General features: G+C 68.1%; 62 protein-coding genes and 3 tRNA genes (2 of these 65 only partly in view). 34 read left to right on the top strand and 31 right to left on the bottom strand.

Annotation, left to right across the window (positions count from 1 at the left end; all coding sequences use genetic code 11):
- The 11 genes from AB0F44_RS01125 to AB0F44_RS01075 all read left to right on the top strand — a co-directional run.
- Positions 1-386, top strand: partial view of a recombinase family protein gene (locus tag AB0F44_RS01125; RefSeq protein ID WP_357351837.1) — the final stretch only. 1,156 nt of this gene lie to the left of the window's left edge; only the last 386 of its 1,542 coding nucleotides appear in the window; its start codon lies beyond the left edge, outside the window; the stop codon is at positions 384-386.
- 313 nt (positions 387-699) lie between these two features.
- Complete coding sequence (locus tag AB0F44_RS01120) at positions 700-918, top strand: hypothetical protein (protein WP_357351835.1); 219 nt, start codon at positions 700-702, stop codon at positions 916-918.
- Positions 915-1,085 (top strand): hypothetical protein, encoded by a 171-nt coding sequence (locus AB0F44_RS01115; protein ID WP_357351833.1) that lies wholly within the window; start codon positions 915-917, stop codon positions 1,083-1,085. The genes AB0F44_RS01120 and AB0F44_RS01115 overlap by 4 nt, the downstream gene beginning before the upstream one ends.
- 234 nt (positions 1,086-1,319) lie before the next feature.
- Positions 1,320-1,832: a hypothetical protein gene (locus AB0F44_RS01110; protein ID WP_357351831.1), complete on the top strand. Its 513-nt coding sequence runs from the start codon at positions 1,320-1,322 to the stop codon at positions 1,830-1,832.
- Positions 1,829-2,968 (top strand): AAA family ATPase, encoded by a 1,140-nt coding sequence (locus AB0F44_RS01105; protein ID WP_357351829.1) that lies wholly within the window; start codon positions 1,829-1,831, stop codon positions 2,966-2,968. Before AB0F44_RS01110 ends, AB0F44_RS01105 begins: the two co-directional genes overlap by 4 nt.
- A 146-nt stretch (positions 2,969-3,114) precedes the next feature.
- A complete protein-coding gene (locus AB0F44_RS01100) occupies positions 3,115-3,336 on the top strand; it encodes a hypothetical protein (RefSeq protein WP_357351827.1) in 222 nt (73 codons plus the stop codon).
- The gene (locus AB0F44_RS01095) at positions 3,333-3,572 is read left to right on the top strand and encodes a hypothetical protein (protein ID WP_357351825.1); all 240 of its coding nucleotides are present in this window, start codon (positions 3,333-3,335) and stop codon (positions 3,570-3,572) included. Before AB0F44_RS01100 ends, AB0F44_RS01095 begins: the two co-directional genes overlap by 4 nt.
- 242 nt (positions 3,573-3,814) lie before the next feature.
- Complete coding sequence (locus tag AB0F44_RS01090) at positions 3,815-4,039, top strand: hypothetical protein (RefSeq protein ID WP_357351823.1); 225 nt, start codon at positions 3,815-3,817, stop codon at positions 4,037-4,039.
- 180 nt (positions 4,040-4,219) lie between these two features.
- On the top strand, positions 4,220-4,480 hold the full coding sequence (locus AB0F44_RS01085) for a hypothetical protein (protein WP_357351821.1): 261 nt from the start codon (positions 4,220-4,222) through the stop codon (positions 4,478-4,480).
- 57 nt (positions 4,481-4,537) lie between these two features.
- Positions 4,538-5,764: a phage major capsid protein gene (locus tag AB0F44_RS01080; protein WP_357351819.1), complete on the top strand. Its 1,227-nt coding sequence runs from the start codon at positions 4,538-4,540 to the stop codon at positions 5,762-5,764.
- Positions 5,765-6,013: 249 nt separating this feature from the next.
- Positions 6,014-6,523, top strand: a complete 510-nt coding sequence (locus AB0F44_RS01075; protein ID WP_357351817.1) for a hypothetical protein — start codon at positions 6,014-6,016, stop codon at positions 6,521-6,523.
- 24 nt (positions 6,524-6,547) lie between these two features.
- Here the strand turns inward: AB0F44_RS01075 and AB0F44_RS01070 are convergent, their stop codons facing one another.
- The 5 genes from AB0F44_RS01070 to AB0F44_RS01050 form a co-directional block, all read right to left on the bottom strand.
- Positions 6,548-7,033, bottom strand: coding sequence for a VOC family protein (locus AB0F44_RS01070; RefSeq protein WP_357351815.1), 486 nt, complete (start codon positions 7,031-7,033; stop codon positions 6,548-6,550).
- 39 nt (positions 7,034-7,072) lie between these two features.
- Entirely contained in the window at positions 7,073-7,597 is a 525-nt protein-coding gene (locus tag AB0F44_RS01065; RefSeq protein WP_357351812.1) for a DUF6069 family protein, read from the bottom strand.
- A 125-nt stretch (positions 7,598-7,722) separates the two neighbouring features.
- Positions 7,723-10,110 carry an excinuclease ABC subunit UvrA gene (locus AB0F44_RS01060; protein ID WP_357351810.1) on the bottom strand — a complete coding sequence of 796 codons (2,388 nt, stop codon included), beginning with the start codon at positions 10,108-10,110 and terminating at the stop codon, positions 7,723-7,725.
- 49 nt (positions 10,111-10,159) lie between these two features.
- On the bottom strand, positions 10,160-10,582 hold the full coding sequence (locus AB0F44_RS01055; RefSeq protein ID WP_357351808.1) for a VOC family protein: 423 nt from the start codon (positions 10,580-10,582) through the stop codon (positions 10,160-10,162).
- Between the two features lie 4 nt (positions 10,583-10,586).
- Entirely contained in the window at positions 10,587-11,051 is a 465-nt protein-coding gene (locus tag AB0F44_RS01050; RefSeq protein ID WP_357351806.1) for a helix-turn-helix transcriptional regulator, read from the bottom strand.
- Positions 11,052-11,181: 130 nt separating this feature from the next.
- Here AB0F44_RS01050 and AB0F44_RS01045 point away from each other — a divergent pair, with 130 nt between their 5' ends.
- On the top strand, positions 11,182-11,352 hold the full coding sequence (locus AB0F44_RS01045) for a hypothetical protein (RefSeq protein WP_201451019.1): 171 nt from the start codon (positions 11,182-11,184) through the stop codon (positions 11,350-11,352).
- On the opposite strand, the gene AB0F44_RS01040 is transcribed toward AB0F44_RS01045, so the two are convergent.
- Together AB0F44_RS01040 and AB0F44_RS01035 are read right to left on the bottom strand one after the other, a co-directional pair.
- Entirely contained in the window at positions 11,349-12,020 is a 672-nt protein-coding gene (locus AB0F44_RS01040) for a response regulator transcription factor (protein WP_357351803.1), read from the bottom strand. The two genes, AB0F44_RS01045 and AB0F44_RS01040, sit on opposite strands and share 4 nt — an antisense overlap.
- Positions 12,017-13,201, bottom strand: coding sequence for a histidine kinase (locus AB0F44_RS01035; protein ID WP_357351801.1), 1,185 nt, complete (start codon positions 13,199-13,201; stop codon positions 12,017-12,019). Before AB0F44_RS01035 ends, AB0F44_RS01040 begins: the two co-directional genes overlap by 4 nt.
- A gap of 133 nt (positions 13,202-13,334) precedes the next feature.
- Between AB0F44_RS01035 and AB0F44_RS01030 the strand changes: the two genes are divergently transcribed.
- From AB0F44_RS01030 to AB0F44_RS01010, 5 genes are all read left to right on the top strand, one after another.
- Positions 13,335-14,243 (top strand): ABC transporter ATP-binding protein, encoded by a 909-nt coding sequence (locus AB0F44_RS01030; protein WP_357351797.1) that lies wholly within the window; start codon positions 13,335-13,337, stop codon positions 14,241-14,243.
- Complete coding sequence (locus AB0F44_RS01025; RefSeq protein WP_357351795.1) at positions 14,240-15,100, top strand: ABC transporter permease; 861 nt, start codon at positions 14,240-14,242, stop codon at positions 15,098-15,100. The genes AB0F44_RS01030 and AB0F44_RS01025 overlap by 4 nt, the downstream gene beginning before the upstream one ends.
- 168 nt (positions 15,101-15,268) lie before the next feature.
- Positions 15,269-16,207 (top strand): MetQ/NlpA family ABC transporter substrate-binding protein, encoded by a 939-nt coding sequence (locus tag AB0F44_RS01020; RefSeq protein ID WP_350658352.1) that lies wholly within the window; start codon positions 15,269-15,271, stop codon positions 16,205-16,207.
- Entirely contained in the window at positions 16,204-17,253 is a 1,050-nt protein-coding gene (locus AB0F44_RS01015; RefSeq protein ID WP_357351793.1) for a methionine ABC transporter ATP-binding protein, read from the top strand. Before AB0F44_RS01020 ends, AB0F44_RS01015 begins: the two co-directional genes overlap by 4 nt.
- A gap of 92 nt (positions 17,254-17,345) precedes the next feature.
- Positions 17,346-17,945, top strand: coding sequence for an ABC transporter permease subunit (locus tag AB0F44_RS01010; RefSeq protein WP_357352693.1), 600 nt, complete (start codon positions 17,346-17,348; stop codon positions 17,943-17,945).
- A gap of 10 nt (positions 17,946-17,955) precedes the next feature.
- On the opposite strand, the gene AB0F44_RS01005 is transcribed toward AB0F44_RS01010, so the two are convergent.
- The 5 genes from AB0F44_RS01005 to AB0F44_RS00985 form a co-directional block, all read right to left on the bottom strand.
- Complete coding sequence (locus tag AB0F44_RS01005) at positions 17,956-18,747, bottom strand: methyltransferase domain-containing protein (protein WP_357351791.1); 792 nt, start codon at positions 18,745-18,747, stop codon at positions 17,956-17,958.
- Between the two features lie 47 nt (positions 18,748-18,794).
- Positions 18,795-19,094 (bottom strand): hypothetical protein, encoded by a 300-nt coding sequence (locus AB0F44_RS01000; RefSeq protein ID WP_357351789.1) that lies wholly within the window; start codon positions 19,092-19,094, stop codon positions 18,795-18,797.
- A gap of 89 nt (positions 19,095-19,183) precedes the next feature.
- A complete protein-coding gene (locus tag AB0F44_RS00995) occupies positions 19,184-19,960 on the bottom strand; it encodes an SDR family oxidoreductase (protein WP_357351787.1) in 777 nt (258 codons plus the stop codon).
- A 7-nt stretch (positions 19,961-19,967) separates the two neighbouring features.
- On the bottom strand, positions 19,968-20,465 hold the full coding sequence (locus AB0F44_RS00990; RefSeq protein WP_350658363.1) for a DUF4919 domain-containing protein: 498 nt from the start codon (positions 20,463-20,465) through the stop codon (positions 19,968-19,970).
- A 119-nt stretch (positions 20,466-20,584) separates the two neighbouring features.
- Entirely contained in the window at positions 20,585-21,607 is a 1,023-nt protein-coding gene (locus tag AB0F44_RS00985; protein ID WP_357351785.1) for an LLM class flavin-dependent oxidoreductase, read from the bottom strand.
- Between the two features lie 712 nt (positions 21,608-22,319).
- On the opposite strand from AB0F44_RS00985, the gene AB0F44_RS00980 reads away from it, so the two are divergent.
- Positions 22,320-23,018: an alpha/beta hydrolase gene (locus AB0F44_RS00980; protein ID WP_357351783.1), complete on the top strand. Its 699-nt coding sequence runs from the start codon at positions 22,320-22,322 to the stop codon at positions 23,016-23,018.
- Between the two features lie 25 nt (positions 23,019-23,043).
- On the top strand, positions 23,044-23,937 hold the full coding sequence (locus AB0F44_RS00975) for a lytic transglycosylase domain-containing protein (protein ID WP_357351781.1): 894 nt from the start codon (positions 23,044-23,046) through the stop codon (positions 23,935-23,937).
- On the opposite strand, the gene AB0F44_RS00970 is transcribed toward AB0F44_RS00975, so the two are convergent.
- Entirely contained in the window at positions 23,934-24,437 is a 504-nt protein-coding gene (locus AB0F44_RS00970) for a GNAT family protein (RefSeq protein ID WP_350658370.1), read from the bottom strand. The two genes, AB0F44_RS00975 and AB0F44_RS00970, sit on opposite strands and share 4 nt — an antisense overlap.
- Before the next feature lie 57 nt (positions 24,438-24,494).
- On the bottom strand, positions 24,495-25,523 hold the full coding sequence (locus tag AB0F44_RS00965) for a zinc-dependent alcohol dehydrogenase family protein (protein ID WP_357351779.1): 1,029 nt from the start codon (positions 25,521-25,523) through the stop codon (positions 24,495-24,497).
- 137 nt (positions 25,524-25,660) lie between these two features.
- On the opposite strand from AB0F44_RS00965, the gene AB0F44_RS00960 reads away from it, so the two are divergent.
- The 4 genes from AB0F44_RS00960 to AB0F44_RS00945 all read left to right on the top strand — a co-directional run bounded on the left by AB0F44_RS00960 (position 25,661) and on the right by AB0F44_RS00945 (position 30,072).
- On the top strand, positions 25,661-27,187 hold the full coding sequence (locus AB0F44_RS00960) for a UDP-N-acetylglucosamine 1-carboxyvinyltransferase (protein ID WP_350658374.1): 1,527 nt from the start codon (positions 25,661-25,663) through the stop codon (positions 27,185-27,187).
- 58 nt (positions 27,188-27,245) lie between these two features.
- Positions 27,246-28,094: a glycerophosphodiester phosphodiesterase gene (locus AB0F44_RS00955; protein WP_357351777.1), complete on the top strand. Its 849-nt coding sequence runs from the start codon at positions 27,246-27,248 to the stop codon at positions 28,092-28,094.
- Positions 28,091-29,443: an MFS transporter gene (locus tag AB0F44_RS00950; protein ID WP_357351775.1), complete on the top strand. Its 1,353-nt coding sequence runs from the start codon at positions 28,091-28,093 to the stop codon at positions 29,441-29,443. The genes AB0F44_RS00955 and AB0F44_RS00950 overlap by 4 nt, the downstream gene beginning before the upstream one ends.
- A gap of 242 nt (positions 29,444-29,685) precedes the next feature.
- A complete protein-coding gene (locus tag AB0F44_RS00945; protein WP_008359714.1) occupies positions 29,686-30,072 on the top strand; it encodes an RNA polymerase-binding protein RbpA in 387 nt (128 codons plus the stop codon).
- A gap of 63 nt (positions 30,073-30,135) precedes the next feature.
- Here the strand turns inward: AB0F44_RS00945 and AB0F44_RS00940 are convergent, their stop codons facing one another.
- The 7 genes from AB0F44_RS00940 to AB0F44_RS00910 form a co-directional block, all read right to left on the bottom strand.
- A complete protein-coding gene (locus tag AB0F44_RS00940; protein ID WP_357351773.1) occupies positions 30,136-30,615 on the bottom strand; it encodes an FxsA family protein in 480 nt (159 codons plus the stop codon).
- Positions 30,612-31,412 carry a polyprenol monophosphomannose synthase gene (locus AB0F44_RS00935; protein WP_357351771.1) on the bottom strand — a complete coding sequence of 267 codons (801 nt, stop codon included), beginning with the start codon at positions 31,410-31,412 and terminating at the stop codon, positions 30,612-30,614. The genes AB0F44_RS00940 and AB0F44_RS00935 overlap by 4 nt, the downstream gene beginning before the upstream one ends.
- 486 nt (positions 31,413-31,898) lie before the next feature.
- Positions 31,899-32,285 (bottom strand): hotdog domain-containing protein, encoded by a 387-nt coding sequence (locus tag AB0F44_RS00930; protein WP_357351769.1) that lies wholly within the window; start codon positions 32,283-32,285, stop codon positions 31,899-31,901.
- Complete coding sequence (locus tag AB0F44_RS00925; RefSeq protein ID WP_357351767.1) at positions 32,282-33,022, bottom strand: OAM dimerization domain-containing protein; 741 nt, start codon at positions 33,020-33,022, stop codon at positions 32,282-32,284. Before AB0F44_RS00925 ends, AB0F44_RS00930 begins: the two co-directional genes overlap by 4 nt.
- Positions 33,019-34,575, bottom strand: coding sequence for a lysine 5,6-aminomutase subunit alpha (locus AB0F44_RS00920; protein WP_357351765.1), 1,557 nt, complete (start codon positions 34,573-34,575; stop codon positions 33,019-33,021). Before AB0F44_RS00920 ends, AB0F44_RS00925 begins: the two co-directional genes overlap by 4 nt.
- Positions 34,572-36,110, bottom strand: a complete 1,539-nt coding sequence (locus AB0F44_RS00915) for an amidohydrolase (protein ID WP_357351763.1) — start codon at positions 36,108-36,110, stop codon at positions 34,572-34,574. The genes AB0F44_RS00920 and AB0F44_RS00915 overlap by 4 nt, the downstream gene beginning before the upstream one ends.
- Entirely contained in the window at positions 36,107-37,153 is a 1,047-nt protein-coding gene (locus AB0F44_RS00910) for an L-erythro-3,5-diaminohexanoate dehydrogenase (protein ID WP_357351761.1), read from the bottom strand. Before AB0F44_RS00910 ends, AB0F44_RS00915 begins: the two co-directional genes overlap by 4 nt.
- A gap of 110 nt (positions 37,154-37,263) precedes the next feature.
- Here AB0F44_RS00910 and AB0F44_RS00905 point away from each other — a divergent pair, with 110 nt between their 5' ends.
- Positions 37,264-38,643, top strand: a complete 1,380-nt coding sequence (locus tag AB0F44_RS00905) for a lysine 2,3-aminomutase (RefSeq protein ID WP_357351759.1) — start codon at positions 37,264-37,266, stop codon at positions 38,641-38,643.
- A gap of 37 nt (positions 38,644-38,680) precedes the next feature.
- Here the strand turns inward: AB0F44_RS00905 and AB0F44_RS00900 are convergent, their stop codons facing one another.
- The 3 genes from AB0F44_RS00900 to AB0F44_RS00890 all read right to left on the bottom strand — a co-directional run bounded on the left by AB0F44_RS00900 (position 38,681) and on the right by AB0F44_RS00890 (position 40,655).
- Positions 38,681-39,124 (bottom strand): Lrp/AsnC family transcriptional regulator, encoded by a 444-nt coding sequence (locus tag AB0F44_RS00900; protein WP_350658632.1) that lies wholly within the window; start codon positions 39,122-39,124, stop codon positions 38,681-38,683.
- Between the two features lie 92 nt (positions 39,125-39,216).
- The gene (locus AB0F44_RS00895; RefSeq protein WP_357351757.1) at positions 39,217-39,918 is read right to left on the bottom strand and encodes a cache domain-containing protein; all 702 of its coding nucleotides are present in this window, start codon (positions 39,916-39,918) and stop codon (positions 39,217-39,219) included.
- Positions 39,915-40,655 (bottom strand): GntR family transcriptional regulator, encoded by a 741-nt coding sequence (locus AB0F44_RS00890; protein WP_357351755.1) that lies wholly within the window; start codon positions 40,653-40,655, stop codon positions 39,915-39,917. The genes AB0F44_RS00895 and AB0F44_RS00890 overlap by 4 nt, the downstream gene beginning before the upstream one ends.
- A gap of 86 nt (positions 40,656-40,741) precedes the next feature.
- Between AB0F44_RS00890 and AB0F44_RS00885 the strand changes: the two genes are divergently transcribed.
- The 7 genes from AB0F44_RS00885 to AB0F44_RS00855 all read left to right on the top strand — a co-directional run bounded on the left by AB0F44_RS00885 (position 40,742) and on the right by AB0F44_RS00855 (position 47,733).
- Entirely contained in the window at positions 40,742-41,812 is a 1,071-nt protein-coding gene (locus AB0F44_RS00885; protein ID WP_357351753.1) for an ABC transporter ATP-binding protein, read from the top strand.
- A 26-nt stretch (positions 41,813-41,838) separates the two neighbouring features.
- Complete coding sequence (locus AB0F44_RS00880) at positions 41,839-43,014, top strand: extracellular solute-binding protein (RefSeq protein ID WP_357351751.1); 1,176 nt, start codon at positions 41,839-41,841, stop codon at positions 43,012-43,014.
- The gene (locus tag AB0F44_RS00875; protein WP_350658401.1) at positions 43,011-43,871 is read left to right on the top strand and encodes an ABC transporter permease; all 861 of its coding nucleotides are present in this window, start codon (positions 43,011-43,013) and stop codon (positions 43,869-43,871) included. Before AB0F44_RS00880 ends, AB0F44_RS00875 begins: the two co-directional genes overlap by 4 nt.
- Positions 43,868-44,680: an ABC transporter permease gene (locus AB0F44_RS00870; RefSeq protein ID WP_357351750.1), complete on the top strand. Its 813-nt coding sequence runs from the start codon at positions 43,868-43,870 to the stop codon at positions 44,678-44,680. The genes AB0F44_RS00875 and AB0F44_RS00870 overlap by 4 nt, the downstream gene beginning before the upstream one ends.
- Before the next feature lie 50 nt (positions 44,681-44,730).
- A complete protein-coding gene (locus AB0F44_RS00865; RefSeq protein ID WP_357352690.1) occupies positions 44,731-45,639 on the top strand; it encodes a 5'-3' exonuclease in 909 nt (302 codons plus the stop codon).
- A 101-nt stretch (positions 45,640-45,740) separates the two neighbouring features.
- Positions 45,741-46,178: an SsgA family sporulation/cell division regulator gene (locus AB0F44_RS00860; protein ID WP_350658405.1), complete on the top strand. Its 438-nt coding sequence runs from the start codon at positions 45,741-45,743 to the stop codon at positions 46,176-46,178.
- 124 nt (positions 46,179-46,302) lie between these two features.
- Positions 46,303-47,733, top strand: a complete 1,431-nt coding sequence (locus AB0F44_RS00855) for an OFA family MFS transporter (RefSeq protein ID WP_357351749.1) — start codon at positions 46,303-46,305, stop codon at positions 47,731-47,733.
- Positions 47,734-47,848: 115 nt separating this feature from the next.
- Here AB0F44_RS00855 and AB0F44_RS00850 read toward each other — a convergent pair whose 3' ends face one another.
- The gene (locus AB0F44_RS00850) at positions 47,849-48,670 is read right to left on the bottom strand and encodes an aminotransferase class IV (RefSeq protein ID WP_357351748.1); all 822 of its coding nucleotides are present in this window, start codon (positions 48,668-48,670) and stop codon (positions 47,849-47,851) included.
- A 168-nt stretch (positions 48,671-48,838) separates the two neighbouring features.
- Here AB0F44_RS00850 and AB0F44_RS00845 point away from each other — a divergent pair.
- The 3 genes from AB0F44_RS00845 to AB0F44_RS00835 all read left to right on the top strand — a co-directional run bounded on the left by AB0F44_RS00845 (position 48,839) and on the right by AB0F44_RS00835 (position 49,126).
- A tRNA-Gly gene (locus AB0F44_RS00845) sits at positions 48,839-48,911 on the top strand.
- Between the two features lie 35 nt (positions 48,912-48,946).
- Positions 48,947-49,017: transfer RNA gene (locus tag AB0F44_RS00840), tRNA-Cys, on the top strand.
- Positions 49,018-49,051: 34 nt separating this feature from the next.
- A tRNA-Val gene (locus AB0F44_RS00835) sits at positions 49,052-49,126 on the top strand.
- A 1,380-nt stretch (positions 49,127-50,506) separates the two neighbouring features.
- Here the strand turns inward: AB0F44_RS00835 and AB0F44_RS00830 are convergent.
- From AB0F44_RS00830 to AB0F44_RS00805, 6 genes are all read right to left on the bottom strand, one after another.
- The gene (locus AB0F44_RS00830) at positions 50,507-50,782 is read right to left on the bottom strand and encodes a hypothetical protein (protein WP_357351746.1); all 276 of its coding nucleotides are present in this window, start codon (positions 50,780-50,782) and stop codon (positions 50,507-50,509) included.
- A 116-nt stretch (positions 50,783-50,898) separates the two neighbouring features.
- Positions 50,899-51,204: a hypothetical protein gene (locus AB0F44_RS00825; RefSeq protein WP_357351744.1), complete on the bottom strand. Its 306-nt coding sequence runs from the start codon at positions 51,202-51,204 to the stop codon at positions 50,899-50,901.
- 239 nt (positions 51,205-51,443) lie between these two features.
- Positions 51,444-51,995, bottom strand: coding sequence for a flavoprotein (locus tag AB0F44_RS00820; protein ID WP_357351742.1), 552 nt, complete (start codon positions 51,993-51,995; stop codon positions 51,444-51,446).
- Between the two features lie 93 nt (positions 51,996-52,088).
- A complete protein-coding gene (locus AB0F44_RS00815) occupies positions 52,089-52,559 on the bottom strand; it encodes a hypothetical protein (RefSeq protein ID WP_350658424.1) in 471 nt (156 codons plus the stop codon).
- A gap of 130 nt (positions 52,560-52,689) precedes the next feature.
- Positions 52,690-53,169, bottom strand: a complete 480-nt coding sequence (locus tag AB0F44_RS00810) for a (2Fe-2S)-binding protein (RefSeq protein ID WP_357351740.1) — start codon at positions 53,167-53,169, stop codon at positions 52,690-52,692.
- 28 nt (positions 53,170-53,197) lie between these two features.
- A protein-coding gene (locus tag AB0F44_RS00805; protein ID WP_357351738.1) for a molybdopterin cofactor-binding domain-containing protein crosses the window boundary here: on the bottom strand, positions 53,198-54,560 show its 3' portion. Its footprint extends 1,043 nt past the window's final position; 1,363 of the gene's 2,406 nt are visible here — the last part of the coding sequence; its start codon lies off the right edge, out of view — the gene reads right to left on this strand; the stop codon is at positions 53,198-53,200.

Here is a 54,560-nt window from a genome sequence, read left to right as displayed (position 1 = left end):
GCCCGGCCTTCCTCGACGCGCTCGACGTCGAGGACGACCAAGACGCCGAGCGCGCGCGGCTGGTGACGGAGTTGTCTGCCATCGAGGAGCAGCGGAAGGAACTCGCGGGCATGTGGGCTCGGCGGGAGCGGACGACCTCTGAGTGGCAGTCCGCGAAAGAGGCCCTGGATGCCGAGGAGCGCCAGATGAACGATGCCTTATCCGCGATCCCGGTCACCTCTGGTCGGATCGACGTGGACGCCGCCCGCGAGGGCTGGAAGGAGGCGACGCTAGATGAGCAGCGCGCGTTCATCCGCCGGTACGTGGCGAAGGTGACCATCCATTCGGCTACCAAGATGGGGCCTCGGGGCCTGGACACGGATCGGATTACGATCGACTGGGCGTAGCCCCACCGTCGAGGCATGTTGGCTGCGCCCAACCGAATGTTGGCAACGCCCAACAAGTGGCGTCCAGCAACGACCGTGTGGGCCTTTGACCCGTGGCGCTTCGGCTCGTAGCGTTGACACCAGCCGAGGACGCGTTATCCCGGGAAGATCCGGAGCGAGAGGCGTACCTCCCGTGGGAGGCACTACCAGTCACGGTATGACTGGCGAATCAGCCCACGGTCACCGGGCTAGGTGAACCCGAACGCGAGCCAGTTGCGCGGCGACAGTGGCGCAGCCCGAGAGGGACCCGACAGACACTCCCAGGAGTCTGTCTATGTCCATCTCCAAGGAACGCGCCCACCTTCGCGCGCGCTACGCCAACGCCGTCCTCCGCGGTGACGACGAAGCGGCAGCCGAGTACCGGCGCGACCTCGCCGCCCAGGCCATCAAGGAGTTCATCCAGTCCAAACTGGCCACCGTCGGACCCCTCACCTCTGCCCAGGCCGACGTCCTGGCCGCGACCCTTCACAACGACGCGGAGGTGGCCGCATGAGCGACCGCCCACGCTACGCCTACGAGAACCCGGCCGACCTCGCGTGGGGCGCCCAGCAGGTCCGCACCTGGCTCAAGCGCCGTCGGCTCCGCCTCGCGGCGGAGCACACGTCAGTCGGCGTCGCCGAGCACGACGCTCCGGGAGGTGGCACCGATGCCGCGGCCTGACCAGCAGCCACCCCCAGGAACGGGAAGACCCCGCCCTGGCAGGGGCGAGGCCGCGATCCCGACATCCACGAAGATCGACACCACGGTAACCGAGGCCGCCGACATGCCGCGACCCGTCGGGTGTGCCTCCTGCGGCGTCCTCGGGCTCGACCAGGCCGCATGTGCCGCCAACCTCGGTCTCCGGTGCGGCGGACCACTGCGGCACTGCGTGGCCCGTGACCTGGGGCTGGTCGCATGACGCCCGCCGACCTGATCCTGAATGCCCTCGCCGATCACGGTGGGCGAGTCGTACGCGGTCGAGCCGACTGCCCGCTGAGGCATCACAAGTCCCGGCTCAGCGTGAGCGTCCGGCCCGGAGTCACCGACGACGGACGCGCACGGGCCATCGTGAAGTGCCACGCCGGATGCTCGACCCCTGACATCCTCGCCGCGGTCGGGCTCTCCACCCGTGACCTCTTCGATGGTGCCCGGCGCGCTGGCTACCGACCGCCGACGATCCCGGCCTCCCCGAACCCGGCCACCTGGGATCGGATGATGCAGACCCTGTACGGCGAAGCGGACTGGCGGCGGTACCCGACATGGGCGCACGTCGTCGACCGGTGGGGATACGACCTTGCCCAACGCGAGTCCGCTGTCGGGGAGATGTGCCTGTCGCATCCGGCACAGCCCGCGATCCATTGCGCCTGTCCGTCCGGTCGTGCGCTGTCGCCAAGGGAACTCGCCCTGAACGAGGTGACCGCCCCGTGACGTCCAGCCAGACCAACAACCAGGCCGACCCCTATCAGGGCTACGAGGACCAGCGGCCTGACCCGGCCGCGATCAAGGCCGCGTTCCCTGACGTGCCCAGCGCGTACGAGACTGGCCTAGGCGGTGCAGGAAGCATCAACAACGGTCCGACGCCGGAGCCTGATCGCCTCGCCGCGTCATCGGCCGAGGAGGAGCGCAAGGAGCCGCTGCTCAACTTCGAGGTCATCACTGCCGACAAACTCCGCGACCTTCTCCCAGAACCACCACCACCACGCATCGCCGGGGTGCTCCCCGGACGCGGCGGCGCGGTCCTCATCGCCCAGGCCGGCGCCGGGAAGACCACCATGCTCGCCAACCTCGCCCGGGACCTTCTCGAAGGAACCCCGTTCCTCGGCGAGCGCCCGGTCCGGCAGGTCGGTGGACGGATCGCCCTCCTGTCCTACGAGATGGACGCCGCCGAACTCATCGACTGGTGCCACTCCGCTGGCGTCGACCTGACCCGGCTCGTGGTCCTCGACCTCCGCGACGTCCCCAACCCGCTCCGCGACCCGTTCGAGCGCGAGGTTCTGGCCAAGGCCCTCGATGCGCTGGAGGTCGAGATCATCATGGTCGACACGTTCGGCCGCGCCTTCACCGGCGACTCGCAAGACTCCGCCTCCGACGTGACGCCCTGGTTCGCGATGCTCAACGAGTTCACCCGGACGAAGGTCAGGGCCAAGGAGTGGATCGTCGCCGCCCACGCCGGGTGGACCGACGGCCGAGGCCGAGGCTCCTCCGCACTCCACGACGCCCCCGACGCCGTCCTGATCTACAAGCGTGACCGGGACACCGAGACCCGGACCCTGCGCGTCGACAAGTACCGAGGCCGCGACCCGATGCCCGAGGTCGCGGTGACGATGGACCAGGACACGTTGCGGCTCTCCAGCGAGGCGGCGACGCCCAGGTCTCAGACCTACGCCGCGGCAGTCACGTCCTACGTCGGCGAGAACCCGGGATGCTCGATCCGGTCTGTGCGTACCAACGTGCGGGGCCATGAGAAGTCGGTGGGCGATGCGCTCGACTCACTGGTTCGTCTGGGGGTGATCGCGCGGACCAAAGGCCCCCGCAACGCCTGGCTCCACACCCTTATCACCTGAGTGGTGCCAGTGGTGCCGAGTGGTGCCAGCACCAGTAGTGGTGAGTGGTGCCCCCTCTTTATAGGGGCACCACTCACACCACTCGCCGAACACCAGACCAGGCGGCACCAGTCGCTCCGGATCTCGAAGGAGGAGAGGACCACCTCATGACCTCAGCCCGTGGCGTCTCCCGAGCCGCCGCCAGCCTGCCAGCCCCCGACGTCGAGGATCTCGACGCCCTCGACCACCGCATCGTCTGCCCGCACTGCCGCCAGCCGTACGAGGTGGTCGGCGACTACAAGCTCCGCCGCATCGTGCCCAACCACAAGACCTGGTGCAGGCGCTACCGGCCTACCTCCAACACCACCGACCCGAAGGACCCAGCATGAGCATCACTACCACCGACCACCAGCGCGTCGACCGTCTCCTCGTGAGCGTGCTCGCCCAGGACCGGCAGGCGTACCGCGAGACCAAGAACGAGATCGCCGTCGCCGGGGAGGAGGCGACCTCCCACCTCATCGACCTCGCGATCACCAACCTCGCGGGCTACATGCAGGTCGTTCACGGCGACGGCGCCATCGAGCAGGTTCGCCGCCACCTCCTTGACCTCGCCGCGCACGAATGAGGCACAGCAGAAGCCGCAGATCGCCCGCTGACGAACGGAAGCGGATCGAGCGTCGCGGCGTACGGCGAGCGCCGGGACAAGCCCTCAGATCGAGACGAACGAACTCGACGGACCCTAGGGGCGTTCCGATCGCTAGACCGATCGCCCCGGAGACCCGTGCCGGTAGGCACGCGTGCGGCAAGTCGAGTTTCGCCAGAAGTTGTACCTAAAACCAACCCGGATCCACGAGGAAGATCAAGATCATGGACGACGACCTGATGCCCCTGCCGACCACCGGCCCGACCATCGCGAGCGCGGCCAGCGATGTCCGGCGTGACCTCGCCTGGCGAGACCTGTCCCACCGGCTGGAGGAGATCGACGCCGAGCATGAGCCCCCGCGCTCCAGCGAACGCGCCGGGTGGCGCCGGATCGCCTCCCGATTCCGCGATGACGAGGACGGCTGGCAGCCGCTCCCGATCCGGCTGTGAGGAAGGTTCATCATGCGCAACCCGAACCAGAGCCCTGATAAGGTGAGCGCGTCGCCGAGGTCATCCGGGCGGCACACTCCCGGGGCTGGTTATCCGCTCCTCCGTCCACCAGCATCCGCGCAGGCGTCGAGTATCTCCGCCAACCGTCGCGGGGCATCGATGCAGCCTCCGGAGCCTCCGATGACCAGCACCACTGACGTCGTGGTAGTCGACCCAGTCCTCCGCGCCCTCGTCACCGAGCACGTGGCGTCGGCGACCGGCTACCGGTCACCCGAGCGGGTCAAGGCCGCCGACAAGGCCGCCAAGGACCTGATCAACCGGACCAAGGACCGGAGCCGCAGCCGTGATGAGCGCCGCCTCCTGACCCACTACCAGCGGGTCAAGGACGAGCACCTGGCCGCGCTCGTCGCCAAGCACAACACCAGCATCTTCGCCCCGTAACTCTCGCGGTTGCGCCTGTGGGCGGGTCCCGACCCGCTCGACTACAGGAGCAATCTCATGCCTGTCTCCACCAAGGCACTCACCCCGATCCCGCAGACCAAGAGCGAGCGTCTCGCGCTCGCCATGCAGGGTCAGACCATCGTCTCCAAGGCCCTCGATGAAGGCCGCGGCCTCACGAAGGCCGAGCAGGAGACCATCGACCTGATCAAGGACCTCGCCGACCAGATCAAGGCCGAAGCCGACTCGCTGGCCGTGGCCGACGCCGAGGACGCCAAGGCCCGCGACGAGCGCCGCGCCAAGTCCGCCGAGACCGCCCGAGCCCTCGACCGGCTTGGCAAGGGCGCCACCCTCGGAACCGATGGCCAGCCCATCGGCGGACTGTTCAGCGCCAAGCAGCGAGACGACCTGATCCGGGCCGTGAAGTCGAAGACTCCCATCGGTCTCGACACCACCCTCACCAACGCCCACTTCAAGGCCGCAGCCACCGTCGGGGCGCTGAACCTCCCCGGCTTCGGCAGCGACGTCGTCACGGCCCCCGAGGGCCGCGCCGTGGTGAGTCTGCGTGACTACATGGACGTCACGACCAACGCGACGTCGCCCGTCCGCTGGTACAGCCTCAGCAACCCGGCCGACGCGAGCGTCGCGATCGTCCCGGAGGGCGGACTCAAGCCGGAGTCGAGCCTGGATCCGGACGACCACGACGACCCGCTGATCAAGATCGCCACCTGGTTCGGTGTCACCGATGAACTGGCCGAGGACGCCCCGTTCATGGTGGCCGCGATCCAGAACACGATCGTCCGGGCCGTCATGGTCAAGGAGAACCGCTACGTCCTCGACAGGGTCGACGCCACCTCCGGCATCCTCACCGGCACCACGACCGCAGACGGGCTGATCGACACGCTCGCCGCTCAGATCGCCACCTCGGAAGCCCTCACCGGCGAGTCGCCGCAGGTGCTGCTGATGAACCCCACCCAGGTGGGCGCGATCCGGCAGCAGAAGATGCAGACCAGCGGCATCTACGTCTCTGATCCGCTCGGTCCCGGCCCGACCAGCATCCACGGCGTGCCGGTCGCCTCGACGCCGGCCGTGGCCGCTGGAGTCGTCTACCTGATGACTGCCGGATGGGGCCGGTTCTACACCCGCGGCCGGGGCGATCTCCGCGTCGAGGTCGGGCTCGCGACCGGCGACTTCGAGCACAACCGGACCTCCGTCCGGGTCGAGGAGCGCGTCCTCGCCACGGTGCCGCAGCCGTCGCGGGTCACGCGCCTCACGGTGACCGCCTAGGAGCTTGCCGGGAGCGTCAACGTCACCTCCAGTGCCGAGGAGCCTCTCCTTTCGGTCGTCTCTGGAGGCCGATGGTGGCCGAGCGGTCGGTGAATCTCCTTTCTGCCGCGACGACAAGACCACCAGCGCACCCAGCACCCAACGCAGCCCCCGCCAACCGGTATCCACAGGACCCGGCGCGGGGGCTGCGTCATGCCACATCTGGCGTTCGCCCGCACGGCCAAGGGATCTCGGCCATCATGGCGACTTGTGGACCCAGCATGGATCAGCGCGGGCAGCGGTCTCGTCGGCGCCTTCGTCGGCGCATGCGCGGCCCTGAGCGGAAAGTGGATCGACGCCCGCCACGCGCGGAAAGCGGAGCAGCGACGCCAAACCGACGAACTCCTCGTGCGGTTCTGGGAGATCGCCGATCGCATGTGGCGGCTCAGTGAGGAGGGTCATTTCACCATCAGAACGATTGACAATCTCCCGGTAGGTGAACCAGCGATGCCCGGAGCACCTCCCGTGTCTGAGGAAGACCATTCCGTCTTGGCGCAGCAGGTACGAGACGCGTATCGGGCCGTGCGCGAGGCCGAGATTGAGGCGGGGGTCCTCCTGGGCCGCATGCGGTTGCTGAGCCTGCCGATCGCCGAGTACGCCGTCGCACTGCGGGATGCGTCCGTCCACTACCACTACAACCGGGACGACGATGCGTTCTCGAAGCGGGCGGCCGCCGTGGCTGCCTACGAAGCAGCGGCGTCGCGGTTCATTACGTCCTGAAGGTCGAGCCCAGAACGCACTCAGTCAGTCCAGGCAGAAAACGTTGCCTTCCGGGTCCTCCATGACGATGTGGCCGAAGCCCATCGGCGGGTCCGGCTCGAACCGCTGGACGCGTGTCGCACCCAGGTCGACCAGACGGTCACACTCCGCCTCCAACGCGGCCATCCGCTCCTCCCCCTGAAGGCCTGGGGCGGCACGCACATCAAGGTGGACCTTGTTCTTGGGAGTTATTACTTCCGATCGAGTAGACTCCGGCACGCGCTGGAAGAAGACGCGCGGGCCCTCGCCTGCGGGATCTTCAATCGCCGAGGCGTTGTTGCGCTGGTCTTCCGGCACCCCGACGCGAGCGAGGAACTCTTCCCACGCATCCAGCGGATCGCTGCCCTCGGGGACCTCGACGCCCGGCGGACCGGGGTGGACGTAGCCGAGGACATCACGCCAGAACGTGGAGAGCGCGCGCGGGTCGTGCGCGTCGAAGGTGACCTGGAAGGTGCGGGTCTCGTGTGCCATGGCTCCACCATGGCACCGAATCAGGACGGTCGGCGTCCGCTATCGACGGTGAGCAGGAGCGGGCAGCCCGAGGCCGCGGCGCTCCTCCATCCGCAGGGCGATCAGCGGGACCACGATCGCGGCGGCGACGATGTGGGTCAGGCACAGGACACCGACGAAGGCCAGGTCGAACTCGAAGAACGGCAGCACGTCGGGGACCAGCGAGAGCCCGGTGAGCACGATCATGGTGATCTGGAAGGTCGAGCGGGGCATCGTGGCCACCCGGATCATCACCTCGGCGATGATGATGCCGATCACCGAGCAGTAGACGGTGAGCATCGGGAACGCCGAGAGCGGTACGTCGCCCAGGCTGCTGCCGAAGTCGACCCCGGCCGCCTTGGCGATCAGGGCCATCAGGGTGGTGACGACCGCGGCGACACCGGTGGCCACCAGCCCGCGTGGCCACACCGGAGCCGGCCGCTCCCGGACCGGAGTGATCTCCACCGCCGGCTGGGCCGGACGGGTCCAAGCGGTGTGCTCGGACTCCCCGGGCGTACGCCTGTGCTCGGGAACGTAGAGGGTCATCGCGGCTGCTCCTTCGTCAATGCTGCAACCAACGCACACTAAGCGCGCCGCTCACGGCCGACCGCATCCAGATGCCCTCAAACAGGCGTGATTCCCGCCACCCGAACCCGTCCTGCTGCTCGAGCTCAGCCGCCGACGTACGCCGCCAGGTGCTCGCCGGTGAGCGTCGACTTCTTCGCGACGAGCTCGGCGGGCGTACCTTCGAAGACGATCAGGCCGCCGTCGTGACCGGCGCCCGGACCGAGGTCGATGATCCAGTCGGCGTGAGCCATCACGGCCTGGTGGTGCTCGATCACGATGACCGACTTGCCGGCATCGACCAGCTTGTCCAGCAGCGCCAGCAGGTTGTCGACGTCGGCGAGGTGGAGACCGGTGGTCGGCTCGTCCAGGACGTACGTCCCGCCCTTCTCCCCCAGGTGCATGGCCAGCTTGATCCGCTGCCGCTCGCCGCCAGAGAGAGTGTTGAGCGGCTGGCCGAGCTTGAGGTAGCCGAGGCCGACGTCGGACATCCGCTCGAGGATCTTGGCAGCCGCGGGCACCTTCGACTCGCCCTCGGAGAAGAACTCGTGCGCCTTGGCGACCGAGAGGTCGAGCACCTCGGCGATGTTGAGCCCGCCGAGACGGTATTCGAGCACCAGCGCCTGGAACCGCTTGCCGCCGCAGTCCTCACAGGGCGAGGCGACCGTCTCCATGAACCCGAGCTCGGTGTAGATCATCCCGTTGCCCTTGCAGGTCGGGCAGGCGCCCTCGGAGTTGGCCGAGAAGAGCGCCGGCTTGACCCCGTTGGCCTTCGCGAACGCCTTGCGGATGGGCTCGAGAAGACCCGTGTACGTCGCCGGGTTGCTGCGCCGCGATCCCTTGATCGCGCTCTGGTCGACGAACTCGACGTCGGCGCTGGCTGCCCCGGAAGTCGAGCCCAGCGAGCCGTGGATCAGCGAGGACTTTCCCGACCCGGCCACACCGGTGACGACAGTGAGCACTCCAAGCGGCACATCGACGTCGACGTTGCGCAGGTTGTGCGAGGTCGCTCCGCGGATCTCCAGATGCCCCTTGGGCTCGCGGACCGTCTCCTTCACCGAGGCGCGGTGCCCGAGGTGGCGCCCGGTCAGGGTGTCGGCCTGGGCGAGCCCCTCGAAGGTCCCCTCGAAGCAGATCGTCCCGCCGTCGCTGCCGGCCCCCGGTCCGAGGTCGACGACGTGGTCGGCGATCGCGATGGTCTCCGGCTTGTGCTCGACGACCAGGACGGTGTTGCCCTTGTCGCGCAGGTCGAGGAGCAGCTTGTTCATCCGCTGGATGTCGTGCGGGTGCAGCCCGACGGTCGGCTCGTCGAAGACGTAGGTCACGTCGGTCAGCGCGGAGCCGAGGTGACGGACCATCTTCGTACGCTGCGCCTCACCGCCGCTCAGGGTCCCCGACGGCCGGTCGAGGGAGAGATAGCCGAGACCGATCTCGACGAACGAGTCGAACAGGTGCAGCAGCCCCGCGACCAGCGGCGCCACGCCCGGGTCGTCGATGCTCCGCAGCCACTCCGCGGCATCGGTGACCTGCATCGCGCACACGTCCGCGATCGACTTGCCGCGGATCTTCGAGGAGAGCGCCGACTCGTTGAGCCGGGTCCCGCCGCAGGCCGGGCACGGCTGGAATGCCGCTGCGGCTTCCACGAACTTCTTGATGTGGGGCTGCAGCGCCTCGACGTCCTTGCTGAACATCGACTTGCGGATCTTCGGGATCAGGCCCTCGTAGGTCATGTTGATGCCCTCGAGCTTGATCTTGCGCGGCTCGGCGTAGAGCAGGTCCTGACGCTGCTCCTCGGTCATCTCCTTGATCGGCACATCCTCCGGCACGACCACCTTGTACGCGGCCACCATCCACCCGTCGGCGGTGTAGCCGGGCACCAGGATCGCCCCATCGACCAGCGACTTCGACTCGTCGATGATGACGGCGAGGTCGAGATCGGAGATCGTCCCGCGGCCCTCGCACTCGGCACACATGCCGCCGAGGTAGACCGCGTCCTTGACGATCGTCTTCTCGCCCTTGGGTCCGGTCATCACTCCGCTCGCGCGGGTGGTGGGAATGTTGAAGGAGAACGCGGTCGGACCGCCGATGTACGGATCCCCCAGCCGGCTGAACAGCGAGCGCAGCATCGCGTAGGCGTCGGTGACCGTGCCGAGCGTCGAGCGCGGGTTGGCGCCGAGCCGCTCCTGGTCGACCAGGATGGCGGTGGTCAGCCCCTCCATCGCGTCGACCTCGGGTCGCGGCAGGCTGGGCATGAACCCCTGGATGAACGTCGAGTACGTCTCGTCGATCAGCCGCCGCGACTCCGCCGCGATCGTGCCGAAGACCAGCGACGACTTCCCTGATCCCGACACTCCGGTGAACACCGAGAGCCGGCGCTTGGGGATCTCGACCGAGACGTCCTTGAGGTTGTTCTGCCGGGCCCCCTGGACTCGGATCAGGTCGTGAGTGTCTGCGCTGTGCTCGCTGTTGTGCTCGTTCGAGCCGGGGTCGGTCATGGCGATCAGGCTAGTCGGCGGCGTGAATCCAGGCCTGCACATTTCCGACTCACTTGACCTGCTGCAGCCGGATGGTGTTGCCGGCCGGATCGCGGAAGGAGCAATCCCGCATGCCCCAGTCCTGGTCGGTCGGCTCCGACATGATCTCGCCGCCGCTGGCCTCGATGCCGGCCTGGATCTTCTCGAAGGCGGCGTCGATGTCGGTGGAGGAGAGCATCAGGCTGGCGAAGGTGCCCTTGGCCATCATCTCCTGGATGACCTGGCCCTCCTCCTCGCTGATGTTCGGGTCGGCGAGCGGCGGGTAGAGGACGACGCTCACGGCGGGCTGCGCCGGCGGTCCGATCGTGAGCCAGCGCATCGCCTCGTACCCGACGTCCTTCCTCACCTCGAATCCGAGCAGGTCGCGGTAGAACCTCAGCGAGGCGTCGGGGTCGGTGTGCGGGAGGTAGCTGTGGCAGATGTTGATGTCCATGCGCTCAGGCTAGGTAAGGATCAGGCCTTGGTGCTTCTCTATTCCTGATCGAACTCCGTCTGATCGGACGGGTGACCTGCTTGGACACGCACGGAGGGATCCCGGCCTCACCGGCCACGGCCTTCTCCCGGTAGACGCTCGGCGACATTCCGACCAGCTCGCTGAACCGGGTGGAGAACGTGCCCAGCGAGGAGAACCCGACCTCGAAGCAGATGTCGGTGACGCTGAGGTCACCGCGCCGCAGCAGCGTCATCGCTCGCTCGACGCGGCGGGTCATCAGATAGGAGTAGGGCGGCTCACCATAGGCCTTCTTGAACTCTCTGCTCAGATGGCCGGCCGACATGTGTACGCCGGCGGCGAGGGCCTCCACATCCAGCGGCTGCGCGTACTCCCTGTCGATCCGGTCCTTGACCTTGCGGAGCAGCTTGAGGTCGCGCAGCCGCTGCGCCTGGTCGGGCTTCGTCGTCACCTCCGCATCTTCCCACGCCGGCAACCCCTCCAATTTGGTGATGCTGCAAGTTGTCGGTCCGAAGATGTCGAAATCGCGTGATGCCATTCGTGGAGTAGGTGAAGGAACAAAACGCGGATAGGAGAAAGTCATGTGGGACACAGCTCAGCACTCCGAGAACACCAACGTACGCAGCTTCCCGATGTCGCACTTCCTGCCGTGCCCGCGGTGCGGACACGAGGTGCACACCTACCTCGCCTGCAGCGACACCTGCGGCTGCGCACCCGTCGTGATGCCCGGCAGCGTCCCGCTGGCCGCCTAGACCTTCAGGCCCGACTCGATCGCGAAGACGACGAGCTGGGCGCGGTCACGGGCATGCAGCTTCACCATCGCGCGCGAGACGTGCGTACGGACCGTGTCGGGACTGACCACGAGCTCGGCGGCGATCTCGGCGTTGGAGCGGCCGGTGGCCACCCAGGCGACCATCTCCCGCTCACGCTCGGTCAGATCACCCAGACGCGGATGAGGGTTCGCCGCCCGACGTGAGGAGCCGAACTCCTCGATCACCCGCTTGGTCACCGTCGGGGCGAGCAACGAGCCACCGTCGGCGACGACTCGGATCGCGTCGAGCAGCGCGACCGGCTCGGCGTCCTTGAGCAGGAACCCGCTCGCGCCCAGCCGAAGCGCCTCGAAGACGTACTCGTCGAGCTCGAAGGTCGTCAGCATCACCACCCGTACGTCCTTCAGCGACGGGTCGCGGGTGACCTGCTCCAGCATGCCGAGGCCGTCGAGGACCGGCATCCGGATGTCGCACAGGACCACGTCGGGGTGGGTGCGGCGCAGCAGCGGCAGGGCGGCGCTTCCGTCGGAGGCCTCGCCGACGACCTCGAGGTCGGGTTCGGCGCCGATCATCGTCGCCAGGCCCATGCGGACGAGGGGCTGGTCATCGACCAGAGCAACCGTGATCAGCGTGTGATCGGTGATGCTCATGCCAGCCCCTCCGCGCCACCCGCCGAGGACCCAGTAAGCGGGAGGGAAGCCCGCAGCCGGAAGCCCCGTACCTCCGGCCCCGCCTCTAGGGTGCCCCCAAGTGCCTCCACGCGCGACCGCATTCCCACAATTCCCATCCCAGGACGCCTTTCCCCGCTCAACATGTCCGATCCCCGCCCGTCGTCGTCGACGGTTACGACCATCTCGGCCGCGGGGGTCGAGACGATCGCCACCTCGGCTCGCGTCGCTCCGGCATGGCGAAGCACGTTGGTGAGCCCCTCCTGGACCACGGCGTACGCAGCCCGTTCCGCCTCCGCCGACGCCGAGTCAACCTCGAGGCGGAGCGAGACCTCCAGGCCGCCGGTGCGCACCCGCTCGACGAGAGCAGGCAGGTCGGCGAGCCCGTGCTCCGGTGCCCGCGGTGCCGGATCGGTGCCGGTTTCCGTGTCGGTCAGCCGGGCGAGCTGCCGGCGGAGCAGGTCGAGCGACTCCTTGCTCTCGGCTCGGATGGCCTCCAGGTTGCGGCGGGCGGCCTCGGGGTCTCGGTCGAGGACGTGCAGTGCGGCACCGGCCTGCATCGCGATCACCGCGAGCCCGTGCCCGACGCCGTCGTGCAGATCGGCGGCCATCCGCACCCGCTCCTCGCTGACCACCCGTCGCTGCCGTTGGGCCCGGGCCTCGTTGCGCGAGCGCAGCGCGCTGGCGACCGCACCGCACGCGGCGATGAGCGCCACCTGCCCGAAGGCCTGCCACAGGGAGAGGTCGCCCTCCGGGCCGCCGCCCTGTCCCCAGGGCCCACTGCCGGGACCGCCGTCGAACTGAGGGCTTTCGGGGTTCAGCACCATCCCGGTGGCGACCAGCGCCGCGGCCACGACCGCCCACCCGATCCAGCGTCGCGGCGGCAGCGAGAGTGCCACCGCGAAGGTGACCACCGGCACCGCCATGAAGATCGGTCCCTCGGCATAGCCCGCCGTGAAGTACGCCCCGGCACACAGCCCGCTGACCGCGAGCATCCAGCCGCGAGGCCGCTGCGCGAGCACCGGGAGGACGGCGAGGAGAGCGAGCAGTGCCCCGATGAGGGCCGGCCCGCGGGTGTCGGTGCGGGCGTTGCTGCCCAGCGAGCCGACCAGCTCCACCACGACGACCAGCCACGGCAGCCAGTTGCGACGGATCCGGGACATGGACCTGACCCTAGTTCGCGCGGCTGCGCGAGACGTACGACAAATGCGGCCAGCCGCGTACGCAGATCTGCGTAACCGGGAGCATCGCCGACGCCGATGCCGACCCAGGGGGCGCCACGAGAGCGTGAGAGGCATGAATGAACGAGTGGTTGAGACCGACGGGCTGACCAAACGGTACGGCGACAGGCTCGCCGTCGACCGGGTCAGCATGACCGTCATGCGCGGCGAGGTGTACGGCTTCCTCGGCCCCAACGGGGCCGGCAAGACGACCACCTTGCGGATGATGCTCGGCCTGATCCGGCCCACCGCCGGATCCGCCAGCGTCCTGGGCCGTCCCGCCGGGCGGCCCGAGGTCACTGCCCGCATCGGCGCCCTGATCGAGGGCCCCGGCTTCTACCCCTACCTCAACGGCCGCGACAACCTGCGCACGATGGCGCGCTACCAGGGGCTGCCGAACACCGAGGTCGACCGGGTGCTCGAGATGGTCGACCTCACCGACCGGGCGAAGGACGCCTTCAAGGGCTACTCGCTCGGGATGAAGCAGCGCCTCGGCGTCGCCGCCGCGATGCTCGGCTCACCGGACCTGCTGGTGCTCGACGAGCCCACCAACGGACTCGACCCGGCCGGCATGGCCGACATGCGGGCCCTGGTCGTCTCGCTCGCCGAGGCCGGCCAGACGGTGATCCTCTCCAGCCACATCCTCGCGGAGGTGCAGGAGATCTGCGACCGCGTCGGTGTGATCAACAACGGCCGCCTGCTGCGCGAGTCGACCGTCGCCGAGCTGCGCGGCGGCGCGACCCTCCGCGTCCGGGCCACCCCCGAGGACGCCGCCCTGGCCGCACTGATGCGGATGGCCGGCGACGAGGGCGTACGCCGCGTCGGCAACGAGACGCTCGAGGTCGACCTACCCGCCACCGCGGCCCCCGATGTCGTACGTCAGCTGGTCGCCCACTCCATCGATGTCCACGAGGTCACCGTCGCGGAGCGTTCCCTGGAGGACGCCTTCTTCGAAATGACCAGCAACAAGGAGCTCGTGTCATGAACGCGCTGAACGTAAGAGGCTGGATCAACAGCACCTCCGCCGAGCTGCTGCGCCTGCGCAAGTGGTCGGCGATCTGGGTGATCGTCGGCGCCTGGCTGGCGCTGTCGCTCTCCTTCGGATACGTCTTCAACTACGTCGCCTACAAGACCGGCGACGACAACTTCGCCGGCGACGGCGCCAGCAACGCACAGCTCCTCTCCGAGCTGATGCCGAGCGCGATCCCGGACGTCATCGTCAGCGGCCTGCCGATGTTCGGCGGCGCCCTGGCGATGGTGGTCGGAGCGCTGGTGGCCGGCAACGGGTTTGGCTGGGGCACCTGGAAGACCGTCTTCACCCAGGGTCCGAGCCGGCTCGCCGCCGTCGGCGGCTCGCTGACCGCGGTGACCATGTTCATCTTCGCGATGATGACCGCGACCCTGGCTCTGTGCGCGGGTGTCTCGGTGGCGATCGCGGCGACCGAGGGTGAATCGATCACCATGCCCGCCCTGAGCGATCTGGCGCAGTCGTTCGGCGCCGGGTTCCTGGTGCTGGAGATGTGGGCGCTGCTCGGGTTCCTCGTCGGTGTGCTCGCCAAGGGGCCGGCACTCGCCGTCGGCCTGGGCCTGGTCTGGTCGCTGGTGGTCGAGAACCTGCTGCGCGGCGTCGGCAGCCTGCTCCCGGGCATCGAGACCGTCACCGACGCCCTTCCGGGCACCGCCGGAGGCTCCTTGGCGGGCGCGATCATCGGCGGGCCCAACGGCACGCCGGGAATCCTCGACGCGATCTCGGGCGAGCGAGCGCTGATCACCGTGGCGGCGTACGTCCTGGTCGCAGCGGTCGCGGCGGTGGTCGTGATGAGGCGGCGTGACCTGGCCTGACCTCGGGAAACATGCCTCTAGCACACGCCGGGACGGGTCCGTGACACGTCTCGGCGTGTGACCGACAATCGGGATGTGATCCTCGTTAAGTCTACTGTTTTGGTGGACAACAACCAGGTTGCCCGCTCTCAACGCCGAGACACTCCCGTCTAGAAGAGGTTCCCACCCGTGTCCTCAAACACGCCTGAGCCCACCCCGCTCATCGAGGCTCCCAAGTCCAAGCTCCCGCTGATCATCGGGATCGTCGTCGCCGCCGCCATCGTGATCGGCGGCCTCGCGTTCTTCCTCACCCGCGACGACGACGCCGGCAGCGAGCTGACCAAGGTCAGCATCGGCGTCGTGGGCGCCGACGACCCCTACTGGAAGACCTTCCAGGATGCCGCTCGTGAAGAGGGCATCGACCTCGAGGTCAAGAACTTCGGTGACTACAACCAGCCCAACCCGGCGCTGTCGGAGGGCGAGCTGGACCTCAACCAGTTCCAGCACATCATCTTCCTGGCCGACTACAACGTCCAGAACGACGACGACCTGGTCGCGCTCGGCTCGACCGCGACCTATCCCCTGGGCCTCTACTCCTCGAAGTACACCTCGCTCGACGACATCAAGGCCGGCGAGACCGTGATCGTCCCCGACGACGAGACCAACCAGGCCCGCGGCCTGGTGCTGCTGCAGTCCAAGGGCCTGATCGAGCTGACCGACGGTGGCACCCCGTTCAGCACCATCAAGGAGGTCGACACGGCCGCGTCCAAGGTGAAGGTCCGGGCGGTCCAGGCCTCGATCACCGCCTCCTCGCTCCCCGACGTCGCCGCGGCGATCATCAACAACGACTTCGTCGAGGACGCCGGCCTGAAGTTCGAGGACGCGCTGGCGACCGACGACCCCTCCGACCCGAAGGCGCTCCCCTACGTCAACATCTTCGCCGTACGCGCCGAGGACAAGGACAACGCGACCTACAAGAAGCTGGTCGAGATCTTCCAGACCAACGAGGACGTGCAGCAGGGGGTCTACGAGACCTCCGGCAACACCGCCGAGATGGTGAAGATCCCCGTCGAGGACCTGCAGAAGTCGCTCGATGACACCGAGAAGCAGGTCGAGGAGCGTCAGTGACGCACTCGGCCACCGTTGCGGAGCCGCTGGTGCGGCTCCGCAACGTCACCAAGACCTACCCGGCGGCGAAGGGGCGCAACGAGGTCGTCCACGCCGTCGCCGACGTCGACCTCGACATCGCCGCCGGTGACATCCAGGCGATCGTCGGCTACTCCGGGGCCGGCAAGTCCACCCTGGTCCGGCTGCTCAACGGCCTCGAGCCGGCCACCTCGGGCTCCATCCAGGTCGGCGGGACCGAGCTGGTCGGCCTGCACGAGCGGCAGCTGCGGCCGATCCGCCTGGACATCGGAATGATCTTCCAGCAGTTCAACCTCTTCGAGTCGCGTACGGTCTGGGGCAACCTGGCCTACCCGCTGCAGATCGCCGGCGTCGCCAAGGCTGAGCAGCAGCGCCGGATCTCTGAGCTGCTCCACTTCGTCGGGCTCCCTGACAAGGCCCACACCTACCCGCGCAACCTGTCGGGCGGACAGAAGCAGCGCGTCGGCATCGCCCGCGCGCTCACCACCAACCCGTCCCTGCTGCTCGCCGACGAGGCCACCAGCGCGCTCGACCCGGAGACCACGCACGAGGTGCTGCGCCTCCTGAAGCGCGTCAACCAGGAGTTCGGCACCACCATCGTCGCGATCACCCACGAGATGGAGGTCGTCCGCGAGCTGGCCGACCACGTTGCGGTCATGGAGAACGGGCGCGTGGTCGAGTCCGGAGCCGTCTACGACGTCTTCTCCGCCCCGCGGCAGCCGGTGACTCGGCGCTTCGTCGGCACCGTCGTCGACGATGAGCCCGCCCCGGACGCGCTGGCGGCACTGCGGTCCCGCCATCCCGGCCGGTTCGTGAAGGTCGAGCTGCGCGAGGGCGGCCCTCGCCAGACCGACATCTTCGCGGTCCTCCTCGAGCGCGGGATCGCCTTCGAGCTCGTCTTCGGCGGCATCGAGGAGATCCAAGGCGCCACCTTCGGCAACCTGACGCTCGCCCTCGACGGTCCTGCGGCCTCGGTCGACGAGGCCGTACGCGAGCTGGCCGCCCTCGTCACCACCAAGGAGGTGTGATGCTGACCGCTCTCCCCACCGCTCTACCGACCGACACCCGCCTCGGCGAGCTGTGGCCCGACATCTGGCAGGCCACCGGCGAGACGCTGCTCATGGTGGCGCTGACGATGCTGATCGGCGGCACCCTGGGTCTGCTGCTCGCGCTCGGGCTCTACCTGACCCGCAAGGGCGGACTGTACGAGAACGTCGTCGTCTCGGTCGTGCTCAACGTGCTCGTCAACTTCTTCCGACCGATCCCGTTCATCATCTTCATCGCCGCCGTCCAGCCGGCGGCGCGGCTGGTCGTCGGCACCGGCATCGGCATGCCGGCGGTGGTGTTCTCGCTGATCCTCGCCGCGATGTTCGGCATCGCCCGGATCATCGAGCAGAACCTGGTGACCGTCCCGCCGGGAGTGATCGAGGCTGCCCGGGCGATGGGCGCGAGCCGTGCCCGGATCGCCGCCACCGTCGTCCTTCCCGAGGCGTTGGCACCGATCATCCTCGGCTACACCTTCGCCTTCGTCGCGGTCGTCGACATGTCGGCGGTCGCCGGCCTGATCGCCGGTGGCGGTCTGGGCAGCTTCGCCCAGACCTTCGGCTACCGGCAGTACGACCCGACCGTCACCTGGGTCTGCGTGCTCATCCTGGTCGCGCTCGTGCAAGTCATCCAGCTGCTCGGCAACACGCTCTCGGCGCGGATCCTGCGCCGCTGAGCCTGGGCCCTCAGGCGCGAGCCAGGATCTCGCCGTGGAGGACGGAGAACCAACCGTCCTCCGCTTGAGCCCACGACCGCCACCCGTCCGCGACCCGGGCGAGGTCGGCGGTCGTGGCGTCTCCGGAGTCGACGAGCTGACGAGCGACCGCCGAGTCGGTGAACCGGTCGGCCCACATCCCACCCCACCATGACCGGTCCTCGGGGTCCGAGAAGCACCAGGTGCTCGAGGTGGCCTCGATGTCGTCGAACCCGGCAGTGCGTGCCCAGGAGACCAGCCGCCGGCCCGCGTCGGGCTCACCGCCGTTGGCCCGCGCGGCCCGCCGGTAGAGCCGCAGCCACTCGGTCAGCTCGGCAGACTCCGGCCACCAGACGAAAGCCGCGTAGTCGCTGTCGCGCGCGGCCACGATGCCCCCGGGCTTCGTCACCCGCCGCATCTCCCGCAGCGCCTGCACCGGGTCCGCCACGTGCTGCAGCACCTGATGAGCGTGAACCACGTCGTACGCATCGTCCTCGATGCTCAGCGCGTGCACGTCCTCGACCCGGAAGTCGATGTTCGTGACTCCCCCGGCCTCGGCGGACTGCCGGGAGAGCTCGAGCTCCGCCTCCCCGATCTCCGTGGCGGTCACGTGAGCGACCCGGCCGGCGAGACCGAGCGTGATCGTCCCCGGCCCGGCACCCACGTCGAGCAGCCGCTGCTCAGGGCTCAGCTGGGACAGCAGGTACGCAGCGGAGTTCTCCGCCGTACGCCACCTGTGCGAGCGCAGGACCGACTCGTGATGGCCATGGGTGTAGGTCGACATGCATCGACCCTACGCGTTGAATCCCGAAAAGTGAGACGGAAATATCACTATACGGACATGCGCGGAAGTGTCGAGTCGGCGCAGCCGAGCCGCCGTCGGGCCCAGAGCATCCCGCCCAGGAGCCCGCCGAGGAGCAGCGTGTTGAGCACGATCACCACGCCGGTCTCGAACGGCGCCGCGCCACCACCCGGCCGTGCGTCCTCGGGCGCCACCTCGTGCCGGTCGAACACGACCTGCGCCTGGTCAGAAGCCTGGGGCTCGTCGGCCCTCGCCGCGCTCAGCGCAGCAGAGGCGAGGACGACGGCAACCAACCCGGCGAGCAGAATCCGCAAGGTGCGACTCATCATGGTCCCGAGCGTGCGCGCCGGGGCCGTCAGGAACCCGACGCAGACCGTCCCTACCGGCAACAACCCGGTGAACAATCAGGAGGAGTCGATCAGGTCGAGATCAGCCGGTTGAACACCCGGTTGGCCCAGCTCGGGGTGACTCCGGAGAGGCCGAGCAGGACGCGCGCCTTGGTGCCGACGCCGCGATGGACTCCACCGAGGAGGCCGTGGCCGCTGGTCGCGGCGGCGTAGACCGACTCCGCGACGTCGTCGGGCGTGAGCGAGACCTTGAGCCGCCGCAGCGCCGGGAAGTCGTGACCCCACACCATGGAGGTGTCGGCGAAGAGCGGCCACAGGGCCGTCACCGTGATCCCGTCGCCGGACCATTCCAGGTCGAGAGCCTCGGAGAGACCGCGTACGGCGAACTTGGTGGCGGAGTAGATCGCCATGCCCGGCTGGCCGTAGATGGCCGAGGCGGAGGCGAGGTTGACGACGTGGGAGCCGGGCCGCAGGAACGGGCGCGCGAGGTGGCAGCCGTTGACCAGGCCCTTGACGTTGACGTCGATGATCGCCTGCTGCCGGTCCAGCGGCAGGTCGGCGAACTTGCCGATCTGGATGATGCCGGCGTTGTTGACGAGTACGTCGAGGCTGCCGCCGCTGACGGCGACGAAGCCGTCCAGGGCGGTCTGCCAGGACACGGCGTCGCGTACGTCGAGGGTTCCGGTGACCAGCTCCCCGGCGAGCGGCTCGACCTCGGTCGTCAGCGATGCCAGGCCGTCGAGGTCGATGTCATAGGCGCCGACCAGCCAGCCCTCGCGGGCGAAATGCAGTGCGGTCGCACGGCCGATGCCGGCGGCCGCGCCGGTGATCAGTACGGACCGGGGCACGCCGCGGTCAGGCCCTGGCGTAGTCGTTGCTGGTGTCGAAGAACCAGACCGTCGAGTCGGTGCACACGATCCGGTCGAGCTTGCCGACCGCGACCTGCGAACGCGGCGTCTTGCCCGAGGCCAGCACCACGTCGTAGGCGTCACTGGTCCGCATCACCGACCACGGCTCGGACTCGGTGCCCTCTCCGGTGCTGATGATGCTGTCAAGCGCCGACTGGGCCAGGATCGACTCGCGTTGGGCCTGCTCGAGATTGCCAAGGCCGCGCTGGGCATCGGCCAAGGCGGCGTGGGCCGACGGGCTGAAGATCGCGCCGGGCATCAGCCCATGGACGGCGGCGATCGCGCCGGCGTAGTCGCCGACCGACATCATCGGGGCGATCATCTCGGTGATCTCGAGATCGGGCCGGAAGTTCGGAGCCTCGAGGATCGCCTCACGTAGGGCTCTCAACGACTCCGGGCTCGGTTCGCGAAGATAGACGTCAAGCAGCTCAGCGTACGTAGCCAACAGGGGTCCCCCTTGAATAACGGTCGCCGTGCACGGTAGCCAATAGCGCGGCTACGTGGGGCGGTTGACAACGATTATGCGCCCTTTTGTGACCCGGAAGTTGCGCGGGCCGTGTGTTTCTAGCGCCAGCCGAGGTCTGGGGCTACGTGGGTCAGGATGCTCTCCAGGGCATGTGCGTTGTAGTCGACGCCGAGCTGGTTCGGCACGGTGAGCAGCAGCGTGTCCGCGGCCTGGATCGCCTCGTCCCCGGCGAGCTCCTCGACCAGGACGTCGGGCTCGGCGGCGTACGAACGCCCGAAGATCGCGCGGGTCTGATCGTCGATGTTGCCGATCTGGTCCTTGGTCTGCCGGTCGAGGCCGAAGTAGCGCCGGTCCTCGTCGTTGACGAGGGCGAAGATGGACCGTGAGACCGAGACCCGGGGCTCGCGCTCGTGGCCGGCCTCCTTCCACGCTTCTCGGTAGGCCTCGATTTGCTCGCGCTGCTGGATGTGGAACGGCTTGCCGTTCTCGTCGTTCTTGAGGGTCGAGCTCTGCAGGTTCATCCCGAGCCCGGCCGCCCACCGTGCGGTCGCCAGCGAGCTCGAACCCCACCAGATCCGGTCGCGCAGCGTCTCGGAGTAGGGCTCGACCCGGAGCTTGCCCGGCGGGTTGGGGAACATCGGCCGCGGGTTTGGCTCGGCGAACTGCGCCCCTTCGATGATCTTGAGGTACGTCTCGGTGTGAGCACGCGCCATGTCGGCCTCCGAGGCGCTCTCGCCGGGGTCGTAGCCGAAGTAGCGCCAACCCTCGATGACCTGCTCGGGTGAACCGCGGCTGATCCCGAGCTGCAGGCGCTCGCCGGAGATCAGGTCGGCGGCCGCCGAGTCCTCCGCCATGTAGAGCGGGTTCTCGTAACGCATGTCGATGACACCGGTGCCGATCTCGATCTTCGAGGTGCGGGCGCCGACGGCGGACAGCAGCGGGAAGGGCGAGGCGTACTGGCGGGCGAAGTGGTGGACCCGGAAGTACGCACCATCGACTCCGAGCTCCTCGGCGGCGACCGCGAGCTCGATCCCCTGGATCAGCGCGTCCCGTGCCGACTGCGTCTGCGAGTAGGGCGACGGTGTCCAGTGGCCGAAAGACAAGAATCCGATGTTCTTCACGAGTAGTAGAACTCTCAACCGACCCGCGAGATTCCCTCAGGGCGGTGGCGGACGCCGACCATGCCAGGTCAGCTACGGCGGCTGGGACCTTCGCCTCTGAGCGTTCTGCCCTCCGGAACCGGCCCCTGAACTGACGCCACCTTGTGGGTTGTGACCTGCAGGTCTGCGTTCTGCTTTCATTCCGTCAACACGCGGGAGCGCGTTCCTGAGCGATGTAAAGCGGACGCCCACACGGCATCAACAACTGCCCCTTATGAGTTTATCTATCGGTCGACCGAATAATCATATCGGTCGACTGACCAGGGAAAACAATGTCTCGGCGTGTTGTCCGAGCTCTTCCGAAGTCGAGGATTATCGTGTTACATATCAGGCAGCTTCACCGATAAAGACCAACCAACATTCTCTGGGGGATGAATTAATTATGTGGGACACCGTTGAGGTGCAGAGCTTCACGCTTTCTCACGACATGCCGTGCCGCGACTGCGGTCACGCCCGTCACCGCTTCTTGCCGTGCGACTCCGACTGCGACTGCCGCGCCCACGAGGTTGCGGAGCTACTGGAGGTCGCCGGCGCTCGCTGAACGACCTGGCGTCAGCTGTCTCGGGCGTCCAGAAACGGTGGCCACCGCAGTCGCGGTGGCCACCGTTCTTTTGTTCGAAAGATCTTTTGGTGGCGGAAGCAGATCGTCCGCAACCAGGAAGAGGATCGGTCCATGGACATCGTTCTCGTACCCGGCCTCTGGCTGGACGCCTCCTCATGGGACCTCGTCGTCCCCCATCTGACCGACGCCGGCCACACCCCGCGGCCGCTCACCCTGCCCGGCCTCGAGTCGGCCGAGACCGACCGGTCTGGTGTGCATGTCGCCGACCAGGTCGCCGCCGTGGTGGCCGCCATCGACGAGTCACCCGGACAGGTGATCCTCGTCGGCCACTCGATGGGCTGTGCGGTGGCCGGTGCAGCCCTCGATGCGCGCGTCGACAAGGTCGCCGCCGTGGTCTACGTCGGCGGCTGGCCGGCTGAGCCGGGCATGATCCCGGCCAAGAACTTCCCGACCGACGGCGCCGACCTGCCGCCGGTGCCGTGGGAGGAGTTCGACGAGGCCGACGTACGCGACTTGGACCGCGCCACCTTCGAGGCCCTCCTGCGGCCGTCCCCCGCCAGCCTGACCTCCGAGCCGTTCGAGCTCGGCGACGAACGTCGCTACTCGGTCCAGGCGGTGTTCGTCTGCCCCGAATACACCGCGGCCGACCTGAAGGAGTGGATCGCCGACGGCACCGAGTCGGTCGCCGCCATCCCGAAGCACAAGGACGCGACCTTCGTCGACCTGCCCACGGGACACTGGCCGCAGCTGTCCAAGCCGGCCGAGCTCGCCGCCATCATCGGGCAGAGCATCGGCCGCAGCGGCGCGTAGTCGGCCGTCAGGTAGCGTCGATTGCGTGCGCACTCGGCTCGCTGCCCTGACCACCGTCACAGCCCTGGCGCTCGTCGCCGGCTGTGGCGGTGAGCCGTCATCGGATCCGGCCGACAGCCCGTCGGCGTCATCACCTCCCCCTTCCTCGACGCCCGTCCCTTCACCTACGACGGTGCCGCTCGACGATGCGTCGGTCCCACTGGCAGATCGCCTCACCCAGGCGATGGCGACGGTCGCCGCCGGGAAGCCAGGAGCAGAGGACGTACGTGAGGCCGCGCTCTTCGAGCAGACGACTGCCCGAGACCTTGCCCGTGGGTCCAAGGCGAAGGCCGACGATGTGTTGGGCGCGCTAAGCCGCGCCGACCGTGCCCAGCTCGAGTCAGACATCGCCGCGGCCCGCGAGCTCATGGTGATGACCGATCCCCAGCCCAAGCTCCCGGACTGGAAGATCCTGACGCCGCCGACGCCGGACGAGCTGCGCCCGCTCTACCGCAAGGCGCAGCAGGAGACCGGGACGCCGTGGGAGTACCTCGCCGCCGTCCACCTGGTCGAGACCCGCATGGGCCGCATCCGCGGCACCAGCACCGCGGGCGCCCAGGGCCCGATGCAGTTCCTGCCCTCGACCTTCGCCCAGTACGGCGCCGGCGGAGACATCAATGACCCTGCCGACGCGATCATGGCGGCCGGCCGCATGCTCGCCAACAACGGCGCTCCCGGCGACATGGCCGGCGCCCTGTGGTCCTACAACCACTCCGACCGCTACGTGGCGGCCGTCAGCGCCTACGCCGAGCAGATGAAGCGCGAGTCCGCTGCGTACGACCTCTACTGGCACTGGCAGGTGCTCTACCGCCACCAGGACGGCACCATGCTGCTCCCCGAGGGCTACCCGCAGAAGAAGCCGGTACGCATCAGCCCCTAGTAGGGGCGCTCGACGGCGTACTGGACGAGGCCGACGTCCTCGCCGCGGTAGGTGTCGGTGCCGTGGCGGCCGGTCTCGATGAAGCCGGTCGCGTCGAAGAGCTTCTTGGCTCGGGTGTTGGTCTCGTGCGTCTCGGCCCAGATCCGGGTCAGGTCGAGGACGGAGAAACCGTAGGTGAGCGCGGTCTTGATGGCTCGTTGGCCGAGGCCCTGGCCCCATCGTGAGCTGGGGCCGATGGCGATGCCGAGCTCGCGGGTGTCGGGGGCCAGGCCGTGGATGTCGGCGTAGCCGACGACCTCCTCGTCGAGCTCCACCGCGAGCCTGATCAGCTCGGGCGGCGGGGCGTCGATCAACCGGCGCCAGTGGCGGAGGTGGCCGTCACGGTCGCGCTCCGGCCAGCCGTTGGCCACCCGGAACTCCTCATCGTGTGCCCAGTCGGCGAAGACGTGTTCGTCACCTGGTGACAGCGGGCGCAGGCGCATGGTGTCGGTGCGGGGCATCGGCCGAGTCTCTCAGATGAGGCGCTCGGCCGATCCCCCGCCCGGGATCAGCGTGGATCAGTAGGTGAGCTGGACCTTGGTCGCGAGCCGCTCGTCCATGAGGCGGTAGCCCTCGGCGGCCTCCGCGAACGGCAGCGCCTTGTCGAAGACCAGACCGGGGTTGATCGTGCCCTCGAGCGTCAGGCGCAGGAGGTCGGGGAGGTAGCGGCGTACCGGGGCCATCCCGCCCTTGAGGCCGACGTTGGTGCGGAAGAGCGCGTTGACCGGAAGGTTGACGTCGTGCGGGACGCCGACGAACCCGACGGTCGCACCCGGACGGGCCACCTTGGAGGCCGTCTTGAAGGACTGGTCGGTGCCCACGCACTCCAGGACGTAGTCGGCCCCGACGCCGCCGGTGAGCTCGCGTACGGCCGCCTCGCCCTCCTTGCCGCGGGCGGCGACGATGTCGGTGGCGCCGAACTTCTTGGCGATCTCCTGGCGGGCCTCGTGGCGCGACATCGCCACGACCCGCTCGGCGCCGAGCTGAGCGGCCGCCAACACGCCGCACAGACCGACAGCGCCGTCACCGACCACGACCGCGGTGCCGCCCTTGGGTCCGGAGCCGAGGCCCGACATGACCGCGGCGTGCCAGCCGGTGGCCATCACATCGGTGAGCGCGAGCAGGTCGGGGTACATCGTCGGGTCGGGCGTCTCGTCGAGCTTGACCAGCGAGCCGTCGGCCTGGTTGACCAAGGCGTACTCGCTCTGGCCGCTGACCGTGAAGCCGAGGTTCTCGCAGACCGACTGGACTCCGGCCAGGCAGTGCGGGCAGGTGTTGTCGCAGTGGTCGAACGGGACGATCACGAAGTCGCCGGCCTTGAAGTCGCGTACGTCGGCACCGACCTCCTCGATGATGCCGATGCACTCGTGGCCGATGGTGCGCGGCTCCTCGATGTCGCCGTTGGAGCCGCGGTAGTTCCAGAGATCGGAGCCGCAGATGCAGGAGCCCACGACCTTGACGATCGCGTCGGTGGGCTTCGTCAGAGCAGGATCGGGTACCTGGGTGAAGCGAATGTCGCCCACCCCATGGATAGTCGTCGCGCGCATGGTGGCATCCTGTCACCCGGCGTACGAGGTGTTGCACACGGTGGCCCTTGGGGCCGCAGGCAACAGTCCTGAAACGAAACGCCGACACTTCGCGGGGAATCCAGGCTTATCTCATATATGAGTTACGGTGGTGCACCATGACCGACGGATACAAAGGTCGTATCGGGAATCTGATCCGCGATGCGCGCAAGCACAAGGGCCTCACCCAGGCACAGCTCGCCGACCTTCTCAACACCAGTCAGAGCGCGATCAACCGCATCGAGCAGGGGCAACAGAACCTGTCGCTCGAGATGATCGCCCGGGTGGGTGCCGCTCTGGACTCCTCCCTCGTGGACATCGGCGCCGGCCCGACGCACCTGCGCGTCACCGGCCCGACGACGCTCTCGGGTGAGATCACGGTCAAAACCTCGAAGAACGCCGGGGTCGCCCTTCTGGTCGGCTCGCTCCTCAACCGGGGCCGTACGACGCTGCGCAAGGTCGCACGCATCGAAGAGGTCAACCGGATCATCGAGGTGCTCAACTCGATCGGTGTGCAGACCCGCTGGCTCAACGACGACAACGACCTCGAGATCGTGCCGCCGAAGGAGCTGCGCCTGGACGCCGTGGACGAGGCCGCCGCGCGCCGTACGCGCTCGGTGATCATGTTCCTCGGTCCGCTGCTGCACCGCCTGGACACCTTCGAGCTGCCCTACGCCGGTGGCTGCAACCTCGGCACCCGCACCGTCGAGCCGCACATGTCGGCCCTGCGTCCCTTCGGCCTCGAGGTCAAGGCGACCGACGGCGCCTACCACGCGAGCGTCAACCGCGAGATCCAGCCGGGCCGCCCGATCGTCCTGACCGAGCGCGGCGACACCGTCACCGAGAACGCCCTGATGGCGGCCGCGCTGCACCCGGGCACCACCACGATCCGTAACGCGTCCTCCAACTACATGGTTCAGGACCTCTGCTTCTACCTGCAGAAGCTGGGCGTCGAGGTCGAGGGCATCGGCACCACCACGCTGCGCGTCACCGGCCGCGAGGTCATCGACGTCGACGTGGACTACGCGCCGAGCGAGGACCCGATCGAGGCGATGTCGCTGCTGACCGCCGCGATCGTGACCGACTCCGAGATCACCATCAAGCGCGTACCGATCGAGTTCATGGAGATCGAGCTGGCGACGCTGGAGGAGATGGGCTTCAACTACACCCTCTCCGAGGAGTACCTGGCGCTCAACGGCAAGACCCGCCTGGTCGACATCAACACCAAGCACTCGATCCTGCACGCGCCGCTGGACAAGATCCACCCGCTCCCCTTCCCCGGCCTCAACATCGACAACCTGCCGTTCTTCGCCGCGATCGCCGCGGTGGCGCAGGGCCAGACGCTGCTGCACGACTGGGTGTACGAGAACCGGGCGATCTACCTGACCGAGCTCAACAAGCTCGGCGGCAACGTCACGCTCATGGACCCGCACCGGGTGATGATCGAGGGGCCGACCCACTTCTCCGGCACCGAGATCGTCTGCCCGCCGGCGCTGCGTCCCGCCGTCGTCGTGCTGCTCGCGATGCTCGCCTCGAAGGGCACCTCGGTGCTCCGTTCGACCTACGTCATCGCCCGTGGCTACGAGGACCTCGCCGAGCGGCTCAACCAGCTCGGCGCGAACATCACCGCCTTCCGCGACATCTGAGTGAACTGAGCCTGCGGGCTCATGTGATCCGGCCCTCACGGGTGGTTAGATGCTCCCCGTGAGGGAGCAGCAACGACGCGTACGCGCCTATGCGCACCGTGGTGGAGCGCTCCATCCCGACCTGGTCGGGATGGAGAACACCATGGAGGCGTTCCGGCATGCGGTGGAGCTCGGCTACACCCATCTCGAGACCGACGTGCACGTCACCCGCGACGGTGTCCTGCTCGCCTTCCACGACGAGGCGCTCGACCGGGTGACCGACGTCAGCGGGCTGATCGCGGAGATGACGTACGCCGAAGTGCAGGCCGCCCGCATCGGCGGCCTGCACGGGGTGCCGACCCTGGCAGAGCTCTTCGCGGCGTTCCCTGAGGTCACCTTCAACATCGACCTCAAGTCCGACGGCTCGGTCCGCGCGGTCGCCGAGCTCCTCGCCGCGACCGACCACGAGGACAAGGTCATCGTCGGCTCGTTCTCGGTCCGGCGGCTCAAGGCCTTTCGCCGGCTGACCGAGGGGCGGGTGCGGACCTCGGCGCATCCACGCGAGGTGCTGGCCTACCTGCTGGCGCCCACCACCGGGATCGCCAAGCGACTCGTCGGGTCACGGTTCGACGCCTTCCAGATCCCTCACCACCAGCGCCTTCGCGGGCCGCTGTCGATCCGGGTGGCCTCTCGTGGGCTCGTCCGCCGCGCCCACAAGGCGGGCAAGGAGGTCCATGTCTGGACCGTCGACGACCCGGCCGAGATGGAGCGGTTGCTCAAGCGCGAGGTCGACGGTCTGATGACCGATCGAACCGACGTACTGAAAGCGTTCCTGGAGGAACGTGGGCTGTGGGAGGCTGTGCCGTCTCGGGTCGAGCCCGTCGACGAGGCCGAGTCCGACGAGAATGGCGAGGAGCCCGAGAAGTGACCACATCAGCCGGGATCGGCGACTTCACGCCGGTCGAACGGGCGCGGGAGCAGAAGGGCTGGTTCTTCACCGACTGGGCCGTCTCCGCGTTCCAGACGACGGTGGCCGGGGTGCTGTTCGCGCCCTACCTGATCGAGATCGCGAAGGCAGCCGCCGTCGACAACCGCATCGACGTGCTCGGGCTCTCGATCGCGCCCGGCGCGCTGCCGTCCTTCATCATCACGTTCTCGACGATCCTGTCGGCGATCATCTACCCGCTGGTCGGCGCGATCGCCGACCGCACCTCGCGCAAGCCGGACCTGATGGCCGGCTTCGCCTGGGCTGGCGCGCTCTGCGCGGCGCTGCTGTTCTTCATGACCGGGGACAACTGGTGGTTCGGCTCGATCATGTTCATCATCGCCAACCTGTGCGCGGGTGCGGCGGTGGTAGTCAGTGACTCGATCCTGCCGCTGATCTCGACCGAGGAGGAGCGCGACCGGGTCTCCTCGATCGGCTGGGCCTACGGGTACGCCGGTGGCGGGCTGCTGCTCGCGGTCAACTTCCTCCTGGTCACCTTCGCCGACCCGCTCGGTCTCGGGACGGCGCTGGCGGTGCGGATCTCGATGCTCTCGGCCGGGCTGTGGTGGGCGGGGTTCATCATCATCCCGTGGCGCCGGATCCGCCGGCGTGAACCCGCCGACGTCGAGGACGTCACCGGCGGTGTCGTGGCGCGCTCCTTCGGTCAGCTGTTCGTGACGCTCCGGGAGCTGCCGCAGTATCCGGTCGCGTTGACCTTCCTGCTGGCGTACCTCTTCTTCAACGACGGCATCCAGACGGTGATCAGCTCGGCGTCGATCTACGGGGTCGAGGAGCTCGGGTTCGAGACCGGCACGATGCTCGGCATCTACCTGCTGGTGCAGTTCGTCGCCGTCGGCGGGGCGATCTTCTTCGGTCGACTGGCCAAGAGCTTCGGCGCCAAGCGAGTGATCCTCGGCGGCTTGGTCGGCTGGATGGTCATCGTCGTCGCGGCCTACTTCGTGCCGGAGCAGACTCTGCTGCCGCTCCTGGTCGTCGCGGTCGGGATCGGTCTGGTCATGGGCGGCACCCAGGCGCTGGCCCGATCCTACTTCTCGCTGTTCATCCCGGCCGGCAAGGAGGCGGAGTACTTCAGCCTCTACCACGCCATGGACCGCGGCACCTCCTGGCTCGGCACCCTCGTCTTCGGACTCGTCTACCAGCTCACCGACTCCTACCGGCCAGCGATCCTGGCGCTGATCGCCTTCTTCGTCATCGGTGGCGGGCTGCTCGCACTGGTGAACACCGCGAAGGGCATCGAGCAGGCAGGCAACCGGGCGCCTGAACGGGTCTAGGACCGCGCCTGGCGGCTGGCGGGTTCGGGACATCGGCCGCTCAGGACTTTCTCAGGGAGATCCGCAGGTCAGGCGGGTCCTGTGTCGAACAACACGGCGAGGATCTCGACAATTCACGGAATCATCACCTCCTCTGTACCGTTGACGATGTGAAGAGGCCTGACCGGCCTGCGTCATGAGTCCGCAGACCGCTTCGCTCTTCAGCTCATTCAACGGGGGACGATCGACTCAGGAGGTGCTTCATGGCCGAGCGCACGTTGCGCGGCGCCCGACTGGGCGGACAAAGTTTTGAGGACGAACGCGGCATCGAGTTCGCGGGTCGCCAGCAGGTGGCCTACCGCTGCCCGCAGGGCCACGACTTCGAGATCACGATGTCGGACGAGGCCGAGGTTCCGGCCATCTGGGAGTGCCCGCGCTGCGGGATGGAAGCTCTCAACCTCTCCGGCGCCAAGCCGGAGGAGAAGGCCGAGAAGCCGGCGCGTACGCACTGGGACATGCTCCTGGAGCGGCGCTCGGAGAAGGAGCTCGAGGACATCCTCAAGGAGCGCCTCGACCTGCTTCGCGGTGGCGAGATCGGCCCGGCTCACCTGCACCGCAAGGGACCGGGGAAGAAGAAGGCCAACGCCTGACTTCTGACATACCAGATACGCCGACGGCGGCCTTCCACCAAGGAAGGCCGCCGTCGGCGTATGTCAGGCGATGTTGTCCTTGTCGATGACCTCGCCGGTGATGATGTCGTCGTTGCGGGGCCGGGCTTCGGGCCCGAACGTGGAGGTCATCGTCGCAGTGACAAGGCGCTTCTGCACGACCTTGGCCAGGATGCGGCGGAAGAACGGCCGGGTGAACGGCAGGATCAGCACGATGCCGAAGATGTCGGTCACGAAGCCGGGGCTGAGCATCAGCGCGCCACCGAGCAGGATCAGCGCGCCGTCGGCGATCTCGTTGGACGGAAGCTTGCCCGAGGAGAGCGCCGTGCTCAGCGCGGACCAGGCTCGGGAGCCCTCGCGGCGCATCAGCCAGGCGCCGAAGATCGAGTCGGCGATCAGCAGCAGGATCGTCCACCACACGCCGATGACCTGACCGACCTGGATGAGCACGAACAGCTCGGCCAGCGGCATCACCAGGAACAGGAGCACCAGCACCCAGGAGAACCTGCGGCGTCGTGTGGTCATCGTCGTCCTCCCACGAGACGGTCCAGGCCGAAGCGGCGCAGCAGGCGGAGCAGCTGTTCGCGGCGTTCGGCCAGGCCCCAGCGGGTCACCCGGCGCATCGACTCGGCGGCGACCGCCGGGCTCATCTTCGACTCGCCCCGGACCCGCTCGATGAACTGGATCGGGACCTCCTTGACGGTGAGGCCGGCTCGCAGCGTACGCGTCACCATCTCGGTCTGGAAGACATAGCCGGTCGACTCGACGCTGCTCAGCTGCAGCTTCTCCAGCGTCGTACGCCGGAATAGGCGGTAGCCCGCGGTGGCGTCGTGGACGCCGATGCCGAGCAGGAGCCGGACGTAGAAGTTGCCGCCGACCGACAGCACGCGCCGCGACAGCGGCCAGTTGACCACCGAGCCGCCGCGGATCCAGCGGGCGCCGATCACCAGGTCGGCGGAGCTGACCGCCTCGAGCAGCAGGTGGAGCTCCTCGGGCTGGTGCGAGCCGTCGGCGTCCATCTCTCCCACGACGTCGTAGCCCTGCTCGAGGGCCCATCCGAACCCGTGCAGGTACGCAGCCCCCAGCCCGGCCTTCTCGGTGCGGTGCAGCACGTGGATCTGGTCGTCGTTGTCGGCCAGCTCGTTGGCGATCGTGCCGGTGCCGTCAGGGGATCCGTCGTCCACGATCAGTACGTCGACGCGTGGCTGCGCCTTGCGAAGCCGCCCGACGATCCAGGCGAGGTTCTCCGCCTCGTTGTAGGTCGGGATGACCATCACCGCCCGGCCGATCTCGGTCCAGGGTGGAAGCTGCTCGTTCGTCACGTACGCCGGCCTTGTCAAGGAATGGGGGTGGAGATCACAGGATATCCGCCCACCGGTTGATCCCAAGATCCCGATCGAGCGGGACAGCGCGATGGCGAGGCGATCGCAGAGAGACAGAGCGCGGGAGGAGCAAGACGTTCTTCGGGCCGTTCCGATCCCTGCTGGCGGCAGGGGGACGATCGTTGTCTAAGGGCGCCTTGGCCCTCCCGCGTTGCCCTCGCGGCCGTTGACCGCGCCCACGAAAACGCGTCGAAGGCATGCCTGGCTCGACACCCCCCGACCCGATTCGTCGAGCGCCGGTCCGCCGACCGCAACTCTGCATGGGCGAACGCTGCCACCATCACCCGCTTGCTCCGCGGAAGTCAACACGGCTCTGACCTGCGGAAACATATGTTTCCGCAGGTCAGCAACAGCCTGTAGAGCGCGAGAAAGTGACGAATTATCGAGGAACTTCGGCGTGTCGCCTTCGCGTACTCGTTACGGCGCTCACGGAACGACGACTGTACCTCGTGCGGAGGTGGCGAGGATCGGCGCCTCCAGCATCTCAGCGGCCCCTGGACGGGCCTCGGTGGCGGCTCCACGGGCCACGACGTACACGGCGAACTCCATCACCCGCGAGCGGGTCCCGGCCTTGATCAGCTCGCAGGTGATCTCCAGGACATCGCCGGCACGCACGGGTGCCTTGAACTGCACATCGTCGTAGGAGGCGAAGAGACCCTCGTCGCCGTCGGTGAGGATGCACATCTCGGTCGCCACGTCACCGAACAGGCCGAGGCTGTAGGCCCCGTCGACCAGGTTCCCGGCGTAGTGGGCGTGGGAGTAGGGCACGTAGCGGCGGTGGACGACCTTGGTGCCGATCTCAGCTTTGCTCATGCCGCGGGCTCCTTCGAGGTGGTGCGGTGGACGAGGTAGGAGGCGACCTCGGCGGGGGTGGTGCCGCGGCCGAAGATGCGGTCGACACCGAGCTCGGTGGTCATCGACTCGTCGAACCGTGGACCACCGGCGACCAGGAGCGGTCGCTCCCCCGCCGGGTAGGCCTCGCGGAACGCCGCCGACATCTCCCGGGTGTTGAGCAGGTGCGCATCACGCTGGGTGACGACCTGGGAGACGAGCACGGCGTCGGCGCCCCGGGTGACGGCAGCCTCGACCAGGGAGGGCACCGAGACCTGGGCGCCGAGGTTCACGACCTCGATCTCCTTGTAGTACTCCAGCCCCTTCTCCCCCGCAAATCCCTTGATGTTGAGGATCGCGTCGATCCCGACGGTGTGGGCGTCGGTGCCGATGCAGGCGCCGACGACGACCATGGGACGCCGCAGCGTCTCCTTGATCACCGCGTTGGCCTCCTTGGGCGTCAGCAGCGGGAAGTCACGCTCGACGACCTGCACCTTGTCGGTGTCGACGAGATGGTTCACCTGCCCGTAGACGACGAAGAAGGTGAAGTCGTCGCCCATCGGCTTGGAGTGGACGACCATCGCCGGCTCCATGCCCATCTTGTTGGCCAGCTGCAGCGCGGCGCCGTCCGCGACCTTCGAGTGCTTGATCGGCAACGTGAAGGAGACCTGCACCATCCCGTCGCCCGTGGTGTCGCCGTACGGCCTGATGATGGTCATTCCTCACCCTCCAGGATGGTGCTCGCGGGGTTGTAGTACGCCTCGGACTTCTCGGCCACGCCCTCGAGGCCCTTGCCTGCGTCGGCGGGCCGCTTCATCAGGCCGAAGGTGCCGTCCGCGATCGCGTCCAGGAGCCCGTTGGGCTCGTCGATGATCTTGCCGAGCAGGTCGATCGACTCCCCAAGGACCTCGCGCGCCCGGTTGGCGATGAACCCGTCGGGGGCCGGGTGGAAGTCCTCGCCGAGGCGTCCGGCGGCGTCCATGACGTACCGGACGTTCTGCAGGGCCAGGTCGCGGTCGGAGATCCACGGCGTCACCACCGCCTCCGTCATCATCCCGACCAGCAGGATGCCCTGGTCGGTCATCGCGCCGGCCAGGTTGAAGAACCCGTCGAGCAGGTAGCCCTTGAAGATGTCGCCGGTCATGTGCCGCGTCGGTGGCATCCACTTCAACGGGGCGTCGGGGAAGATCGTCTTCGCCAGCAGCGCGTGCGCGAGCTCGAGGCGGAACGAGTCCGGTACGTCGGGGTTGATCTCGAAGGCGTGGCCCAGACCCAGCTGCCAGTCCTCGAGCCCGGCCTCCTTGGCGAAGTACTCGTTGAGGAGCTGCGAGGTGGTCACCGTGTGCGCCGCCTCGACCGCGTCGGCGGTGGTGAGGTAGTTGTCCTCGCCGGTGTTGATGATGATCCCCGCCCGGGCGTGGATCTGACGCGAGAGCCGCTGGTCGACGAAGGTACGCACCGGGTTGATGTCGCGGAACAGGATCCCGTACATCGAGTCGTTGAGCATCATGTCGAGACGCTCCATGCCCGCCAGCGCGGCGATCTCGGGCATGCACAGCCCGCTCGCGTAGTTGGTGAGCCGTACGTAGCGGCCGAGCTCGCGCGAGGTCTCGTCGAGCGCGGCCCGCATCAGCCGGAAGTTCTCCTGGGTCGCGTACGTCCCGGCGAACCCCTCCCGGGTGGCACCCTCGGGCACGTAGTCGAGGAGCGACTGACCGGTCGAGCGGATCACCGCGATGATGTCGGCGCCCTCGCGCGCGGCCGCCTGCGCCTGCGGGATGTCCTCGTAGATGTCACCGGTGGCGACGATCAGGTAGATCCACGGCTTGCGGGGTGCGTCGCCGATCTCGGCGATCATCCGCTCGCGCGCCACCCGGCTGGCGTCGAGGCGGGCGATGCCGACCCCGACCGCCTCGCGGGCGTGCTTGGCGGCCAGCTCGGCCTCGGCACCCTCGGGCAGGTGGAAGGTCACCTGACCGGCGGCAGCCTCCTCGGCGAGCCGCGACAGGTCGTTGTCGTAGGTGGCCAGCGCCTGCCACACCGGTAGCGCGACGCCGTGCTCCAGCCCGACGTCGGCGCGGACCGCGTCGACCAGGTGGTTCACCCACGGAGTGCCGTCCGGGTCTGCGCCGGCGAGTCCGGCCAGCCGCAGCGTGGCTCGCTCGACGGCGACCGTGGTGTGCTTCTTGGCCATCTCGACGATCGGGTCGCCGACCTTCGCGGCCAGCGCGCGGGCCTGGGCGATCGTGCGTGGGTCCAGATCGAGTCTCACCGGACACCCTCCTTCTCGAATACGGTCCTGCCGTCGACGACGGTCTGCAGGCAGGGAGTGACGACGTCGGCGACGTCGGATGAGGTCAGGTCGGGGAACGCGGTGCGGTCCCAGATGGCGTACGTCGCCCGCTGCCCGGGCCCGAGAGTGCCGGCGTCGTCGATGCCGGCCGCGTACCAGCCGCCGACCGTGTGCGCCGCGAACGCCTCGGCCGGGGTGATGCCCTGGCCGGGCGTGCGGTGGTGCACGGCCGCGTGCATGGCCGCCCACGGGTCCAGCGGCGTGACCGGTGAGTCGGAGCCGAAGGCGATCCGGACGCCGGCGTCGAGCAGGGTCCGGAACGGGTTCATCTCCTGCCAGCGCTCCCCCAGCCGGGCTGCGTACATCCGTTCCGGGCCGCCCCACAGCCCGTCGAACATCGGTTGCACGCTCGCGATGACCCCGAGGTCGGCGAAGGTCTTGATCGCCGTCGCCGAGGGCAGCTCGCAATGCTCGAGCCGGTGGCGGCGCGCTCGAACGGTCTCGGTGCCGAGCTCCGCCTCGGCTAGCCGGAACGCTTGGGCGATGTTGTCGATCGCCTGGTCGCCGATGCAGTGGAAGCCGGCCTGGATGCCGCGCCGTGTGCAGCCGATGATGTGCTCGGCGAGCTCCTCGGGGTCGAGGTAGGCGTGGCCACGATGTCCGGCGAGGTCGGCGTAGTCGCTGGTCAGGGCCGCGCTTCGGGATCCGATGGAGCCGTCCGCGCTGAGATCGCCGGCGAGACCGGAGATGTCGCCGAGGCGGTCGAGGTCGCCGAACCCGAGGTGAGCGCCCCAGTAGTAGGTGCCGTGCAGACCGGCCGCGGCCGATTCCGACTTCACGGCCTCGAGGTCCGACTCGGGGCCGATGGCGGGTCCCGCGTTGTCGTGGAAGGCGCCGATGCCCAGGGAGGCCATGCTCTGCAGCGCCGCCCGCGCACCGCGTTCGGCGTGGCCGGCCGGGGTGAGGTCGGCGAGCAGCGGCAGCAGTGCGCGCAGCGCCTCTCGCTCGACCCGTCCGTCGGCCGCCCAGCCCGAGAGCCCGGCGATCCCGGGCACCTGGGCCATCAGTGCGGTGGAGACGATGGCGGAGTGACCGTCGATGCGGTTGAGGTATACCTTGCGCCCGTGCGAGGCGCGGTCGAGCTCGGCCGCGGTCGGCAGGGTCGGGTCCGGCCAGAGCGTCTCGTCCCACCCCTGGGCGAGCACCAGGTCCTGGGGCCCGAGGTCCGTGACGTACGCCGCGACCTTCTCGAGCACCGCCTCTCGACTGGAGAGGCCGACGAGGTCGAGACCGAGGAGCTGCTCCCCGGTCTCGACGACGTGGACATGAGCGTCCACGAAGACCGGCGTGACCAACCGTCCCTCGAGATCGACCATCTCGTCGGGGTCGGCGAAGGCACCGGGGTCGGTTCCGGTCCAGACGATGCGCCCGTCCTCGACGGCCATGGCCGAGACCGGCTCGCCAGAGGCGAGGCCGGTGTGGATCACACCGTTGCGCAGGAGGATGCGGGTCACGGCGCCAGTCTGCCCTCGAAGAGCGCCCGGACGCCCGCGTGCGCGCGGAGAAGATCCAGTGCGTACGCAGCGTGCCCGGGAACGTAGCCGTTGCCGACGAGCATCGTGACGTCGGCGGCGAGGCCCTCGGCACCGAGCGCGGCGGCGGAGAAGGAGGTCGCCATCGAGAAGAAGACGACGGTGCCCCGGTCGGCGGTGGCGAGGATGGCGCCGCCCTCGCAGCCCGGTACGTCGACGCAGACGACGGTGACGTCGGCGGGACCGCCGGCCTTGGCGACCGCGTCGCGCAGCGCCACCGGGTTGCGAGCGTCGGCGATCACGACCTCGTCGGCCAGACCCGCGTCGCGCAGGCGCTCGGCCTCAGCTTCGGTCGGGACGATGCCGATCAGGTGGGCGGCTCCCGCGTCGCGGGCCGCTGCCAGCGACAGCGATCCGGACTTGCCGCCGCCGCCGATCACGGCGACGACGCCGCCGGCGTAGCGCTCGGAGACGACCCGGCGGGTCAGCGCAGGCGCACCGCAGACGTCCATCACCGACAGCGCGAGCTCGGGGGCGAGGTCGTCGGGCAGGACGGCTGCGATCGAGCGGCCGAAGAGGATGGCGTAGCCGTCGCAGGGCACCTGCTCGGAGTCGCCGCCCCAGCCGGCGAGCCCGTCCTCGATCACCAACGGCGTCAGGGTCAGTGAGACCAGCGTCGCGACCCGGTCCCCGACCTTCAGCCCCAGAGGCGACTCGGGGCCGGCCTCCTCGACGACGCCGACGAGCATGCCGCCCGAGCCGGTCACCGGGTTCTGCATCTTGCCGCGCTCGGCGACGATGTCGAGCACCTCGCGGCGTACGGCCTCTCCGTCGCCGTCGTGTGCGGACTCGAGCTGCCGGAACGAGGCGGCGTCGAGGTTCAGTCGCTCCACCCGGATCCGCACCTCATCGGGCCACAAGGTCTTGCGAGTGTCGAGTCTCCGGGCCGCCTGGGGCAGCGGCAACGAGCCGCCCACCGGCTCATCGAGCACCCGGTGCAGGCCTGTCGGGTCAGAAGTGGTCATCGTCGTACGCCTCCTTGCGTCCATCTCACGGCGGACCCTACCAGCGGTTGCGGGAAGAATTGCGGCCGATGGTTGCAGACACCGCAGGATCTCCCGCTATGGTGGAGAACATGACGGCAACCATCGAGCCTACGACCCGAGACGGACAGCCCTACGCCTACCAGCGCGTAGAGCTGGTCGAACCCGACTGGACCCGGTTCCCAGGCTGGGCCGACATCACCGACGAGCAGTGGCGCGACGTGCAGTGGCAGCGCGTCAACTGCATCAAGAACGTCCGCCAGCTGCGCGCCCTGATGGGAGATCTTCTCGACGAGCGGTTCTATGCCGACCTCGAGCGCGACATGGCCGAGCGCGCGACGATGTCGATGCTGGTGCCGCCCCAGATGGTCAACACGATGGTGCCCTCGGGCGCGTCGGCGGGCGAAGAGTTCACCGCGGCGTTCTACGCGGACCCGATCCGGCACTACATGATCCCGGTCTTCTCCGACCGCCGCACCGACTGGCCCTCGCACCCGCAGGCGAGCCGAGACTCATTGCACGAGCACGACATGTGGGTCGCCGAGGGGCTGACCCACCGCTACCCGACCAAGGTGCTCGCCGAGCTGCTCTCCACCTGCCCGCAGTACTGTGGCCACTGCACCCGGATGGACCTGGTCGGCAACTCGACCCCGGTCATCGACAAGCTCAAGCTCACCGGCAAGCCGGTCGACCGCCACGAGGCGATGCTCGAATACCTCCGCAACACCCCGCAGGTGCGCGACGTGGTCGTCTCCGGCGGCGACGTCGCCAACCTGCCTTGGCCGCGGCTGGAGGACTTCCTCACCAAGCTGATGGCGATCGACAACATCCGCGACATCCGGCTGGCCACCAAGGGCCTGATCGGTCTTCCCCAGCACTGGCTCCAGGAGCCGCTCCTGGAGGGGATGAACCGGGTGACGACCATCGCCCGCGAGCGCGGCGTCTCGCTGGCGATCCACACCCACGCCAACCACGCCAACTCGGTCACTCCTCTGGTCGCCGAGGCGTCCAAGGCGCTGCTGGCGGCCGGCGTGCGCGACGTACGCAACCAGGGAGTGCTGCTCGCCGGCGTCAACGCCGACAGCCACAGCCTGCTCGACCTGAGCTTCCGCCTGCTCGACGGCGCGCAGATCATGCCCTACTACTTCTACATGTGCGACATGATCCCGTTCAGCGAGCACTGGCGGGTCTCGGTCGCCGACGCGCAGCGGCTGCAGCACGACATCATGGGCTACCTGCCCGGGTTCGCCACCCCGCGCATCGTGTGCGACGTACCTTTCGTCGGCAAGCGCTGGGTCCACCAGATCGCCGACTACGACACCGAGCGCGGCATCTCCTACTGGACCAAGAACTACCGCACCTCGATCGAGGCGTCGGACCCGGAGGCGCTGTCCAGGACCTACGAGTACTACGACCCGATCCACACCCTGCCCGAGTCGGGCCAGGAGTGGTGGCGCACGCACGGGGAGTGACCCGAGAACAACTGAGGCCCGGCGCTTGCGCCGGGTCTCAGTGCGTCAGCGTCGGGCGGTTCTCGTAGTAGGTGTACATCGCGATCGTGGTGCGCGTGGACACGTTGGCGACCGAGCGGATCCGGCCGAGCAGTTCCTCGAGCGCCTCGGGCGTGGCGACGCGCACCTTGAGCATGTAGGACTCGACGCCGGCGATCGACCAGCACGCCTCCACCTCGAGGAGGTCCGCGACCCGCTCGGGGGTGTCGTCGGGCTGGGAGGGGTCCATGGGCTGCACCGCGACGAACGCGGTCAGCGGCACGCCGATGGCGGCGTAGTTGACGGTGGCGCCGTAGCCGGTGATGAGGCCACGCTGCTCGAGCCGCTTGACGCGCTGGTGCACCGCGGAAGTCGAGAGGCCGGTCGCCTTGCCCAGGTCCGTGTAGGACATCCGACCGTCCTCCGCAAGAAGCTGGAGGATTTTACGGTCGGTGGCCTCAATCTCAGGTGCAGTCACGGCGACAGCGTACCCACAACAGCAATATCTCCGCCGCAACGTCCAAAAAAGTAGTTGATGTCGAAAGATTTCCGGCCTCAGGAGGGCCAGCCGGCGAGCGTCTTCAGCTCGCCACGACCGTCCGCCGAGGGCTGGACCACCGACAGCAGCCGTCCGCCGACGACGTCGTCGGGAACGGCCTTCATCGCCTCGCCGGTGGCCAGGTGCGGGTCCGCGGAGACGACCACCCGCCCGTGCGAGTTGACCACTGTCGCGCCGATCTGGCGCAGGCCGGGCAGCAGCATCGTCTCCAGCGTCTCGACCGTGGTGTCGGCGCCGGCGACACCCACCATCCGGCCGCCCGCGTAGACCGGCAGCGTCGTGGTCATGACGTACTCGTCGGCGCAGACGAAGTCGACGTAGGGCCCGGCGAGGTTCAGCTCTCCGGTGCGCTGCGGGATCCGGAACCACGGCTGGCGGGTGTAGTCGAGGACCTCCCTCGTGCCTGGCACCTCGGCCTCACCGAGGAAGTCGCGGCCCGCGCCCTGCCACCAGGCCAGGTAGAGCCGCCGGTCGACGAGCGCGTCCGGCGCGACGACGAACCCTCCGCCCAGGAGGCTCGGGTCCTGGAGGAACGCCAGTGCCCCCGTCTCGACCCGCGCGATCAGCTCGTCCGAGGTGACCGGTCCCGCGGCGAAGAGGGCAGCGACCTCGGCGCGCACCCGCTCGAGCTCGGTGAGGATGGACCCGAAGTGCTGCTCGATCCGAACGGCACAATCGGCCGACACATCGATGTTCACGGTCGTACCACCTCATGGATCTCGGTCAGACGTTCAACGGCGTGGGTCACGTGGTCGCGTACGCTCGCCCGCGCCGCGGCGACATCGCCCGTCTCCAGCGCGGCGACGAGCGCCCGATGCCGCGCGGCGGATGCCTGACGGAAGTCCGACTCGCTCAGCGGCACTCGCAGCAACGTACCGAAGTCGGCCTCCTGCCGCACCACCTCCCGCGTCAGCCGCGCCGACTGGGTCAGCGCCGCCACGGAGAGATAGAGCTCGCTCTCCGCGTCGCGCCACCGGCCGACGTCGTCCTCGCCGAGCGGGATCAGCAGGTCCTGGAGGTCCTCGATCTCGTCGGGGGCCGCTCGTTCGGCGGCGAGCTCAGCACAACCCGTCAGCACCACCTGATAGAGGCTCGCCCGGTCGCGCAGCTCCACCCGCGACATGGTGGCGAGCCGCCCCTTCACGATGTCGCCGGGATCGGGAGCGCGCACGAAGGACCCACCGCCGCGGCCTCGTGTCGTCACCACCAGACCCTGGGCACGCAGCGACACCAGCGCCTCCCGAGCGGTCACCGTCGCCACTCCCAGCATCTGGGCGAGCTCCTGCTCGCTCGGGAGTCGGTCACCGTCGGCGAGCACGCCGGAGCGGATCGCCTCGGCCAGACGGTTCTCGACACGTACGGCTCTACCTTCGTCGCCGATCGGCGCGAAGATCGCCGACCTGGCGCGCGAGGTCATCGCACGGGCGTTGGCCACGATCGAGCTCCTCCTTCGAGTGGGTTTACAAAGAACTTACGCAGAAGCCCTTTAAAATCTAAGATCTGGTTCCATATGATTCAGCAATGGGACCGACCGAATCTCCGCAGATCCAGCTCGAAGCCGTGACCAAGGCGTACGGCGACGTGATGGCTGTCGACGCTCTCGACCTGACCATCGGCGATGGTGAGTTCTTCTCGATGCTCGGGCCCTCCGGCTCCGGGAAGACGACGGTGCTGCGCCTGATCGCGGGCTTCGAGCACGCCGACTCCGGCACCATCCGCCTCGGCAGCGAGGACGTCACCGCGCTGGCACCCTTCGACCGCGACGTCACCACCGTCTTCCAGGACTACGCCCTCTTCCCGCACTTCAACGTGCTCGAGAACGTCGCTTACGGCCTGCGCGTGCGTGGCGTCTCGAAGGCCGAGCGCAGCTCCCGGGCACGGGAGGCGCTGGAGATGGTCCGCCTCGGCCATGTCGCGGCCCGGAAGCCGACCGAGCTCTCCGGCGGACAACGGCAGCGGGTGGCGCTGGCTCGCGCGATCGTCGTACGTCCTCGGGTGCTCCTCCTCGACGAGCCGCTCGGGGCGCTCGACCTCAAGCTCCGCGAGCGGATGCAGGTCGAGCTCAAGCAGATCCAGCGCGAGCTGGGGATCACCTTCGTCTTCGTCACCCACGACCAGGAGGAGGCGCTCACCCTCAGCGACCGGATCGCGGTCTTCGACAGCGGCCGGATCGTGCAGCTGGGCACGCCGAGGGAGATCTACGAGCGGCCCACCTCCCAGTACGTCGCCGACTTCGTCGGCACCTCCAACGTCTTCGACGAGCAGGCGTCGAAGCGGATGCTGAAGATGGACGGCGCCTTCGCGCTGCGGCCCGAGAAGATCCTGCTGTCCCCGGAGACCGCGAGCGCCCCGGTCGGCGCGATGACCGCCGCCGGCGTGATCACCGAGTCCATCTACATCGGCACCGGGCATCGAGTCCACATCGAGCTCGAGGACGGCACCAGGCTGGTCGCCCTCGAGCAGAGCCGTGGCTCGCTGCACCCGGATGCCGCCGAACCAGAGTCTCGGGGCGACCGCGTGGTCGCCTCCTGGTCGCCGGGCGACCTGGTCCCCCTGGGCACCGATTCGTCCCGTGCCGTGCAACACCGATGAGCCAGAGAACACCAGAGAGGTTGACCATGCGAAACATCCGAACCAGACACACCATCGGGGGCGCCCTCGCGGCACTGTCCCTGATCACGCTGAGCGCCTGTGGCGGCGACGACGGCGACTCCTCGACCGGAGCGGTCGACAAGCTCGGCGAGAACGAGGGCGAGGTCACGATCCTGGCCTGGCCCGGCTACGTCGAGGACGGCTCGACCGACCCCGAGGTCGACTGGGTCTCCGGCTTCGAGAAGGAGACCGGCTGTCAGGTCACCGCGAAGGTCTACGGCACCTCCGACGAGGCCTTCAACCTGGCCAAGTCGGGCGAGTACGACGTCGTGGCCGCCTCCGGCGACCTCACCCTGCGCATGATCGCGGCAGGCGAGGCCGCCGAGGTCAACACCGACCTGATCCCCAACTACGAGGGCATCTACGACTTCCTCAAGGACCGCGAGTGGAACACCGTGGACGACAAGAACTACGGCATCCCGCACGGCTACGGCGCGAACCTGCTGATGTACAACACCAAGGACGTCACCCCCGCCCCGACCTCGTGGAAGGCGGTCTTCGAGGACGCGCCGAAGCACAAGGGCCAGGTCACCGCGTACGACTCGCCGATCTACATCGCCGACGCCGCGGTCTACCTGATGGCGCACCAGCCCGGCCTGGGCATCGAGAACCCCTACTCGCTCGACGAGAAGCAGCTCGCCGCGGCCGTCGACCTGCTCAAGTCGCAGCGGACCTCCGTCGGTGAGTACTGGTCCGACTACACCAAGACGCAGGCCTCGTTCGAGACCGGCGACACCGTGGTCGGCACCACCTGGCAGGTGATCGCCAACCTGATCGACCCGAAGAAGGCCTCGGTCGAGGCGATCCTCCCCTCCGAGGGAGCGACCGGGTGGAACGACACCTGGATGATCTCCTCGAACGCGAAGTCCCCCAACTGCGCCTACGCCTGGCTCAACCACATCTCCGACCCGGAGATCAACGCGCAGGCGACGGAGTACTTCGGCGAGGCCCCCAACTCGGACAAGGCCTGCGAGTTCGCCTCCGAGGGCCACTGCGAGACCTTCCACGCCGGCGATGAGGAGTACGCCGAGAAGATCTGGTTCTGGAACACGCCGATCGAGAAGTGCCTGGACGGCCGGACCGACGTGAAGTGCACCGACTACCAGGACTGGACCAAGGCCTGGGCAGAGATCAAGGGGTGACCTTGAGCTCTGTCAGCAGCACGCTCAGCAGGAGGCCGGGGTTCCGCCTCGGCCTCCTGCTGGCCGCACCCCTCACCTGGCTGGTGCTCGTCTATGTCGTCGCTCTTGCCGCGCTGCTGGTGACGGCCTTCTGGACGATCGACTCCTTCACCAACGAGCTCGAGCGCACCTTCACCCTCGACAACATCCGTGAGATCACCGGCCAGGCGCTCTACCGGACCGTCACGCTGCGCACCATCGGCGTGGCCCTCCTGGTGACGCTGATCGACTGCGCGATCGCGCTGCCGGTCGGGTTCTACATGGCCAAGGTCGCCTCGCGACGCTCGCGCCACCTGTTGGTGATCGCGTTCCTGACGCCGTTGTGGGCGTCCTACCTCGTCAAGGCGCTCGCCTGGCGGTCGCTGCTGTCCAACGGCGGGTTGCTGGACTGGGCCGGCGGCCTGGTCGGTCTCGGTTCACCGGGATTCGGCCTCACCGCAATCGTGCTCACCCAGGCGTACATCTGGCTTCCGTACGTCATCCTCCCGGTCTACGCGGCCTATGAGCGTGTCCCGGACTCGCTGCTCGACGCCGCCGGCGATCTCGGTGCCCGGCCGGCGCTGGCGTTCCGCACGGTGGTGCTGCCGCTGGTGGTCCCGGGGCTGGTCGCGGGCTCGATCTTCTCGTTCTCGCTGACCATGGGCGACTACATCACCGTCAACATCGTCGGCGGCGCCAACCAGATGCTCGGCAACCTCGTCTTCATCAACTCGGGGTCCAACCTGCCGCTGGCCGCCGCGATCGCGTTGATCCCGATCGTCGTGATCATGATCTATCTGGCGTTGGTACGCCGCACCGGAGCTCTGGAGAACCTATGACCATCTCGCGATCGACCCGGCGCATCCTGGCCGCGGTGACCGGCCTGGTGCTCGCCATGCTCTACGCACCGCTCGCCCTAGTCGTGGTGAACTCGTTCAACACCTCACAGGCGCTGACCTGGCCGCCCAGCGGCTTCACCACCCAGTGGTGGCAGCGCGCGGCGGTCAACCCGGGAGCCCACGATGCGATCCTCACCTCGCTGACGGTGGCCGCGTGCGCGACGGTGATGGCGCTCGTCCTCGGCACCTTGCTCGGCCTGGCGATGCAGCGCTACTCCTTCTTCGGGAAGGACACCGTCAACCTGCTGGTGGTGCTTCCGATCGCCCTGCCCGGCATCGTCACCGGGATCGCGCTGTCCAACGCGTTCTCCTCGATCCTCGGCGTACGCCTGGGGTTCTTCACGCTCGTGGTGGCGCACGCGACGTTCTGCATCGTGACCGTCTTCAACAACGTGCAGGCGCGGTTGCGCCGGATGGGCGGCAACCTCGAGGAGGCCTCCGCCGACCTGGGGGCGGGGACGTGGACCACGTTCCGGCTGGTCACGCTCCCCCAGCTGCGCTCGGCCCTGCTGGCCGGCGGGCTGCTCGCGTTCGCGCTCAGCTTCGACGAGATCATCGTGACGACGTTCGCCGCCGGCCCCGGCGTGACCACGCTGCCGGTATGGATCCTGACCAACCTGTTCCGGCCCGGCCAGGCGCCGATCGTCAACGTGGTGGCGGTCGTCATGATCGTCGTCTCGGTCGCGCCGATCTGGCTCGCCCAGCGGCTTTCGTCCGACCCGAGCGAAACCACGAGGGCGATTCACTAGGCCTGCCCTCCGCGTCAGCGGATAATGTGCACAGCGTGGCTGAACCTCGAATGCTCCTGCTGGACACCGCGTCGCTCTACTTCCGGGCCTTCTTCGGCGTGCCCGACATCCGAGCCGAGGACGGCACTCCGGTCAACGCCGTCCGCGGCCTGCTGGAGTTCATCACCCGGCTGGTCAACGACTACTCCCCCACCGACCTGGTGTGCTGCTGGGACAACGACTGGCGACCGCAGTGGCGCGTCGACCTGATCCCGTCCTACAAGGCGCACCGGGTGGTGGAGGAACTCGAGACCGCCCCCGACGTCGAGGAGGTCCCCGACCCTCTGCAAGTCCAGGTGCCGATCATCCGCGAGGTGCTCGCCGCGGCCGGGATCTGCGTCATCGGCGCCGACGGCTACGAGGCCGACGACGTGATCGGCACCCTGGCGACCGGCGCGGGGATGCCGGTCGACGTCGTCACCGGCGATCGCGACCTCTTCCAGCTGGTCGATGACGCCGCCGGCGTACGCATCCTCTACCCGACCCGGGGCGTGAGCGATCCGGATCTGGTCGACGAGAAGTGGGTGCTCGCCAAGTACGGCATCAGCGCCGCGCAGTACGCCGACTTCGCCACCATGCGTGGCGACACCTCCGACGGGCTGCCGGGCGTGAAGGGCGTCGGCGAGAAGACCGCCGCCAAGCTGCTCGAGCAGTACGGCGACCTGGAGGGGATCATCGCCGCCGTCGCCGACCCGACCACCTCGCTCACGAAGGCGCAACGGCAGAAGTTCATCGACGCGGTCGGCTATCTGTCAGTCGCGCCGAAGGTCGTGGCGGTCGCCCGGGACATCCCGCTGGACCGCAGCAACACCGCTCTGCCCAGCGCTCCGGCCGACACGGAACGCCTCCACGAGCTGGCCGCGACCTACAACCTCGCCTCCCCCGTCGCCCGCCTGGAAGCCGCGCTCGCGCGGGTGTGACACGGGTCTCCACAACTCAATTCAGAAAGTTTGTAGAAACGGCATCATCAGCCGCGTACGGCTCCGTCTCCTTGGCAAGACCACCAAGAAGGAGCGGACGAATGAGCGACATCAAGCACCCGGCAGTGCAGCAGGACATCAAAATCTCGTGCCTCGACCCCTGGGGCCGCACCGTGGAGGTGCCGACGACCCTCGGCTATCGCGAGAGCGACCCGTACGCAGTGAGCCTGACCTTTCACTCCGGCGCCGGTGACGTCGAGTGGGTCGTGTCCCGCACGCTGATGCTGCAGGGCCTGGCCGCCCCCGCCGGTGAGGGCGACGTGAAGATCTACCCGAGCATCGACGAGGACGCCAAGGCCGTCGCCGTCTTCGACTTCAGTTCCCCCGACGGTCGCCTGATCGCGACCGCCGACTCCCGCGAGGTGCAGACGTTCCTCGGCAAGTCCTTCTCGGCCGTCCCGGTCGGCTCCGAGAGCCAGCACATGGATCTCGACGGTCTGATCGCAGACCTGCTGGGCAGCTCCTTCGACGCTGAGTAGGCACTCCGCCCGCCTGCTCATTCGTCTGCGCACCCTCTCGTCCCGGACATCTGGGACGAGAGGGTGCGTTCTTTTCGCTGGCCGGAAGCGATCTCTCGCCGTTGCCACGTCAACTGTGGTAGTGATGTGCGTCACCCGCACCCTCTCGGAGGTCACAGTGCTGCCAGCTTTCCTTTCTCGCGAGCGAACCGTGGCCGGTCCCGGCTTCAGTCGCTGGCTCATCCCGCCCGCCGCCCTCGCCGTCCATCTCTGCATCGGCCAGGTGTACGCCACCAGCGTCTACAAGACCGCCCTGGTCGAGCACTTCGACTCGAGCCAGACCGCGATCGGGTTGATCTTCTCGATCGCGATCGTGATGCTCGGCCTCTCGGCCGCGGTGATGGGCACCTGGGTCGACCGCAACGGACCGCGTGCGGCGATGACCGCGGCCGCGGTCTTCTGGGCGTCCGGCTTCTTCATCGGTGCCGTCGGCATCGGCACCGGCCAGCTCTGGCTGGTCTACCTCGGTTACGGCGTCATCGGCGGCATCGGACTCGGGATCGGCTACATCTCCCCCGTCTCCACGCTGATCAAGTGGTTCCCGGACCGCCCAGGCCTGGCCACCGGCATGGCGATCATGGGCTTCGGCGGTGGCGCGATGATCGCCAGCCCGCTGAGCGGCCGGCTCCTGGCGCTCTACGACCCGTCCTACACCGGTGACGCCAGCACCGTCCCCGACGGCCACGCGGTGATGATGCTCTTCCTCACCCTCGGTGTCGTCTACCTGGTCTTCATGTCCTTCGGTGCGGCCACCGTCCGCGTACCGCCGGAGGGCTGGACGCCGGCAGGCTGGGACCCGGCCAGCGTGAAGGAGAAGAAGCTCGTCACCACGGCGAGCGTCTCGGCGAACAACGCGATCAGGACCCGGTCGTTCTGGCTGGTGTGGATCGTCCTGTTCTGCAACGTCACCGCCGGTATCGGCATCCTCGAGCAGGCGGCTCCGATGATCCAGGACTTCTTCCGCACCGACAGCGTCTCCTCGGTCAGCGCGGTCGCGGCCGGCGGCTTCGTCGGCCTGCTCTCGATCGCCAACATGAGCGGCCGGTTCATCTGGTCCTCGACCTCCGACGTCATCGGTCGCAAGCCGATCTACATGATGTATCTCGGGGTCGGACTGGTGCTCTATCTCCTGCTGGCGACCATCGGGGACACGTCAATGGCGCTGTTCGTGCTGCTCGCCGTCGTGATCCTGTCCTTCTACGGCGGCGGCTTCGCGACCGTCCCCGCCTACCTGCGCGACCTCTTCGGCACCTTCCAGGTCGGCGCCATCCACGGCCGCCTGCTGACCGCCTGGTCGGCCGCCGGCATCGCCGGACCGCTGATCATCAACGCCTTCCTCGACGCGCAGGGCGAGCCCGGCACGCTGACCGCGGCCGCTTACCGGCCGGCGCTGCTGACCATGGTCGGTGTCCTCGCGGTCGGCTTCATCGCCAACCTCCTGGTGCACCAGGTCCCCGATCGGTTCCACGAGCCCAAGCCGGCCGACTCCACCGAGACCGAGAGGAGCGCCGCATGAACGCCAAGATCGCAGGTGCCTGGGCCCTAGTCGGGATCCCGCTGGCCTACGGGGTCATCGAGACGCTGCGCCGTGCGGCGCAGCTCTTCACGGGCTGAGCTCTTCTTCGGTCCGGTCAGAGGCCGAGCAGGCTCGGCTCGTTCGTACGCCACGCCTCCTGCGCCGCCTGGGTCACCGGGCCGTGCGGGAGGGTGCGCGTGCCCCACTCCGTCACAGCCTGGACGTCGCGCAGGCTGGAGGTGAGGAAGACCTCCGTGGCGTACTCCTCGACCTCGGCCAGCGGCTCGTCGGTCTCCTCAGCACCGAACCACTCCAGCACCAGGGCGCGGGTGATCCCGGCCAGCGGGCCGCTGGAGAGCATCGGAGTCTTGAGCGTCCCGTCGAGCACGTAGAAGATGTTGCTCCCGGTGCCCTCGCACAGGTCGCCCACGGTGTTGGCGAAGATCGCCTCGCTGGCCCCGTGCTTGCGCGCCTCGGCGAGGGCGATGACGTTCTCGGCGTACGACGTCGTCTTCAGGCCTGTCGTCGCGCCGTGCTCGTTGCGGCGCCACGGCACGCTGACGACCTTGGTCTCGGTCGGGTTGGGCTCCGCGTCCTCGAGGCCGATGATGATCGTGGGCGCCACGTCCGCGCGCCCGGACCCGAACGGGGCCGGCCCGCCCGTGACGGTGATCCGCAGTCGTCCGTACGCCGTCGCCTCCGCACCCACCACGGCCTCGACACCCTTGGTGATGAGCGAGCGGTCGGGGGTGGGCAGGCCGAGGCCGCTCGCGGAGCGCTCGAGGCGGTCGAGGTGAAGGGCGAGCGCGAACGGCTGGTCCTTGATGACCTTGAGCGTCTCGAAGACGCCGTCGCCGACCACCAGACCGTGGTCTCTGATGGAGACCGCCGGGGCGGCCGGGTTGTCGAGAAGCTGACCATCGATCCACGCGCGCATGCGGCAACTCTAAAACGTCCCTGGTCAGAGCGGGGAAAGCGCGCCGGTGTGGTCGTCGAAATGACAGGTGAATGACACGCAGGTGACCCCGGATTTGGCCTCGGGCAACCGCTCCGATAATGTTCTTCTCGTCGCCAAGGGCACGGGAAACCGGGCCTGAAGCAGCAAGCGGACGTAGCTCAGTTGGTAGAGCGCAACCTTGCCAAGGTTGAGGTCGCGAGTTCGAGCCTCGTCGTCCGCTCGGAGTAGGTCTCCACCGGAGGCATTGCCTCCAGCGGTGGGTTGGCCGAGAGGCGAGGCAACGGACTGCAAATCCGTGTACACGGGTTCAAATCCCGTACCCACCTCGAAGCACCACCCTGATATAAACTGAATAACCCCGGACGATTGGCGCAGCGGTAGCGCGCTTCCTTGACACGGAAGAGGTCACTGGTTCAAACCCAGTATCGTCCACCACTGAAAACCCCGTCTGACCAGGCCATACGCCAGGGAGGCGGGGTTCTTTCATGTGCTCCTCCCCCGCAAAACCAGCCACTGAGTGACAAAGTGAGTGACAACGCGTCCTCGGTCACGCGTCCTTCGCCGAGTCGCCGACAGGTCATCCATCGCCTGAGCACCTGTCTGGATCACCGGCCGGATCTGCTTTCGTTAGATCAGCTCAGTGACGTTGCTGCCACCCTTGTGGCCGACGAGATGCGAGATCTCCTCGATCGGGATGCCGTGCTCAGAGAGCGCCGACACGAAGGACTGCGACCCGGTGGTGAACACCAGCTCCGGCGGGCCAGGGACCCCCGCGCTCCCCGGGCATGCGGCCTGGCGGCCGGTCCCTCCGGCGCACCCCCGTCCCGACGGCACCGGGCCCAAAACGAGAAGAGCGCCCCGGCCCGAAGACCAAGACGCTCACTCCAGCCGCCGACGAGCAGCTGACGACTAGGCCGCGACCCCGGGGTCGAAGCCCGAAGCCGCGGCGCCAACAGCACATCGTCGTGGTGTCACTCTTCTGCGTGACGCTCCTCCGCCCGAAGGCCCGGAGATTCACAACCAGACGTCACCCCTTAGCTGTCCTGCCAGCATCCAACACGGTAACCAAGCAAGCGCTATGGATGCACACCCCTGGGTGCTACTCCAGATCAGGTATAGATCCGCGACCAAGACCTATGGCCGTAGCGACGTCGAGCAGCCCGGGCCTACGGTCGCTCGTCGGGGCAGCCACCTTTCGAGGTCCGGAACCTAGTTGGGTCGCTGTTCAGATCCCCATAGGGGCCCGCTCTGACATGGTCAGGGCGGGCCTTTGGGCCACGGTCCCGACTCCGACCGGCAACGCTGGTACTGCCTGTCGATCAGGGGCACGGGGAGGCGGCTGATGACGAGGGGGAGGTAGGGGCTGCTGCCGGTGGCGACGCTTCCCGCGACGCTTCCAAGCTCGAGACCGCTGGGCAGCGTGGGGGCACCCCGCCAAGGGGGCCAGACGCCGGACCAAGTGACGCTCCGCCCCCGCGATACAAACCAACGCTGTGGCGTCCCGTGTGAGTGACAAAGTGAGTGACAACAGTCCAACGCCTGAGCCATACGACCATGGACACAACGAGACTGAGTGCCGCTCGAACACGTCTGCATCTCCCCTGGTCAGACGGGCGTTTCTGCCTTGACGCGGAAGAGGTCACTGGTTCAAACCCCGTATCGTCCACCGAGAAGTCGGCCCTGAACTGCTGAAACGCAGCTCAGGGCCGGCTCGCTTTTGAAGACCGTCGAGGGCCTCATCCTTTGGCTACAGATCGTGTGGTCAGCCGAGGTAGCCGGACTGTCCGACCCCGGCTTCGCATCGGCGCAAATCTCTCACTCAGACGTGAACAGATCCGGTCGCCAACCCTCGATCTTAGAATCGAGGTCACCTCGCCGGATATCGGACAGGGCAGCGGCGTAGCCAACCTCGATCGCCTGCGTGAACGCTTCAATCAACTCGGTCGGCGCATTAAGGTAGCCACTGCCCGAGGCCAGATTTGCGGCAGCCTCCGACGCCGCACGGACGTCTTCGTCGTGCACAGTCGCGGCGTAGAGGTTGTTGACCGCCTGTACGAAATTGTCGAGGTGTTCCCGCGGTGTCGCATCCATGAGGACCATGCTGCCGAGGCGGCGCCACAATGGCCTTCAGGCTCACCGGCCGGCGCGCAAACGGTCGCGGGATAGGAGCCAGCACCCCGGGGGCCGTTTCAGTTGGCACCGAACAGTCACTTGATCAGGCCAACGACCGCGCCGAACGCCGCCACGAAGAGGCCGAGAGTTGCGACCTGCTGTTGCGGCCCGCTGAACCACCTACGGAGCGCGTTGCGCACTGCGCCAAACCAGACCAGCGCCCGGCTGCGCCGCCACTGGTGGTGTCGGAATGTGTCGGCTCGACCCCTGCCGGGGACGTCCGCGGTCGGCGGACTCGACGGGTCAAGCGTCAACTCGGCAGATTCAGTCGTGAAGCAGAGGCCAAGGTCTCCGAGGTTGGCCTTCTCGGCGTGATCGGGGAGCCTCACCAGCAGGCTCATCGTGACTAGGTTCAGTTCGCGCGCAACGGCGTTGTTATTGGGCGGCATGCCTCGATGACATCTCATCTCGCCGGTGAAACTGCCGCCGAACGGGCCGCCTGTGGATAACTACAGCTCAAGGGCTACCTGTGGACTGGATCTGTCCCATGACTGTCTGTGTACGCCTCATCGTTACGGTCGCGGCCGCACGGCAAAGCGGCGTTGCGGCCCGCAGGCCGGCGGTGGCGGCGAAGTCGGTCCTACCGTTGATCTGCTGCCCGCTGGGCGGCCTCGACGATCGCTTGCCACGGCAGCTTCTGGTCGGGTGGCATCTGGCGAGGTGGGTGGAGGGGCCAGACGTCGGGGCCGTCGATGAGGTCGACGCCCGCCGCGCGTAGGGCTGCCACGTGGGAGGGCCAGGCGGGGTGTTCGGCGTGGGCGGCGTTGATGAGTGGGAAGAGCACGACCGGGGCGGTCGTGAGGCTCTCGGTGACGACGGTGAGTGCCTGGTTGTCGGCAAGGCCCAGGGCGATCTTGGCGGTGCTGTTGAAGGTTGCGGGGGCGACGACGATGGCGTCGAGCTGCGCCGGGTGCGTGCGCGGTTCCCACGGGAAGCGGCTAGGCCCGCGTACCGGGAATCCAGTCAGCGCCTCGATCCGGTCGGCCTCGCCGTTCGCGCGCAGCCAGGTGAAGGCCGTCGGGGTCAGGGTCACCGGCACCTGGTGGCCGGCGTCGACCAACGGGGTGACCAGCTCGTCGCAGAGTTGCTCCACACCGCCTGCGGCGCAGGCGATGACTCCGACGATGGCCACCCCGCGAGCGTACGTGACGTGGACTGTGACAGAGGGTCCGACCTTGTGAAGTGATCACAAGGTCGGACCCTCAGTCACAGCGAAGTCACGCCGTTACGGCCTCCATCCGTCCTCGACCCAACCTTGCCGAACCTGGGTGCTGCCACTGCACTTGCCGTCGTCGGAGCTGGGCCAGATCTGCACGACATCGACATCGCCGGCCCAGGTGCCTCCGCGGGTCGGATGCGCATAGGAACCCAGATTCACGTAGGTGTCAGCAGGAATGCAGAGATAGCGATCCGGGCTCACACCGGTGTCCAGAAGCCAGACCGAGTCGTCGTTCTTGGTATTGATGACTGAGTCCGCTACGTTCCGATCGCCCTCGGGGAGGATCAGATATCCCGGGGTCCAGTCCTGCCAGATCTTCGTGCCGCCGTTGTAGGAGCCGTCCTTGAGACATACGTTGGGATAGCTGCAGCCGTAGTGCGAGACCGCCTGGGCTGGCGTCGCGACGAAGACGCCGACGACCGCCGCCAGGGCTGCCAGGACAAGACCGCTGATGACCGTTCTGAAACCTTCGAGCATGTGCACTCCTTCTCCAAGGTGATGGAGTTAGCGAAGGTAGTGAGGTCGTTCGCACTCTGCCGCCCGTACAGGCCCGTACCGTTTCCGTACACAACCATTCCGGCCGCCCGTCCACCGGCCACGTGAGGGGTCAGCCCATCTTGCCGGCGCCGGCCTTGATCGCCTCCCGGATCCGTACGTAGGTGCCGCAGCGGCAGATGTTGCGGATCTGGTCGATGTCGGCGTCGGTGACCGAGCGGCCCTCGGCGTGTGCCTTGTTGACGGTCGCCACGGCGGCCATGATCTGGCCGGGTTGGCAGTAGCCGCACTGGGCGACGTCGACGTCGAGCCAGGCCTCCTGCATGGGGTGCAGGTCCTTGCCGACGGAGGCGGCGAGGCCTTCGATCGTGGTGATCTCGTCGTCCTCGTCGAGGGCGCTGATCGGGGTGGCGCAGGGGTTGAAGGCCTTGCCGTTGATGTGGGACGTACAGGCCTTGCAGACGTTGATGCCGCAGCCGTACTTGGGGCCACGCACGCCTAGGACGTCGCGCAGCACCCACAGCAGGCGCTCGCTGTCCTCGACGTCGACCGTGACCTTCTCCCCGTTGAGCTTGAAGGTGTAGTTGGGCATTGGCCAATCCCTTTCGATCAGTCTCTGGTCAGTAGGTGTAGGTGAGGCCGTCGGTCGGCGAGGCGGGCACGGGCGGGACGAACGACTTCACCTCGAAGGAGATCGGGTCGTGATGGTTGATCGGGAACGAGGTCGGCGTGGTGCCGGTCGCCCGGGCGTACGCACAGGCCACCGCCGCGAACGAGGCGGCGACGCCGGCCTCCCCCGCGCCGCCGGGGATGTCGGTGACCGGATCCATCACGAAGACGCGTACGTCGGGTGGGGTGTTCCACTGGCGGGTGTAGAAGTAGTTGTCCCAGCTGGCCTCGAGGTAGTGGCCGTCCTCCAGGTGGGTGCTCGCTGTCAGCGCGAGCGCGATGCCGTCCATGATCCCGCCCTGCATCTGTGCCTCGACGCCCTTGGGGTTGATCACCTCGCCGCAGTCGATCGCGAAGGTCACCTTGGTGACCCGGGGACCAGTGACGCCGTTGTAGACCTTGCGGTTGACGGTCTCGGGACGGCAGTCGATCTCGACGAGGCAGGCGGAGTAGCCCTTGTACTCCTGGTGGACCGCGATCCCCTGGGCCGTGCCGGCCGGCATCGACCTGCCCCAGTTGCCGGCCGCCGCCACCTGCTTGATGACGCGCCGCAGGCGGTCCTCCTTGGCGTACTTCAGCCGGAACTCGACCGGACTCAGCCGCATCTTCTTGGCGACCTGGTCGATCGTGAGCTCGAGCGCCGTGCGTACGTCGGGCGAGTAGACGTTGCGCACCGCGCCGGAGTTGATCGCGCGGCTGGTGGTCTCCATGAGGCCCTGGGTGGTGACGCCGAAGTCGTACGGCACCTGCTGGGAGGTCACGAAGATGGTCTCCGAGACGCCCAGGTTGCTCACTCCAGCAGGGAGCGAGATGGCCGACGAGGTCAGGATCTCGCCGAAGCCGTGGCGGTAGTCGGTGGCGGTGCAGGTGTGCTGCTGCTCGACGGAGAAGATGTTGTCCCCCGCCCAGACCGTACGCACCCGGGAGGTCGCCATCGGATGGTTGCGGCCCTGGCGTGGCTCGTCGGCGCGATGCCACATCAGCCGGACCGGCGCCTGGCACTTCTGCGAGACCAGAGCGGCCTCGAGCGCTGCGTCCCAGAAGAGCTTGCGGCCGAACGAGCCGCCGGACTCCACGACGTTGAAGGTCACCGCGGTCGGCGGCAGGCCGAGCTTCAGCGCGATGTCCTCGGCGGCCACGATCGGCGTCTTGGAGCCCGCCCAGATCGTCGCCTTGTCGGCACGGACATCGGCGACGGCGCAGTTGGTCTCCAGCGGCGAGCCGCTGCGGGTGTAGAAGACGAAGTCGGTGTCGAGCGTCTTCACGTCGGCCGCGCCGAGCCCACCGGTGAGGCCGCCCACCGTGTCGGTCACG

Source organism: Nocardioides sp. NPDC023903 (assembly GCF_040639295.1).
Taxonomy (GTDB): domain Bacteria; phylum Actinomycetota; class Actinomycetes; order Propionibacteriales; family Nocardioidaceae; genus Nocardioides.
Note: the sequence above shows the minus strand (reverse complement) of the source record. Positions and strands in the feature narration are given on the sequence as shown.

Excerpts from the sequence above, each read along its gene's own strand:
- AB0F44_RS01110 (WP_357351831.1), top strand. The coding sequence starts at position 1,320 with ATGACGCCCGCCGACCTGATCCTGAATGCCCTCGCCGATCACGGTGGG.
- AB0F44_RS00970 (WP_350658370.1), bottom strand. The coding sequence starts at position 24,437 with ATGCCCCGCACCGACACCATGCGCCTGCGCCCGCTGTCACCAGGTGAC.
- AB0F44_RS01040 (WP_357351803.1), bottom strand. The coding sequence starts at position 12,020 with ATGAGCATCACCGATCACACGCTGATCACGGTTGCTCTGGTCGATGAC.
- AB0F44_RS01030 (WP_357351797.1), top strand. The coding sequence starts at position 13,335 with ATGAATGAACGAGTGGTTGAGACCGACGGGCTGACCAAACGGTACGGC.
- AB0F44_RS00885 (WP_357351753.1), top strand. The coding sequence starts at position 40,742 with ATGGGACCGACCGAATCTCCGCAGATCCAGCTCGAAGCCGTGACCAAG.
- AB0F44_RS00815 (WP_350658424.1), bottom strand. The coding sequence starts at position 52,559 with ATGCTCGAAGGTTTCAGAACGGTCATCAGCGGTCTTGTCCTGGCAGCC.
- AB0F44_RS00905 (WP_357351759.1), top strand. The coding sequence starts at position 37,264 with ATGACGGCAACCATCGAGCCTACGACCCGAGACGGACAGCCCTACGCC.
- AB0F44_RS00850 (WP_357351748.1), bottom strand. The coding sequence starts at position 48,670 with ATGCGCGCGTGGATCGATGGTCAGCTTCTCGACAACCCGGCCGCCCCG.
- AB0F44_RS01045 (WP_201451019.1), top strand. The coding sequence starts at position 11,182 with ATGTGGGACACAGCTCAGCACTCCGAGAACACCAACGTACGCAGCTTC.
- AB0F44_RS00945 (WP_008359714.1), top strand. The coding sequence starts at position 29,686 with ATGGCCGAGCGCACGTTGCGCGGCGCCCGACTGGGCGGACAAAGTTTT.
- AB0F44_RS00930 (WP_357351769.1), bottom strand. The coding sequence starts at position 32,285 with ATGAGCAAAGCTGAGATCGGCACCAAGGTCGTCCACCGCCGCTACGTG.
- AB0F44_RS01080 (WP_357351819.1), top strand. The coding sequence starts at position 4,538 with ATGCCTGTCTCCACCAAGGCACTCACCCCGATCCCGCAGACCAAGAGC.
- AB0F44_RS00960 (WP_350658374.1), top strand. The coding sequence starts at position 25,661 with ATGACCGACGGATACAAAGGTCGTATCGGGAATCTGATCCGCGATGCG.
- AB0F44_RS00865 (WP_357352690.1), top strand. The coding sequence starts at position 44,731 with ATGCTCCTGCTGGACACCGCGTCGCTCTACTTCCGGGCCTTCTTCGGC.
- AB0F44_RS00830 (WP_357351746.1), bottom strand. The coding sequence starts at position 50,782 with ATGGATGCGACACCGCGGGAACACCTCGACAATTTCGTACAGGCGGTC.
- AB0F44_RS00825 (WP_357351744.1), bottom strand. The coding sequence starts at position 51,204 with ATGAGCCTGCTGGTGAGGCTCCCCGATCACGCCGAGAAGGCCAACCTC.
- AB0F44_RS00880 (WP_357351751.1), top strand. The coding sequence starts at position 41,839 with ATGCGAAACATCCGAACCAGACACACCATCGGGGGCGCCCTCGCGGCA.
- AB0F44_RS01070 (WP_357351815.1), bottom strand. The coding sequence starts at position 7,033 with ATGGCACACGAGACCCGCACCTTCCAGGTCACCTTCGACGCGCACGAC.
- AB0F44_RS01100 (WP_357351827.1), top strand. The coding sequence starts at position 3,115 with ATGACCTCAGCCCGTGGCGTCTCCCGAGCCGCCGCCAGCCTGCCAGCC.
- AB0F44_RS00810 (WP_357351740.1), bottom strand. The coding sequence starts at position 53,169 with ATGCCCAACTACACCTTCAAGCTCAACGGGGAGAAGGTCACGGTCGAC.
- AB0F44_RS01055 (WP_357351808.1), bottom strand. The coding sequence starts at position 10,582 with ATGGACATCAACATCTGCCACAGCTACCTCCCGCACACCGACCCCGAC.
- AB0F44_RS01000 (WP_357351789.1), bottom strand. The coding sequence starts at position 19,094 with ATGATGAGTCGCACCTTGCGGATTCTGCTCGCCGGGTTGGTTGCCGTC.
- AB0F44_RS00965 (WP_357351779.1), bottom strand. The coding sequence starts at position 25,523 with ATGCGCGCGACGACTATCCATGGGGTGGGCGACATTCGCTTCACCCAG.
- AB0F44_RS00870 (WP_357351750.1), top strand. The coding sequence starts at position 43,868 with ATGACCATCTCGCGATCGACCCGGCGCATCCTGGCCGCGGTGACCGGC.
- AB0F44_RS01120 (WP_357351835.1), top strand. The coding sequence starts at position 700 with ATGTCCATCTCCAAGGAACGCGCCCACCTTCGCGCGCGCTACGCCAAC.
- AB0F44_RS00855 (WP_357351749.1), top strand. The coding sequence starts at position 46,303 with ATGTGCGTCACCCGCACCCTCTCGGAGGTCACAGTGCTGCCAGCTTTC.
- AB0F44_RS01065 (WP_357351812.1), bottom strand. The coding sequence starts at position 7,597 with ATGACCCTCTACGTTCCCGAGCACAGGCGTACGCCCGGGGAGTCCGAG.
- AB0F44_RS00910 (WP_357351761.1), bottom strand. The coding sequence starts at position 37,153 with ATGACCACTTCTGACCCGACAGGCCTGCACCGGGTGCTCGATGAGCCG.
- AB0F44_RS00980 (WP_357351783.1), top strand. The coding sequence starts at position 22,320 with ATGGACATCGTTCTCGTACCCGGCCTCTGGCTGGACGCCTCCTCATGG.
- AB0F44_RS01085 (WP_357351821.1), top strand. The coding sequence starts at position 4,220 with ATGACCAGCACCACTGACGTCGTGGTAGTCGACCCAGTCCTCCGCGCC.
- AB0F44_RS01025 (WP_357351795.1), top strand. The coding sequence starts at position 14,240 with ATGAACGCGCTGAACGTAAGAGGCTGGATCAACAGCACCTCCGCCGAG.
- AB0F44_RS00940 (WP_357351773.1), bottom strand. The coding sequence starts at position 30,615 with ATGACCACACGACGCCGCAGGTTCTCCTGGGTGCTGGTGCTCCTGTTC.
- AB0F44_RS01010 (WP_357352693.1), top strand. The coding sequence starts at position 17,346 with ATGGTGGCGCTGACGATGCTGATCGGCGGCACCCTGGGTCTGCTGCTC.
- AB0F44_RS01115 (WP_357351833.1), top strand. The coding sequence starts at position 915 with ATGAGCGACCGCCCACGCTACGCCTACGAGAACCCGGCCGACCTCGCG.
- AB0F44_RS00860 (WP_350658405.1), top strand. The coding sequence starts at position 45,741 with ATGAGCGACATCAAGCACCCGGCAGTGCAGCAGGACATCAAAATCTCG.
- AB0F44_RS01005 (WP_357351791.1), bottom strand. The coding sequence starts at position 18,747 with ATGTCGACCTACACCCATGGCCATCACGAGTCGGTCCTGCGCTCGCAC.
- AB0F44_RS00925 (WP_357351767.1), bottom strand. The coding sequence starts at position 33,022 with ATGACCATCATCAGGCCGTACGGCGACACCACGGGCGACGGGATGGTG.
- AB0F44_RS01035 (WP_357351801.1), bottom strand. The coding sequence starts at position 13,201 with ATGTCCCGGATCCGTCGCAACTGGCTGCCGTGGCTGGTCGTCGTGGTG.
- AB0F44_RS01090 (WP_357351823.1), top strand. The coding sequence starts at position 3,815 with ATGGACGACGACCTGATGCCCCTGCCGACCACCGGCCCGACCATCGCG.
- AB0F44_RS01060 (WP_357351810.1), bottom strand. The coding sequence starts at position 10,110 with ATGACCGACCCCGGCTCGAACGAGCACAACAGCGAGCACAGCGCAGAC.
- AB0F44_RS01095 (WP_357351825.1), top strand. The coding sequence starts at position 3,333 with ATGAGCATCACTACCACCGACCACCAGCGCGTCGACCGTCTCCTCGTG.